The 57,671-nt window shown below is 56.1% G+C and carries 48 protein-coding genes (2 of these 48 cut by a window edge); 22 read left to right on the forward strand and 26 right to left on the reverse strand.

Features of this window, described 5'->3' with window-relative positions:
• Positions 1 to 560: the 3' portion of a DUF1559 domain-containing protein gene (locus Pla52o_RS03600; RefSeq protein WP_146593178.1), read on the forward strand. Its footprint begins 457 nt before the window's first position; the window shows 560 of its 1,017 coding nt (coding positions 458-1,017); the start codon falls outside the window, past its left edge; its stop codon occupies positions 558 to 560.
• Positions 561 to 789: 229 nt separating this feature from the next.
• Here Pla52o_RS03600 and Pla52o_RS03605 read toward each other — a convergent pair whose 3' ends face one another.
• A complete protein-coding gene (locus Pla52o_RS03605; RefSeq protein ID WP_146593179.1) occupies positions 790 to 2,130 on the reverse strand; it encodes an outer membrane protein assembly factor BamB family protein in 1,341 nt (446 codons plus the stop codon).
• Positions 2,131 to 2,617: 487 nt separating this feature from the next.
• Here Pla52o_RS03605 and Pla52o_RS03610 point away from each other — a divergent pair, with 487 nt between their 5' ends.
• From Pla52o_RS03610 to Pla52o_RS03620, 3 genes are read left to right on the forward strand one after another with little or no spacing between them, the layout of a single operon-like run.
• Positions 2,618 to 5,398: a hypothetical protein gene (locus tag Pla52o_RS03610; RefSeq protein ID WP_146593180.1), complete on the forward strand. Its 2,781-nt coding sequence runs from the start codon at positions 2,618 to 2,620 to the stop codon at positions 5,396 to 5,398.
• The gene (locus Pla52o_RS03615; RefSeq protein WP_146593181.1) at positions 5,399 to 7,459 is read left to right on the forward strand and encodes a PAS domain-containing sensor histidine kinase; all 2,061 of its coding nucleotides are present in this window, start codon (positions 5,399 to 5,401) and stop codon (positions 7,457 to 7,459) included.
• Between the two features lie 26 nt (positions 7,460 to 7,485).
• Positions 7,486 to 7,923 (forward strand): response regulator, encoded by a 438-nt coding sequence (locus Pla52o_RS03620; protein WP_231612061.1) that lies wholly within the window; start codon positions 7,486 to 7,488, stop codon positions 7,921 to 7,923.
• Positions 7,924 to 8,091: 168 nt separating this feature from the next.
• Here Pla52o_RS03620 and acnA read toward each other — a convergent pair whose 3' ends face one another.
• On the reverse strand, positions 8,092 to 10,797 hold the full coding sequence (gene acnA / locus Pla52o_RS03625; protein ID WP_146593183.1) for an aconitate hydratase AcnA: 2,706 nt from the start codon (positions 10,795 to 10,797) through the stop codon (positions 8,092 to 8,094).
• A gap of 226 nt (positions 10,798 to 11,023) precedes the next feature.
• Here acnA and Pla52o_RS03630 point away from each other — a divergent pair, with 226 nt between their 5' ends.
• A complete protein-coding gene (locus tag Pla52o_RS03630) occupies positions 11,024 to 11,896 on the forward strand; it encodes a hypothetical protein (RefSeq protein ID WP_146593184.1) in 873 nt (290 codons plus the stop codon).
• Between the two features lie 120 nt (positions 11,897 to 12,016).
• On the opposite strand, the gene Pla52o_RS03635 is transcribed toward Pla52o_RS03630, so the two are convergent.
• Both Pla52o_RS03635 and Pla52o_RS03640 read right to left on the reverse strand, forming a co-directional pair.
• Positions 12,017 to 13,129: a glycosyltransferase gene (locus tag Pla52o_RS03635; protein WP_146593185.1), complete on the reverse strand. Its 1,113-nt coding sequence runs from the start codon at positions 13,127 to 13,129 to the stop codon at positions 12,017 to 12,019.
• A 22-nt stretch (positions 13,130 to 13,151) separates the two neighbouring features.
• Positions 13,152 to 13,874, reverse strand: a complete 723-nt coding sequence (locus Pla52o_RS03640; RefSeq protein ID WP_146593186.1) for an RsmE family RNA methyltransferase — start codon at positions 13,872 to 13,874, stop codon at positions 13,152 to 13,154.
• Positions 13,875 to 14,085: 211 nt separating this feature from the next.
• On the opposite strand from Pla52o_RS03640, the gene Pla52o_RS03645 reads away from it, so the two are divergent.
• Positions 14,086 to 14,886 (forward strand): hypothetical protein, encoded by an 801-nt coding sequence (locus Pla52o_RS03645; RefSeq protein WP_146593187.1) that lies wholly within the window; start codon positions 14,086 to 14,088, stop codon positions 14,884 to 14,886.
• A 93-nt stretch (positions 14,887 to 14,979) separates the two neighbouring features.
• Here Pla52o_RS03645 and Pla52o_RS03650 read toward each other — a convergent pair whose 3' ends face one another.
• The gene (locus Pla52o_RS03650; RefSeq protein WP_146593188.1) at positions 14,980 to 16,332 is read right to left on the reverse strand and encodes a hypothetical protein; all 1,353 of its coding nucleotides are present in this window, start codon (positions 16,330 to 16,332) and stop codon (positions 14,980 to 14,982) included.
• 143 nt (positions 16,333 to 16,475) lie between these two features.
• Between Pla52o_RS03650 and xylB the strand changes: the two genes are divergently transcribed.
• The gene (xylB, locus tag Pla52o_RS03655) at positions 16,476 to 18,002 is read left to right on the forward strand and encodes a xylulokinase (protein ID WP_146593189.1); all 1,527 of its coding nucleotides are present in this window, start codon (positions 16,476 to 16,478) and stop codon (positions 18,000 to 18,002) included.
• Positions 18,003 to 18,132: 130 nt separating this feature from the next.
• Here the strand turns inward: xylB and Pla52o_RS03660 are convergent, their stop codons facing one another.
• On the reverse strand, positions 18,133 to 19,071 hold the full coding sequence (locus tag Pla52o_RS03660; RefSeq protein WP_197168974.1) for a sugar phosphate isomerase/epimerase family protein: 939 nt from the start codon (positions 19,069 to 19,071) through the stop codon (positions 18,133 to 18,135).
• A gap of 310 nt (positions 19,072 to 19,381) precedes the next feature.
• Here Pla52o_RS03660 and Pla52o_RS03665 point away from each other — a divergent pair, with 310 nt between their 5' ends.
• Positions 19,382 to 20,107: a 3-keto-disaccharide hydrolase gene (locus tag Pla52o_RS03665; protein ID WP_146593190.1), complete on the forward strand. Its 726-nt coding sequence runs from the start codon at positions 19,382 to 19,384 to the stop codon at positions 20,105 to 20,107.
• Positions 20,108 to 20,135: 28 nt separating this feature from the next.
• Here Pla52o_RS03665 and Pla52o_RS03670 read toward each other — a convergent pair whose 3' ends face one another.
• A complete protein-coding gene (locus Pla52o_RS03670) occupies positions 20,136 to 20,840 on the reverse strand; it encodes a class I SAM-dependent methyltransferase (protein WP_197168975.1) in 705 nt (234 codons plus the stop codon).
• On the reverse strand, positions 20,837 to 21,784 hold the full coding sequence (locus Pla52o_RS03675; RefSeq protein WP_146593192.1) for a hypothetical protein: 948 nt from the start codon (positions 21,782 to 21,784) through the stop codon (positions 20,837 to 20,839). The genes Pla52o_RS03670 and Pla52o_RS03675 overlap by 4 nt, the downstream gene beginning before the upstream one ends.
• A 200-nt stretch (positions 21,785 to 21,984) precedes the next feature.
• On the opposite strand from Pla52o_RS03675, the gene Pla52o_RS03680 reads away from it, so the two are divergent.
• Together Pla52o_RS03680 and Pla52o_RS03685 are read left to right on the forward strand one after the other, a co-directional pair.
• Positions 21,985 to 22,233, forward strand: coding sequence for a hypothetical protein (locus tag Pla52o_RS03680; RefSeq protein WP_146593193.1), 249 nt, complete (start codon positions 21,985 to 21,987; stop codon positions 22,231 to 22,233).
• Between the two features lie 57 nt (positions 22,234 to 22,290).
• On the forward strand, positions 22,291 to 22,470 hold the full coding sequence (locus Pla52o_RS03685) for a hypothetical protein (protein ID WP_146593194.1): 180 nt from the start codon (positions 22,291 to 22,293) through the stop codon (positions 22,468 to 22,470).
• A gap of 92 nt (positions 22,471 to 22,562) precedes the next feature.
• Here Pla52o_RS03685 and Pla52o_RS03690 read toward each other — a convergent pair whose 3' ends face one another.
• The 4 genes from Pla52o_RS03690 to ftsY all read right to left on the reverse strand — a co-directional run bounded on the left by Pla52o_RS03690 (position 22,563) and on the right by ftsY (position 26,269).
• Positions 22,563 to 23,057, reverse strand: a complete 495-nt coding sequence (locus Pla52o_RS03690) for a hypothetical protein (RefSeq protein ID WP_146593195.1) — start codon at positions 23,055 to 23,057, stop codon at positions 22,563 to 22,565.
• 79 nt (positions 23,058 to 23,136) lie between these two features.
• Positions 23,137 to 24,252, reverse strand: coding sequence for a hypothetical protein (locus Pla52o_RS03695; protein ID WP_146593196.1), 1,116 nt, complete (start codon positions 24,250 to 24,252; stop codon positions 23,137 to 23,139).
• 441 nt (positions 24,253 to 24,693) lie between these two features.
• A complete protein-coding gene (gene miaE / locus Pla52o_RS03700; RefSeq protein WP_146593197.1) occupies positions 24,694 to 25,275 on the reverse strand; it encodes a tRNA-(ms[2]io[6]A)-hydroxylase in 582 nt (193 codons plus the stop codon).
• A gap of 4 nt (positions 25,276 to 25,279) precedes the next feature.
• The gene (gene ftsY / locus Pla52o_RS03705; RefSeq protein ID WP_146593544.1) at positions 25,280 to 26,269 is read right to left on the reverse strand and encodes a signal recognition particle-docking protein FtsY; all 990 of its coding nucleotides are present in this window, start codon (positions 26,267 to 26,269) and stop codon (positions 25,280 to 25,282) included.
• 633 nt (positions 26,270 to 26,902) lie between these two features.
• Between ftsY and Pla52o_RS03710 the strand changes: the two genes are divergently transcribed.
• Positions 26,903 to 28,192, forward strand: a complete 1,290-nt coding sequence (locus Pla52o_RS03710; RefSeq protein WP_146593198.1) for a porin — start codon at positions 26,903 to 26,905, stop codon at positions 28,190 to 28,192.
• A gap of 102 nt (positions 28,193 to 28,294) precedes the next feature.
• On the opposite strand, the gene Pla52o_RS03715 is transcribed toward Pla52o_RS03710, so the two are convergent.
• Both Pla52o_RS03715 and Pla52o_RS03720 read right to left on the reverse strand, forming a co-directional pair.
• Positions 28,295 to 28,546 (reverse strand): (2Fe-2S)-binding protein, encoded by a 252-nt coding sequence (locus tag Pla52o_RS03715; RefSeq protein WP_146593199.1) that lies wholly within the window; start codon positions 28,544 to 28,546, stop codon positions 28,295 to 28,297.
• On the reverse strand, positions 28,536 to 29,714 hold the full coding sequence (locus tag Pla52o_RS03720) for a M20/M25/M40 family metallo-hydrolase (RefSeq protein ID WP_146593200.1): 1,179 nt from the start codon (positions 29,712 to 29,714) through the stop codon (positions 28,536 to 28,538). The genes Pla52o_RS03715 and Pla52o_RS03720 overlap by 11 nt, the downstream gene beginning before the upstream one ends.
• 207 nt (positions 29,715 to 29,921) lie before the next feature.
• Between Pla52o_RS03720 and rlmN the strand changes: the two genes are divergently transcribed.
• The 3 genes from rlmN to Pla52o_RS03735 all read left to right on the forward strand — a co-directional run bounded on the left by rlmN (position 29,922) and on the right by Pla52o_RS03735 (position 32,371).
• Positions 29,922 to 31,028, forward strand: a complete 1,107-nt coding sequence (gene rlmN, locus Pla52o_RS03725; protein WP_146593545.1) for a 23S rRNA (adenine(2503)-C(2))-methyltransferase RlmN — start codon at positions 29,922 to 29,924, stop codon at positions 31,026 to 31,028.
• A 319-nt stretch (positions 31,029 to 31,347) separates the two neighbouring features.
• A complete protein-coding gene (locus Pla52o_RS03730) occupies positions 31,348 to 31,635 on the forward strand; it encodes a hypothetical protein (RefSeq protein ID WP_146593201.1) in 288 nt (95 codons plus the stop codon).
• A gap of 46 nt (positions 31,636 to 31,681) precedes the next feature.
• The gene (locus Pla52o_RS03735; RefSeq protein WP_146593202.1) at positions 31,682 to 32,371 is read left to right on the forward strand and encodes a glycine zipper domain-containing protein; all 690 of its coding nucleotides are present in this window, start codon (positions 31,682 to 31,684) and stop codon (positions 32,369 to 32,371) included.
• Positions 32,372 to 32,422: 51 nt separating this feature from the next.
• Here Pla52o_RS03735 and Pla52o_RS03740 read toward each other — a convergent pair whose 3' ends face one another.
• The 3 genes from Pla52o_RS03740 to Pla52o_RS03750 all read right to left on the reverse strand — a co-directional run bounded on the left by Pla52o_RS03740 (position 32,423) and on the right by Pla52o_RS03750 (position 34,275).
• A complete protein-coding gene (locus Pla52o_RS03740) occupies positions 32,423 to 33,103 on the reverse strand; it encodes a histidine phosphatase family protein (RefSeq protein ID WP_146593203.1) in 681 nt (226 codons plus the stop codon).
• 418 nt (positions 33,104 to 33,521) lie between these two features.
• A complete protein-coding gene (locus Pla52o_RS03745) occupies positions 33,522 to 33,911 on the reverse strand; it encodes a hypothetical protein (RefSeq protein WP_146593204.1) in 390 nt (129 codons plus the stop codon).
• A complete protein-coding gene (locus Pla52o_RS03750; protein ID WP_146593205.1) occupies positions 33,892 to 34,275 on the reverse strand; it encodes a hypothetical protein in 384 nt (127 codons plus the stop codon). The genes Pla52o_RS03745 and Pla52o_RS03750 overlap by 20 nt, the downstream gene beginning before the upstream one ends.
• A 434-nt stretch (positions 34,276 to 34,709) precedes the next feature.
• On the opposite strand from Pla52o_RS03750, the gene Pla52o_RS03755 reads away from it, so the two are divergent.
• A complete protein-coding gene (locus tag Pla52o_RS03755; RefSeq protein WP_146593206.1) occupies positions 34,710 to 37,220 on the forward strand; it encodes a DUF4838 domain-containing protein in 2,511 nt (836 codons plus the stop codon).
• 156 nt (positions 37,221 to 37,376) lie between these two features.
• Here the strand turns inward: Pla52o_RS03755 and rpoN are convergent, their stop codons facing one another.
• From rpoN to Pla52o_RS03775, 4 genes are all read right to left on the reverse strand, one after another.
• On the reverse strand, positions 37,377 to 38,867 hold the full coding sequence (rpoN, locus tag Pla52o_RS03760; protein ID WP_449289953.1) for an RNA polymerase factor sigma-54: 1,491 nt from the start codon (positions 38,865 to 38,867) through the stop codon (positions 37,377 to 37,379).
• Positions 38,868 to 39,033: 166 nt separating this feature from the next.
• Positions 39,034 to 39,633, reverse strand: coding sequence for a recombination mediator RecR (recR, locus tag Pla52o_RS03765; RefSeq protein ID WP_146593207.1), 600 nt, complete (start codon positions 39,631 to 39,633; stop codon positions 39,034 to 39,036).
• A 7-nt stretch (positions 39,634 to 39,640) separates the two neighbouring features.
• Positions 39,641 to 39,997 (reverse strand): YbaB/EbfC family nucleoid-associated protein, encoded by a 357-nt coding sequence (locus Pla52o_RS03770; RefSeq protein ID WP_146593208.1) that lies wholly within the window; start codon positions 39,995 to 39,997, stop codon positions 39,641 to 39,643.
• 540 nt (positions 39,998 to 40,537) lie between these two features.
• Positions 40,538 to 41,425 carry a DUF1571 domain-containing protein gene (locus Pla52o_RS03775; RefSeq protein ID WP_146593209.1) on the reverse strand — a complete coding sequence of 296 codons (888 nt, stop codon included), beginning with the start codon at positions 41,423 to 41,425 and terminating at the stop codon, positions 40,538 to 40,540.
• Positions 41,426 to 41,821: 396 nt separating this feature from the next.
• Between Pla52o_RS03775 and Pla52o_RS03780 the strand changes: the two genes are divergently transcribed.
• The gene (locus tag Pla52o_RS03780; RefSeq protein WP_146593210.1) at positions 41,822 to 42,553 is read left to right on the forward strand and encodes a hypothetical protein; all 732 of its coding nucleotides are present in this window, start codon (positions 41,822 to 41,824) and stop codon (positions 42,551 to 42,553) included.
• 363 nt (positions 42,554 to 42,916) lie between these two features.
• Positions 42,917 to 43,723, forward strand: a complete 807-nt coding sequence (gene hemQ, locus Pla52o_RS03785) for a hydrogen peroxide-dependent heme synthase (RefSeq protein WP_146593547.1) — start codon at positions 42,917 to 42,919, stop codon at positions 43,721 to 43,723.
• Between the two features lie 250 nt (positions 43,724 to 43,973).
• On the opposite strand, the gene Pla52o_RS03790 is transcribed toward hemQ, so the two are convergent.
• Positions 43,974 to 44,897, reverse strand: coding sequence for a phosphoribosylaminoimidazolesuccinocarboxamide synthase (locus tag Pla52o_RS03790; RefSeq protein WP_146593211.1), 924 nt, complete (start codon positions 44,895 to 44,897; stop codon positions 43,974 to 43,976).
• A gap of 194 nt (positions 44,898 to 45,091) precedes the next feature.
• Here Pla52o_RS03790 and Pla52o_RS03795 point away from each other — a divergent pair, with 194 nt between their 5' ends.
• On the forward strand, positions 45,092 to 46,588 hold the full coding sequence (locus Pla52o_RS03795) for a glycoside hydrolase family 10 (protein WP_146593212.1): 1,497 nt from the start codon (positions 45,092 to 45,094) through the stop codon (positions 46,586 to 46,588).
• Positions 46,589 to 46,700: 112 nt separating this feature from the next.
• On the forward strand, positions 46,701 to 47,669 hold the full coding sequence (locus Pla52o_RS03800) for an SMP-30/gluconolactonase/LRE family protein (protein ID WP_146593213.1): 969 nt from the start codon (positions 46,701 to 46,703) through the stop codon (positions 47,667 to 47,669).
• Positions 47,670 to 47,807: 138 nt separating this feature from the next.
• Here the strand turns inward: Pla52o_RS03800 and Pla52o_RS03805 are convergent, their stop codons facing one another.
• The 3 genes from Pla52o_RS03805 to Pla52o_RS03815 form a co-directional block, all read right to left on the reverse strand.
• A complete protein-coding gene (locus tag Pla52o_RS03805; protein WP_146593214.1) occupies positions 47,808 to 48,617 on the reverse strand; it encodes an SDR family NAD(P)-dependent oxidoreductase in 810 nt (269 codons plus the stop codon).
• A gap of 452 nt (positions 48,618 to 49,069) precedes the next feature.
• Entirely contained in the window at positions 49,070 to 50,557 is a 1,488-nt protein-coding gene (locus tag Pla52o_RS03810) for a Gfo/Idh/MocA family protein (RefSeq protein ID WP_146593215.1), read from the reverse strand.
• 91 nt (positions 50,558 to 50,648) lie between these two features.
• Positions 50,649 to 52,715 (reverse strand): sulfatase-like hydrolase/transferase, encoded by a 2,067-nt coding sequence (locus tag Pla52o_RS03815; protein ID WP_146593216.1) that lies wholly within the window; start codon positions 52,713 to 52,715, stop codon positions 50,649 to 50,651.
• Positions 52,716 to 52,912: 197 nt separating this feature from the next.
• Here Pla52o_RS03815 and Pla52o_RS03820 point away from each other — a divergent pair, with 197 nt between their 5' ends.
• The 3 genes from Pla52o_RS03820 to Pla52o_RS03830 all read left to right on the forward strand — a co-directional run bounded on the left by Pla52o_RS03820 (position 52,913) and on the right by Pla52o_RS03830 (position 55,727).
• On the forward strand, positions 52,913 to 53,398 hold the full coding sequence (locus tag Pla52o_RS03820) for a hypothetical protein (protein ID WP_146593217.1): 486 nt from the start codon (positions 52,913 to 52,915) through the stop codon (positions 53,396 to 53,398).
• Positions 53,399 to 53,854: 456 nt separating this feature from the next.
• The gene (locus Pla52o_RS03825) at positions 53,855 to 54,361 is read left to right on the forward strand and encodes a hypothetical protein (RefSeq protein WP_146593218.1); all 507 of its coding nucleotides are present in this window, start codon (positions 53,855 to 53,857) and stop codon (positions 54,359 to 54,361) included.
• A gap of 163 nt (positions 54,362 to 54,524) precedes the next feature.
• Positions 54,525 to 55,727 (forward strand): DUF1559 domain-containing protein, encoded by a 1,203-nt coding sequence (locus tag Pla52o_RS03830; protein WP_146593219.1) that lies wholly within the window; start codon positions 54,525 to 54,527, stop codon positions 55,725 to 55,727.
• Positions 55,728 to 55,799: 72 nt separating this feature from the next.
• On the opposite strand, the gene Pla52o_RS03835 is transcribed toward Pla52o_RS03830, so the two are convergent.
• Positions 55,800 to 57,671, reverse strand: the 3' portion of a protein-coding gene (locus Pla52o_RS03835; protein WP_146593220.1) for a GMC family oxidoreductase N-terminal domain-containing protein. 459 nt of this gene lie beyond the right edge of the window; 1,872 of the gene's 2,331 nt are visible here — the last part of the coding sequence; its start codon lies off the right edge, out of view; the stop codon is at positions 55,800 to 55,802.

The following is a 57,671-nucleotide window of genomic DNA, read 5'->3' on the forward strand; positions in this document are numbered from 1 at the left end:
GCTATAACGGCGGCGTTTGGTTCACCTACGATGCCAATAGCGGTACGGTTGGCGACGGGACCTTTGCTGCAGGCCGGTATTTGAAGTTCCGCGATTGTTTGGATGGACTCAGTAACACGTTGGCGTTTTCAGAGGTCAAAGCGTGGACCCCTTACTATCGTGACGCGGGACAAGCCGGCAATTTGACCCTTCCAAATCTGCCTGCGGAAGTTTGTGCACTGGGCGGATCGTTCAAGGCCGATACCGGACACACCGAATGGGTCGACGGACGCGTTCATCAAAGCGGTTTCACCACGACGTTCACGCCGAACAAGAAAGTGCTTTGCATCGAGAGCGGCGTTGAGTACGACGCTGACTTTACCAATTTCCGCGAAGGGAAAACCGGGGCCGCTCCGCTCCCCAAGACGTACGCCGCGGTGACTTCGCGGAGTTATCATCCTGGCGGCGTGAACACCAGTTTGATGGATGGTTCCATCCGCTTTGTGAGCGATTCGATCGATCTGGAATTATGGCGAGGTTTGTCGACACGCGGCGGTCGCGAAGTGGTTTCGCTTCCTTAGCTCGGTTGGGCTCCGGCGTGGGCTCCGGCGTGGGCTACGACGCTTGTTGAATTCAATAAAAAAACGCCCCGTGGAATTGTTTCCACGGGGCGTTTTTCGTTTGCGAGGTTCGTCGTCGCGTGAGTGAGGCAGCGCCATTGCGATGCCTTCCACGTTGGAGTTCGCGTTACTCGTTACTCGTTACTCGTTACTCGTTACTCGTTACTCGTTACTCGTTACTCGTTACTCGTTACTTGGCTTTCGCAGCGGAGACGCGATACAGGTGTTCGCGAGTGCGGATCAAGAGTGAATCGCCTACGGGAACGGGGCTGGCGACGGTGAAGGGAGTGTTGTCATCGAGTTCGTTGGTGGCGACGAGCGAGGGTTCCTCCGCATCCAAGGGGCCGATCACAAATGTCACTGCGTCCTCTTGAGTAACGTACAAATGGTTACCCGCGACGAGGGGCGAGCTGGTAAAGCCATGACGCGACTTGGGAAGCTGGACTTGCCATTTGGTTTTGCCTGTTTGGATATCGAGGCAACTGATTTGGCCGCGATCGGATTTCCCATCCCCCACGACATAGACGTTGTTGCCGAGGGCGGCCGGCGTGGGGACGTCGCTGCCGATATCGTCGCGGAACCAAACGGTCGCCTCCTTGCCTTCGGCAAGCAATCGCATATTCACACCGGTCAATGTGGCTCCGCGTGCGTAGGGACAAACGATGATTTCGCCAGCAGCCACAGGCGAGGAGATTGAGCGAAAGTATTTTTCGGCGTCAGGATTAAATCCTCCAAGCACGCCGACTTGTTTACCGTTGTCGCGTGTGTGGAGCGTCAAGTGATCGGCGCCCATGACGGCGATCATCGGCTTGCCGTCGACGGTGACATTTAGCGGCGTGGTGTAACTCTGGGCCGATTCTTCGGGGGCATCGAGCGCGCGATCGGATTGCCAAAGCTTGTCACCGGATGTTTTGTCAAAGGCGACCAGGTAGCTTGGCCCGCTTTGCATGACGGCAACAACCACCGCTTGCTCGGTCAGCAGCGGGGATGTTCCCAGGTCCCACCACAATGTGTCTTCGCCAAATTTATCTTGCAGGTTGAGTTGCCACTTTACGTTGCCTTGCAGATCAACACAGGCCAAGTCGCCACTGCGGTAATAGGCGTAGACATGTTTGCCATCGGTGACGGGCGATGGATTGCTGCCGCTACCCTTTCGATGTTTGCCGCCGCGATCGGCTCCCAAAGCGACGCTCCATCGGGTTTCGCCTGTGTTCAGATCGAGGGCGGCAAGATGATTGTGTTCTGCGGATCCGTAAGTCAAAAAGGCGCTGGACCCGACGATGACTGGAGTGCTGCCACCCAAACCAGGCAGTTTGACTTTCCAATCCACGCCGGACGTTTCGCTCCACTGGGTGGGGAAGTGCTCGCCGGCGGCGACGCCATTTTGGGAACCTCCTCGCCATTGTGGCCACAGTTCTTCGGCCATGCAGGTGGTTTCCATGGCAAGGTTCATCAATCCGATGCCGGCGAGCCCCAGTGAAAACAGGGACGCGGCCACCCAATGATGACAGAACAGAGAAAGCTTTCGCATTGTAAGATTCACTTTAAAATGAGGGAGGTGGGCAAGGCGAGAGACGGGAGCGGGATGCGAAGCCATGCGTCACTCGAGAGCTCCGTGGCGTTGCGGTGACATTGCTGTGGTGTTGGCATTGCGTTGGGTGAATTCGCTCCCCACAACAGGATACGAAAACAGCGGCGCGCCAACAGGGTGACGAAAACCTTTGATTCAGGCAAAAACACGTAAAATACAGATCGAGGGCATGTTCGCTCTGTTAAAATTCTAGCGTGAACGGTTCATTCGGTGTCGCGACTTGGACTCCTTCTTTCCTTTGAAATTGATCTCAATCTTCATGGCTGGCAAAAACGGCTGTCAATCGTTGATGTACCGAACTAGGACTTGCTCGCTCCACGATGCGGATGGAGCTGAGCTGAGTCGATTCGAGTGGGAGTTTGGGGACCGGCGTCGACGGTGGTCCGCGGGATGCATTTATCTGCTAAGCCTAGCGCTGGTTGGTTGCTTGTTTCCTAGTGCATTGCAGGCGGGGCCCCGTGATGGTGGCATCTCGACCGCTGCGGAAACCCCTTCTCCAGCCGCGGCGAGTTCTGCGGAGCAATTGTCTGCGGACGATTACTCGCGTCGGCAACAGGCCACGATGCAAATGTGGCGGTTACGCGAAACGTCACGCCAAGCGGTTCAGGATGCCGCGCGTCATCCGGACCCCGAAGTGGCCGAGCGTGCGAGTTGGATTTTGCGTCAATGGCGACGCGGTTCTTTGCCGGAGACGCCTCCTGAATTGGCACGATTGCTACAGCAAAATGACGACCCTTCGGTGCTGGAAGAACTGCTTGAAATGGGCCAGTTTTCAGCGGTGGTTGTCGCGGTCGAGGAATCGGCCGGGACCGCTCAACGGACGTTGTTGCATCAGCGATTGGCGGCGGCATTGACGCGGCGTTTTCCAGTCTACGTGCGGCGTGCGGATCAAGAGGGCGGGTTGATCGATCTGTTGCGTTTGGTCGATTTGGTCGCGGACTCGAAAGAAATGGCAGTTTGTCGGATCCAATTGATGCAAGAGCTGGGGGTCGAGTTTGACGATGATTCGTTGCTGCCTCGAGCGGCGGAAGATTGGACGGAGTTGCTGCGCCAGGAAACGGAGGTCGTCGTGCTTGGGGTGCTGGGCCGATTGCCCGAAGCGAGCGAGCGGGCGCGTGCCTATGGCAATCATGCACTGCTCCGCGTTTGCCAGATGCTTCAGGGCGATTGGCAATCGATCGCCCGCGAAACGTCCGTTGCCGCAGGGCTTGCTGCTCCCGATTCTGCGGAGCGCAGTCGATTGTGGTGCCAAGCTTTGGTGGCGGCCGATCGCGCGGGGGATGATGCCATTGAAAAGATGGCCGTCGATGATTTGGTCTCGATGCCGGTCACGGCCGGTGACGTCTCGGTGGACATGCGTTGGAAGTGCTTGGCCAGTCATGGATTTGTGGACGAAGCGCTCGCGATCTTGAAGCAAATGGAAGATGCCTACGATGACGTAAAACGCTCGCGTTCGGATTCCGCGTCGATCGTCGCGATCGCAGCCTCTCGAACCGACCTTGCGTTTGAGATGTTGGGATACCCTTACGAGGATGTGGATTCCGAACTGATGACCTGGATCGCTGAGGCGATCGAAGAGCAGAAGCAGGATACGTTGGAGGCGAAAACGGTGGGCACGATTCCTCGGGTCGCTCCGAAATTGAATCGTTTATTGTCGCTGATGCGTTGTTTGTTGTCGGTCGGCCGGGAACAGCCCGCATGGACGATCGCCCGCGAGCTTTCCGATTCCGATGTGGTGGTGGGCAGCCAACGGGCGCGCGACAGCGTGCTGATCACATTGTTGACGACGAATCGTCAGGAGTGGCTGGCTCGCTTGGCGGTGCGTCCCGGTGAAAGCTCACTCCCCACCGAGACTGAGAGGCTGCTGATTGTGTCGCTCTCGGAAATGGATGCGAAGACCTGGGAAATGATGCTCGAATCGCTCTCGGAACTGATGCCAACGGTGGCAATGGATCGACGTGTTTCGATTCTGTTTGATTTATGCCGAGGCGAAATTCCTGTGGAATTTGAAGAGGCAAGCCGGTTTCGAACCTTCTATGAATCGCTTGCTTCCCCGCCGCCCTCGGGCCGGCGTGCGTTGGTGCGTCGCACGGTGCCACGACGCTTGAATCTCCAAGTCGCATCGTTCTTTTCGCGGTTGGGGCAAGTGGAGATTGCATCGGAAGTGTTGGCGACGCTGGCCGCCCAGGGGGACATCGGAGCGACATTTTCCATGGCCGAGCGTGAGCTTGATTTTGGCCGCGGCGAGAGTGCCGCCTCAGGATTTGAACGCATTTGGAACATGGTTTCCGCGACTTCGAGTTCGACTCATTCGTCGACCGCCATTCGCTATCTTCGACAAAATCCGGTTCAACTTAACTACGCCGTCAAAGCCACGGTGGGGCAATGGAATTTGGCTCGTCGTCAAGGGGATTCGCAGCTCGCTGAGCAGTTGGAGCGTCAAATACGCTTGCTCTTATGTTCACCGTCCACGGAATTGCGCAGCGTGTTGCTCGAGTATCTGGGCGAACGGGGCGAGAGATCGATTGCGTTGGAGGGTTATCGAACGCTGTTGCCGATGACCGCGTTTGGATCGGCCGGGACAACCGAGTTGTACGATGTCGCGCGTCATTACGCCGCCATCGTTCGTGAATCGGATCCGATCGAGGCGGCCCGTTGGTTTGATTTAGCGGTGGGAGGCACATTGGAAACGACCTATTTTCGTGCGGTGGCCTACATTTCGTTGCCGGTCTATGTGCGTCGTTGGTTGCTCGAAGGGGCGATCGAAAACGGCGATGCCGAACAAGTGCAACGGCATCTCGATCGGATCGAACGTTTGGATCCGTTGGACATTGACGTGGCTGAGCGGTTGATCCCCAAGATGCGAGAAAAGGGAATGGATGCGATCGCCGATGCGGCCTTTAATCGCGTGTGGGCATCCGGTCGTGCCTACGTCGCCGATTATCCCTTTGATGCAACCAAGACCAACAACCTCGCTTGGGTCGCGGCGATGAACAAACGCGAGCTCGAGGGAGCTGCAGCCTTGGCGGAACAAGCGGTCTATTTTGAACCCGACAGTGCCATTTATCGAGATACGTTGGCGGAAATTTTGTTCCTCTCCGACCGGGTGCCCGAAGCGTTACAGATCGAGACCGGGTGTTTGCTGGATGATCCTGGGCAATGGCATCTGCACGAACAGATCGAAAAGTATTCCGAGGCGATGCGTTAAATGAGTGAACTGCTGTCGGAGTCGTTGCTGCGTAAGATCTTGTTTGAACGGTCTTGGGATGCAGTCATCCTGTTTAACTCACAAGGGATCTTGGAGAGCAACGAGGCTGCAGCGGCAATGCTGCGAATGCCCGACACGGAATCGCTGGTCGGTCGCCAACCCGACGAGTTTTTATGCGACTATCAAACCGAAGGATCGTCGTTACGAGAAAAGCGTTTGCGGATCGAAGCGTTGCTTCGACAAAAGGAAAACCATCGCTTTGATTGGCTTTGTCGCCGCGCCGATGGCGACGAATTCGCCTGCGAGATTTCGTTGACCTCGGTTAAGTTGAGTAGCGGCGAAGGGTTCGTGGGCGTGTTCCGTGAACTGACCGAACGAACCATCGAGCGAGCCAAGTTACACCGCGTTCAGTCGCGTTTGAATCACGCCCTCAACGGTGGCAACGTGGGGCTTTGGGATTGGGATCTTGGTACCGACGAAGTCTTTTATTCGGACCAATGGCATCGGCAACTTGGCGAAGTTCCTGGCACGTTGTCGCAATACGTTGATTGGGAATCACGAGTCCATCTCGACGATTTGCCGGGAGCGATCCAGCGGGTCCAAGATCTGTTCGCCAGTCCACGCATTGAATACGAGTCTTCCTTTCGCATGAGGCATGCGTCCGGCGAGTTTCGCTGGATCTTGGCTCGCGGGAAAGTGTACCGCGATACTGCGGGGCAACCGACTCGGTTGCTCGGAGTTCATCTCGATGTAACGGACCAGAAGCAGCACGAGCAACGACTCAGCAAGGAATTGCATCTTAGCGAAGTGATGCTGCAAACGCTCGAGTCCACGCTGAAGATCACATCGTTGGAAGAACTCTGTACGACGGTTTGCAAGCAGGCTCGGCGTTTGTTGGGAGCTGAGATTGCGGGCATCGATTTGTGCCATTCGCTCAACCAAAAACTCGAAGTGCATGGACGCTCGTATTCGTCGAAGTATCAAGACGCCATGCCCTCGGAAGCCGTGCCGTCCACGGCGCCAGAGCAATGGAAACGACCGCAGGCTGCAAGCCCGGTTCCCGACGACATCGCTTCGTGTGAACTTTTTCGCAACCTGGATCACGAGGGGGTGCTGTTGACCCCGCAGCAACTGCAAACGCATCCGCTGGGGGCGGCATTGGTACAGCGGACGCCGCATCGTCCTGGGCTGCGTGGTTTGTTGGCGTGCGCGCTTTATGATGGTGACGAACGGACGCTCGGCGCGATTTGGCTTTCCGACAAAGAGGAGGCAGACTTTGATCCGGGTGATCAAGCGGTGTTTCGTCAATTAGCCTATGTCGTCTCGATTTTGATCGTGCGTTTGCATGCCGAACAGGAATTGCGGGATCAAAAGGAGTTGCTCGATGAGAGTAACGAAGAATTGGAGCAGTTTGCCTATGTGGCCTCCCATGATCTTCAGCAACCGTTGCGTGCGATTTCCAACTATGCCGAGTTCATCGAGGAAGACTTTGGCGAAGTCTTAGGGGACGAAGGCAGACGGTTCCTGCGACTGCAAGTCGCGGCAGCGAAACGGATGAAGAAGTTGATCGATGATTTGCTTCAGTATTCGCGCGTCAGTCGTGATGAGGCGTTTTTCAGCGAGGTTGATTTTCAGGAGGTCGTGGAGGAAGCCATTCGTCGTTTGGAAGTGGCGATTGCTGAAACCGGAGCGGTCATTCGTTGTGAAGCCTTGCCGGTCGTTCGTGGGATCGAATCGCGTTTATGTCAATTGATGCAAAATTTGATCGGGAACGCGATCAAGTACAAAGCGGCCGACCGCAATCCGGTGATTACGATCTCCGCAACGGAGCAATCCGAACATTGGTTGTTTACGGTCGAAGACAATGGCGTCGGGATCGATGCCAAATTTTATACCGAAGTCTTTCAAGTTTTTCGTCGTCTTCACGATGGCGGGAACATCGAAGGCACCGGCATCGGTTTGGCACTTTGCAAACGAATCGTCCAACGGCATGGTGGCGGCATTTGGGTGCAAGCGGCTGCTCAGGAAGGGAGCCAGTTTTGTTTTCAAATTTTAAAGTAACGGCGCGTATTTGAAACGAACCAATGATGGATGAGACGAAGAGTCTACGGATTTTGTTGATTGAAGACGCCGAGTTTGAAGCGGAAGTTTTTCAACGTGCATTGCGTTCGTGTGACTTCGCGCATTCGATGGTGCGCGTCGCCAATGGAGAAGATGCACTGAGTTTGCTGCGCCGCGAACGCGGGTACGAGGATGCGGAGATGCCGCATGTCGTCTTGTTGGATCTGCATTTGCCGAAGATGAGCGGACGCGATGTGTTGCAAGCGATCCGTAGCGATGCTTCGTTGGCCCATTTATTCGTAATCGTGTGCTCTGCTTCGGAGGAGCCCAACGACGTGAAGCAGTGTTATCAAGCGTCGGCAAACGCTTACATCACCAAGCCCTTAGGGATCGTGGCGTTGCGTGAGATGATGAACAAGCTGGGGGATTTTTTATTAACCGTCGCGACCCTTCCCCCACGCTAGGTTCACCGCGTCATCGAGTGGGATAGGATCCAACGTCCTCCGCCGCCAACATGCTGAGCGGGGAATCCCTCGAAGCATCGGCTTCGAAATGAAAACCGCTCGGTGGGAGACCACCGAGCGGTTTGGGCTTAGACGCTTGAAACGGAGGCCGCCGTGACGGCCTTCCCTTTACTTGGAAAGGTTGCGAAGCACGGTCGGCAGGATTCCCGAATTGCGGTAATACTGAAGCTCTACCGGGGTGTCGATTCGCACAACACAAGGGAACGTCTTGGTGTTGTTGTTGACGTCGGTGGCGTGCACGGTGATCGTCGAGCGTGGTTCGACGCTGTCGGATAGATCGGGGATGGCAAAGGTTTCTTCGCCGGTCAACCCCAAGGATTGCCATGTCGCACCGTCGGCGAATTCGAGCGGTAAAACGCCCATTCCGACGAGGTTGCTGCGATGGATCCGCTCGTAGCTGGCCGCGATCACCGCTTTAACGCCAAGCAGCATGGTTCCCTTGGCTGCCCAGTCGCGGCTGCTTCCGGTACCGTACTCGGCACCCGCCAAGACAACCAACGGGACGCCGGCGGCTTGGTACTTCATCGAAGCGTCGTAGATGCTCATCACATCGCCATCGGGCAAGTAGCGAGTGACGCCGCCTTCGGTTCCCGGTGCCATTTGGTTGCGAATGCGAATGTTAGCAAACGTGCCACGAACCATCACGCGATCGTTTCCACGGCGTGAACCGAAGCTGTTGAAGTCGCGGACATCGACGCCCGATTCCTTCAAGTACTTTCCGGCGGGGCCATCCGAGGCGATTGCACCGGCGGGAGAAATGTGGTCGGTCGTGACCGAATCACCCAGCAATGCTAAAACGCGAGCTCCCTTGATCGGAGCGATCTCAGGAACCGCTTCGCCGGTCACCGAATCGAGGAACGGAGGATGATGAATGTAGGTGCTCATTTCGTTCCAGGGGTACAACGCACCTCCGGAGACTTCAATTGCGTTCCATAGATCGTTGCCGCTCACCGACGATTCGTATTGTTCGGTAAACATCGTTGGATCGATCGAGGTGGCGATCGTCTCGCGAATCTCTTCGCTGCTAGGCCAAATGTCTTTCAAGAACACATCGTTACCGTCGTTGTCCTTGCCAATCGGCTCGGTGACGAGATCGATATCGGTCGTTCCGGCGAGGGCGTAGGCAACGACCAACGGAGGGCTGGCCAAGTAGTTGGCCTTGGTCAACGGGTTGACGCGACCTTCGAAGTTGCGGTTGCCGCTCAAGACGGCCGAGGCGATCAGGTCGCCGGATTTGATCGCATTGGCGACTGGTTCTGGGAGCGGACCGCTGTTGCCGATACAGGTCGTGCAGCCGTAGCCCACGGTGTGGAACCCGAGTGTTTTCAGGCTCTCGGTCAGATTCGCTTTGTTCAAGTATTCCGTCACCACGCGTGATCCCGGTGCCAGGCTCGTCTTCACGTGGGCGGGGACTTTCAAACCACGCTCGGCCGCTTTCTTGGCCAACAATCCAGCCCCGATCATCACCGAGGGGTTGCTGGTGTTGGTGCACGAGGTGATCGCTGCGATCACGACCGCACCGTGGCCGATCTCCGTGGAGGCGCCATTGTTTTGCACGGTTCCGGTTCGATCGAGTGCATCCGAGTTCAAGCCAAATCCGGTCTTGCCAACCGGGGCCGTCAACGATTGATTGAAGGCCTTTTTCATGTCCTTCAGCGTGATGCGATCTTGCGGTCGTTTCGGACCTGCCAAACTCGGCTCAACGGTGCCGAGATCAAGCGACAATTTTTTAGTGTAGGTAAGCTCGGGGCCGTCATCGGTACGGAACAAACCCTGTTCTTTGCAGTAGCTTTCGACCAAGTCGATTTGTTGCTCGGTGCGACCGGTTTGACGCATGTAATCGAGCGTCACTTGGTCGACGGGGAAGAAGCCCATCGTCGCGCCATATTCCGGAGCCATGTTCGCGATCGTCGCGCGGTCCGCAACGCTCATCTTGTTCATCCCGGTTCCAAAGAACTCGACGAATTTTCCGACGACCCCTTCTTCTCGCAAAATTTCGACGACGCGCAGAACCATGTCGGTCGCGGTCGCGCCTTGCGGTAGGGCTCCGGTGAGCTCGAATCCGATCACTTCGGGCATCAACATGTAGAGGGGTTGGCCGAGCATGTTGGCTTCCGCTTCGATGCCGCCGACGCCCCAACCCAACACGCCGAGACCATTGATCATCGTGGTGTGGCTATCGGTGCCGACGAGCGTGTCGGGCATCGCGACGGGCCCCGCCTCGGTTTCTTTAATCGCGACCACGCTGGCCAAGTATTCGAGGTTGACTTGGTGGACGATCCCCACGTTGGGAGGGACGACGCGGAAATTATCAAATGCTTTTTGACCCCAACGTAAAAATTCGTAGCGTTCAAGGTTCCGCTCGAACTCACGCTCCACGTTCTGGGCAAGGGCCCCGTCGGTTCCGAAAAAGTCGACTTGCACCGAGTGGTCAATCACGAGATCGACGGGGATCAACGGGTTGATCTTGTTGGGATCCCCCCCGATTCGCTCCATCGCCGAACGCATCGCGGCTAGGTCGACGATCGCGGGAACTCCCGTAAAGTCTTGCAGGACAACGCGATACGGCTTGAAGGGCACTTCTTGTTTGGCTGGCGCCGAAGCCTTCCAAGCGGCCAAGTTCTTGACGTCCTGTTGTGTGACCAAAAAGTCGTCGCAGTTTCGTAAAACGGCCTCGAGCAAGACTCGGATTGAAAAGGGCAAGCGGCTGATTTCGCCTAACCCAGCTTCTTCGAGCTTGCTGAGGCGGTAAATCGTCGCTGTTCCGTGGCCGGTGTCAAATTGATCGCGAGCGCCGAATGGATCGAAATTCACAGCAGGATTCTCTAGCAATGTGGACTTAAAAAGATGCAAAACTAACGGTCCACACAGTTTAGCGATCGAACGCTTGGTTGTCTGCAAGGAGTTGAGAGAGGAGTCTTCCGCTGACAGGGGACGGTAAACTGGGGTGAGTTTACCGCTAGTTCGGATTCTGTTGGTCATTCCGGTTCTGTGGAGACGATATCTGATGGCAACACGATCCCATGGATAGAGGCTCCCAATGAAATCCCATAAAAATGTCGTTTCGTCACGTCGATCCCGCACGTTGAAGTCGACGGCTCGATTCGTCTTCGCCGGAGCACTGGCCGCAACCCTCGCGACACCCTCCACGGCGGTTCAAGCCGCCGATTGCGGTTGCAAATCCGCGATTCACAAGGATGGCGGAATCGCCCTCCCGCTGCTGAACGTCGGGCGAGCTGCCCACGGTTGTCCGCCTAAACATGGGCCGATCTATCGCTCCTTGGATGCCTTTGCTGGCGGAATCGAAAAAATGCTCGGCTTGGACAAATGCCGAACCGCAGGTGGCTGTGACGATCTCGGTTGCGATGGTGGCTGCGACGCGGCACCCAGCGATACGTTCCTCTACGGCGAACATCCTATCGACGCGCCGTATCCCAGCGACGAGCATGAGTCTTACGGGGCTCCCTTGCCGATGTCGGCTGCGGAGATAGGTGAACCACGGATGCCCCCACAACGCATGAGCGAGCCGCGGATAATCACGCCACACTCGCCGATGCAGATGAGTGAACCGATGATTCGTTCCACCCCTCCGGAAAGTCGACCGAGAACGGGACGCGCAGGTTCGTTGCCTGTCTCTCCCGCGCCGCGGCAAGTGGAATCGATTGGACCGGGCGTATCGCCCGAGCAACGTGGAATTCCGGTACCACCGGCGGACGCCCCTCGCAGCGCTCCGCAAGAAACTCGCCCTGCTCCGGCCCAGCCGAAAACAGACGGGGGCTCGTTGTTCGACAGCTTGTCGGATCCCTTTAGCGAAGATGAAGTGCGAGTTCGCCCGTTCCCCAAGGTTCGGCAAACTCAGTACGAGGTGCCGAAGGTCAATCGTACGAAGTTGCCACATCCCCAATCGCTCTAACGCAATGCGAACCGAAGGCGACGTTGCGTTGACCGGGCTGTTGCGTTGACCGGGCCGGTGCGTTGGAGCCGCCTTGCTCAGGCGGGATGTCGCAATCGAGTCGGAGTTAGCGAATCGGAGTTAGTTGGGCCGCGAAATCAAATCGCGATAGAGCGTGCGGTAGCGATCAACCATCGTGGGAATCGAGAAATCGGTTCTCGCTCGCGACTGGTTCCGCTGGCCTCGGTCACGGCTCAACGCCGCGTCGTCCAAAAATCGCTTGACTTGCCTCGCCATCGCGTCGGAATCGCCCGATTCGAACAATTGGTCATCGGGGCAATGGGCTAACAATTCGCTTGATCCTTCGACGTTGCTACACACGACGGGCAACCCCGCCGCCATGGCTTCGAGTACGACATTCGGCATGCCCTCGTAATGACTGGGCAGCACGAGCACACGCGACGCCCTCATCCAAGCCCCGATGTTGGCTCGCCAAGGTAAGCGTTTCACGCGGTCCAGCCCCACTTGTCGAGTCCAATGGTCGATCTTGCTCTCCAAGGGGCCCTCGCCAATCAACAACACGCGGCGATTGGATCCCGGCGGTGCGAGGAGGTCAATTTGTTCTTGGATTAACTCTAGTCCTTTCTGGGGGTGCATGCGGCCAACGAACAGCGTCACCATGCTTTCGTCGTCCCAATCGAGTGTGTGCCACGCGATCGGAAGGGCGCTCGAGAATTGCGGCACATCGACGCCATTGGGAATCACGCAGGTTTGCGGAGCCTCGGTGCCAAGACAGCGGTGTGAAAAGGCCTGCACTTGCTCGCTGACACAAACGACACGCTGCATCTTTTTTACCACACGTCGTTCGACTTGGTTGCGGATGCGATGGGTCTGGGCCACTCGGATTCCACCCACGCAAATGTCGACTCCGGCGTCTTTCGCAGCCAGCGTTCCGATCACGTTTGCGTGAAACAAGAATGTTTGCACCAGCGCGGGTTGGAACGCCCTGAGCAACTTTCGTAATTCGCGGCGGGCCTGCAAAAAATGCCAGGCGGAATCGAGGTTCAGAAACGTGACCGAGATTCCATGCGAGGAAAGCCGGTCCACGAACATTGCTTTGTGCGGAATCGGGGGCGAGCCCAAACTATACACCCGCACCTCGTTGGTGTTGTCGGCCATGCCAATCGCGATCTCGGTCAAACACCGTTCGGCGCCGCCGGGATTCAGTTCGGTAATGACAAACGCAATTCGCATCGGACCCCTCGATCCCCCTCGGTTATAACAGGCGGGCGGCGATCACGACCGCAGCGGTTTCGATTCGATAAATTCGATTTCCCAGCGGCAGACATTGAAAGCCGTGCTGTGACGCCAACGCCACCTCGTCGTCGGTCCATCCGCCTTCGGGACCCACCGCAACGAGGTACGATTTGGTCTCCTCGTCTGGGCGGGACGCAGGCGGAGACCGCAGCACGTCCTCGCACTCGTCGTTGGGGTGGGCGATCCAGCGAGTTTCCGAGGGCACCGCTGGTTCGGCAACAAAGGTAGCGGTGGTGACCGGGGCTTGGATCGTCATTAAGCGGTTGCGTCCGGATTGTTTGCACGCTTCGATGACCGTCCGTCTCAGTTTTTCTAGCAACGCCGCGGAGGGTTCCCGCTGCGTTCGCGCGGCGACAACCGGAGTGACGGTTCGGACTCCAATTTCCGTCAATCGTTCGATGAGTTCGCGACAGCGATCAGGTTTGGGAAGGGCAATGCCGAGGTGAAGCGACGTCGTCGATTCACGGTTGGGACGCGTGCTGGGATTGGCGCTGCAAAAACACTCACGCCGTGTGACCGCGTCGATGGTCGCATCGGCTTCGTTGCCTTGACCATCAAAGAGGGTGATACCATCGCCCGCGTTGGCTCGCATCACGCGGATCGCATGCTGGGCCTCGGTATCGAGGAGTGCAACTTTGCCGCCTTTGAGGGGCAGGTTAGGACAGTAATAACGACGAGTCATTGTGTGCGTGGGGGACCGGCGGAATACGCGGGACAGCATCCCAGGGATGCTGCAGGATCGATGAATGCAGTGCCGATGATACACCCAAAGGCAATCGACGTCTTCGGTGGTGTCGTTTTCGTGAGGTTCATGCAGGTTCGTGAAGTGCCTGCAGCGAGCTTTTTCGTCTCTCTCCCAACGAGCGTCCGCCAATCGAAAAGGATCTTGCGCCATGACCGACGTTCGCGAATATTGGCGTCTCTCGGACTTGCCATTTTCAGGCGACCCGGACCCTTGGTTTTTCGCCGGGACGCCACAGAAATCCTGTCTGGCCAAACTCACCGAGTGCCTCGCGACGCGAACGCGAGGCGTCCTTATCCCAAGCGAGCCGCAATGTGGCACGACCACATTGTTGAGCCACCTCGCCACCAATGCCGGTGTGGGGGATCTTGCGACTCAATTTGTGATGACCCACGGGACGCGTGAGGCGACGGTTGCATCGATCGTTTCCCAGCTCGCACGCGGTTTGGGAATCGATCACGAATCGGTAACCGGCAGACGCAAAATCGATTGTGGTGAGATCGAGCGGGCAATGGAATTCGATGCACGACAACAAATCCATACCGTTTGGTTGGCCGACGGGCTGAGCGAGGCGGTGTGGAAGGTCTTGAAATCGTTGTCGCATTGCAATTGCTTTTCGATCGTGGTCGCCGCCCATGACGTCCGAGTGACTCGTTTGTCCATGCAGGTGCGGCAGCCGTGTCGCACGGTAGCGTTGGACCGTTTCACGCTCGACGATACCCGGGATTTCATTGCACAATCGATCATGCGAGTTGGAGGACGCGACGCGTTATTCCATCCACGCGCGGTGGAGCAGCTGCATGCAAACAGTGCCGGGAAGGTCGGAGTTCTGACGCAATTCGCTGCATCATCGCTTGCCATTGCAGCTCGCGAGGGTCTCGAGCAAGTCACCCCGCATGCGGTCCAACTGACTGAGTTTGCGGCGCGGCGTGCGACGCGGGCAGCGGCTTAGCCTACGTGGTAGGCCGATCGCATTGTCGATTCGTCGGAGCTCAATCCCCACGGCGATCTCTCTCCCCCGCGAGATTAGGTCTCCCCCGCGAGATTAAGCGCGCAGACCTTGCGCTCGTCCCCATGCGGATAATTGTTTTTGACGGCCAATCCGCGTGGTAATCACTTCCCATTGTTGGGCAACTTGGTCAAGTGCCGCTTGGGCATCGAGTTTTCCATCGATTGTCTTGCCAATCGCAGTGTCCAAGGCTGCATAATAAGCGTCCGCGTCGAAGAGTTGCAGCGATGGCAAGGTGACGGGGGTTTGTAGCCGCTCGGTCAACCACGCTGCATAGCCACTTTGGCGAACCGGTTCGGACGACAACTCGGATTGATGGGGAGTTCGGATGGAGGTTGCCCCGGACACCTGGCGTCGAATCGCGTCGCTTCCTTCGCCCCCTGCGATCCAGTCCATCCATCGTTTGGACACCGCACTTTGGCGACACGTTGCGGAGAGTGAAACCAGTGTCGAATAGGGATCCAAGAAGATGCGTTTGTTGTCATCCGCTCCGGGCAAGTTACTAACGTTCACCTCCACGTCACTGGCGTTGTTCGTTGCGGCGAAACCAATCCCGCCCCTTTGCTGTCCATTTTGGATCGAGGTCCAGATCTGAGTGGGGGTTTGTCGTTTTGGTGAATAGCGTGCTGCGGTTTTTGCCATCTGTTGCAGCACATCGACGTACGGTTCGGTGTTCAGCGTCGGTTGGAAATCATCGCGAGTGAACAGCCAGCCTTGGGAAAGCGTTGACGCGGCTCGCCACAGGAACATCGTCGCTGCCCAACCCGCCGCGAGCGGCTCGTTGGCGTTCCCTTTGAGGTCGTCGGCAACCCAGCGGTCGTAATCCTCCCACGATTCCATGACGGGAACCTCATCGGTGCTCAACAGGGCGGGTTGGTTCGCTCCCAATGGCATCGCGAAAAATTCACCGGCGTAACGGGCCGCCCCGTTGCGCACCGCTGAATAAAGGTCACCCGTTTGGGTTTCCATTTCTTTGAATTGTTCATCGCTGATGGGGATGATGGCTTCCGCAGCGACCAATTCGGGGACCGCCCACAGCGGATAGATAACCAAGTCACTTTGGTGAGTCTGCTCGATCAAGCGGTCGATCAAGCGATCCGCTTGGCCTTGCGCGACGTTTGTCCCAGGATCGCCGCCTGCCCGGTTGGCTTGAATCGTCGTGATCGTCAACGGTTGTTCGTGGATCGAGGACCACGACCGCGAGATCACCTCCGCCTCTTCGTCGCTTCCCACCATGGTGATGCGGAGGGGGATGTCGGTGCGGGACTTCGTGGTCAGCGGCTTCTCGGCGGACGGTCGTGAGCATCCCGCTAGCGTCAGTGTCGCCCCGGTTGCGGTCGCCAGTAGTTGGCGTCGATTGAGTCGGAGCGTGTGTCGAGATTCAGCCACGGCGTTAAACTTTGAGTAATGGTCCGAAGGATTTGCCATCCGTTGTAGCCGACGGGGCTGTCGTTTGGCTATCGCCGTATACGTACTATAGTATCAGGCTGTTCGTGACCGTTTTTGATTCTTTTTTCGTTGTTGGAACCCGCATGAGCTACTATCTCGGAATTGACATTGGAACGAGCGGCACGAAGACGCTGTTGATTCAATCCGATGGGACGATTGTTGCCGAAGCCAATGCGGAATATCCGCTGAACCAGCCTCGGGCAGGGTGGACTGAACAAGATCCCGAAAATTGGTGGCAAGCAACGATTCAAACCGTTCGTGCGGTGATGGCGTCGAGCAAGCGAAAGCCAAGCGAGGTCAAGGCAATTGGTTTGAGCGGCCAAATGCACGGCTCGGTCTTTCTAGACAAGCACCACAACGTGATCCGTCCCGCGTTATTGTGGAACGACCAACGCACCGCTGCGGAGTGCGACGAAATCACTGCGGCGGCGGGCGGTCGCAAGGCATTGATCAAAATGGTCGCCAATCCCGCATTGACGGGGTTCCAGGCGCCGAAGATTCTCTGGCTTCGTAACCACGAAAAGAGAAACTTTGACAAGCTTGCCAAAGTGCTGCTTCCCAAGGATGAGATTCGCCGGCGATTGACGGGCGAGCTTGTGACCGAGGTGAGTGACGCGAGCGGCACGTTGTTGTTGGATGTGGTGCGTCGCGGTTGGTCCAAAAAACTATTGGGCAAACTGGACCTCGATGCTGACCTGCTTCCCCGCGTGGTGGAGAGTGACGAAGTCACCGGGACGCTCACAACCGAGGTGGCGGCCCAACTGGGATTGACGACCGCTTGTAAGGTCGTCGGCGGCGCAGGCGACTGTGCCGCAGGCGCGGTCGGCAATGGCGTCGTCAAGCAAGGCGTGCTCAGCACATCGATTGGGACCAGTGGGGTGATGTTCGTGCACAGCGACCAACCCCAATATGATGTCGCCGGTCGGTTGCATACGTTTTGTCATGCGGTCCGCGGAAAATGGCACATGATGGGGGTGAATCTTACTAGCGGTGGGGCGCTGCAGTGGTGGGTTGACTCGGTGCTGCAAGGCTTGGCGGGAATCGACAACGCTCAGCGTTTCCAGGCGGCTACGGCGGAAGCTCAAGCGATTGCGGCCGGAAGTGACGGCATGCTCTTTTTGCCTTACCTCAATGGCGAGCGAACACCGCACGCGGATCCCCATGCACGGGGAAGTTTTGTTGGTATGAATTTGACCCACACACGCGGCCACATGACACGCAGTGTGATGGAAGGGATTACATTCGCGCTGCGCGATAGTCTTCAAATCATCGAGTCGCTCGATGTACCAGTGCGACAAATTCGAGCCTCCGGAGGCGGCAGCAAGAGTCCGTTTTGGCGTCAAATGCAAGCCGATGTCTTTGGCAAAAAGATCACGCGTTTGGAAGTCGAGCAGGGGCCCGCGTTCGGAGTCGCGTTGTTGGCGGCCGTGGGCGATGGCGCCTATCGGTCGATCGAGTCGGCGTGTCGTGCCACAATTAAGGTCGCCGAAGAAACGAAACCGGATCGCAAGGCGGTTGCGAATTACAATAAATTGTTCTCGATCTATTGCGATTTGTATGGCCAACTGAAGGATTCGATGTCAGCGCTTAGCGATTACCAAAACGCGTAAGCCTTCACGTGGCCCACAAAAAAACTCGTTCCCAGGAGGGTTTCCCAGGAGCGAGTTATGGTGCATGTCGCGCGGCAAACTCCGCCACGCTTGGTCAGGGGGCTCTCGACGCCTTGCCGCCGCTGCGGCTCTAGCCGATCTTCTTGGCAACCTTCTCAAGCAACGCTTTGCTCTTGCGGATGCCGACGTACTCGTCGCCGGAGCCTTCGAATTCGATTCCCACGTAGCCGTGGTAGCCGTGCGCGACGACGATCTTCATCATCCGTTCGTAGTCGGTCGCGGTTTCGTTGCCTTGATCATCAAATTCATGCGTCTTTGCACTGACCGCTTTGGCGTACGGCATCAACGCTTGAACGCCGTGGTAACGGTTGAATACATCGGGGTTTTCGCCGCGAGTGATGTAGAAGTTTCCAAAATCGGGCAGCGTTCCACAATTGTCCATGCCGACTCGTTCAATCACGACGGCCAACCAAGCGGCGTTGCTGCTCAAACCACCGTGGTTTTCCACGATCACGTTGATGTCGTGCGGTGCGGCAAACTCGCTGAGTTGGCGAAGTCCATCGGCGGCACGATCAAGTTGTTCCGTGTACGATCCACCGCTGGCGGCGTTGACGCGGATCGAGTGGCATCCCAAGAACTTAGCCGCTTCGACCCATTGGTAATGGTTCTCGACCGCCTGTTTGCGTTTGTCTTCGTTGGGGTCGCCCAAGTGTCCTTCGCCATCGACCATGATCAACAGACTCTTCACGCCGACATCGTTACAGCGACCTTTGAGTTCACCGAGATACTTGCTGTCCTTGGCTTTGTCCTTGAAGAATTGGTTGACGTACTCCACGCCATCAATCCCAAACTCTTCTTTCGTAATTCGCGGGAAGTCGAGATTGGTGATTCCCTTGGATGCATCGCGCAAGGTGCGATGCAGCGACCATTCGGCAAGTGAAATTTTGAAGGGTGCCTCCGCAGCGTCGGCAGCAAACAAGCGGTCATTGACCAAGGTGGTGGCCGCGACCGCAGCCATCGATGCTTGCATGAATTGACGACGGCTTGGTGCAATGGAGCGGTTTGACATGATGTCTTCTAGCCTTGGGCGGGAAGGTGAGGGATGGGATGGTTGTGGTGGATTGGTGACAAAATTGTAATTCGCCGCTGCGAGCTTCGCTTGGAGGAACCGGATGAAACACGCTAAAAAATAGCGATGCAATGGCCTTGGTAGCCAATTTGACGCAGTCGGGGGCAGCGATGAGGGGACTCAGCTCGTTTGTTGGGGGGCATGACGCTGCGACGCAAACGCTCCGCTTGGACTACAATCACACTCGATTTCGGCTTTGTCCATCTTCCCCCCCCCCTTCCCTCCCTCTCTGGTACACAAACAAAAACCTATGAGAAATGTATTTTCGTTGATGACCACCCTGCTGATGCTGGCGGCATTTTTTAGTACCCCGGTCCATTCGCAAGAGCCCCAATTCCGCGACCTCTTTAACGGCAAAGATTTGTCAGGCTGGATCGATGTCAACACATCGCCGGAGACGTGGAGTGTGAAGGACGGATTGCTTGTTTGTACGGGCTTGCCGATCGGCGTCATGCGTTCGGACCGTCAATATGAAAACTTCATTCTCGAAGTCGAGTGGCGCCACATGGAAGCAGGCGGAAACTCGGGAGTGTTCCTGTGGTCCGACGCGACGCCCAATCCCAAGAATCGATTGCCGCTCGGCATGGAAGTCCAGATGCTTGAACTTGATTGGGTGAACCAGAACAAACGCGCTGATGGAACGCTGCCGCCGATCGCCTACGTGCACGGAGAATTATTCGGTGCCGGCGGGATGACCGCGGTTCCCGATAATCCACGCGGCAGTCGTAGCAAGTCGCTCGAAAATCGTTGTAAAGGGGTTGGCCAATGGAATCACTATCTCGTCGTCGCCGTCGATGGGACGGTGAAGCTTTCGGTGAATGGCAAGTTCGTCAACGGAATCCGAAACGCATCGTTAAAAAAGGGCTACCTCTGTTTGGAGTCCGAAGGTCGCGAAATTCACTTTCGGAAAATTCGCATCATGGAATTGCCAGGCGGAATGGCGGATGAAACCACCACCGCAGCGCTGCTAAAGTAGCCTTGCATCGAGCGCACCGTGGAATGCGTTACGGATTTGGGCTCTCCGTTTGACGCTGATACACCGTGGCTCGAATCATTTCAAAGTGGAACCGTTTTTCTAGCTGAGGTTCAAATCCGAGAGAGTGAAGTGGAGGGCTGGGATCGACAATGCGACGTGGTCCCAGTCCGGTTTGCCAACGAAAAAACGCGTGCATGATGGCGAGCCAAAACTTCGCCCACCATCGCCGGAGTCCTCGTTTGGGCTCACAAAAATCGACCACGTACCAACGAGCTTGCCTGTTCAATGCATTCGCGATTCGCGGCAACAGTTCATTGAGTTGACGTTCATCAAAACAATCCAGAAAGAAGGCGGTGATCACGGTATCAAACGTCGACGTCGGCAACGGAAACGACTCGATCGGCGACGTGATCCACGTCACTGCATGTTCGCTGTGCTTGCTCGCTAATCCGCTCCGAGACAACGCGGCAAAGCGTTTGCGTTGCTGCTCGATCATCACGGGGCTGATGTCGACGCTCGTGATTTGTGCGGTGGGACAGTGTTTTATAAATGCTTCAAGCAATCGACCATCGCCATCACCGAGCACCAGAACGTGCGGGGCTGAGTGTGCGTTGGCAAGCTCGGGGATGCACGAAACACGGGCATGCTGCAGAGTGTTGCCGAAGCGCAGTTTCTCTAACCACTCGTAATGCTTGGCGAGTCTGTTGTAGCCGGCCCGGCATCGGTCGTTCATGTTGCGATTGCCATGGCCAAGAATGGCGATAGCAGTGCATAGTCGGCAAGTTGCCCCCACTGTGATGCAGTCATTCCGCCGGTTTCGTGATCCATCGACCATGCAATTGGAATCAACATCATGCTGCTAAGCGAGGTGGTGGTGGCAATCGAGACGGGGATCCATCCGCCAGCACCCAGACCCGCCGAGGCTGCCGCTAACATACTGGCAAACCAAGGCAAACGTGTCGCCAAACCGGGGTACATCAAGATTGCCGATCCGATTCCTTGTTGGCGATCACTTGCACGTTGAGCTTTGGCGACGCACAAACAGTTCAATACAAATAGGGCCGCTAATACGCCGATCGCGATGACAAGCGAAAGCGTTAGATGCGAGGTCAGCACAGGAAGACTAACGCCGATTGCGAACAACGAGCCGACGATAAATTCTTTGGGCAGAGCGTTTCGTAAGGACTGGCAAAAATGGACTGCCCCGCTGTAGGCCAATACAAACACAAGCAAGATCGCGCCCGCCGCTAGCAGTTCACGATGCACGTACAGGATCGCAACGAGGCCGCCGGTGATCAGCATCGCACCCCAAAGAGGCCACAAAAGTTTGGACCAGCGTTTAGCAAACCGATGACGCAGCGGTGCTTTTTGGCTGAAGTCCATACGCCGACAATCCATCAACCGGTCGGCCATATAAATCAACCAAACGGTAATGAACAACACGACGGCCGGTGCGTGCGGAAACGAGCCGCTGGGGATGGACGCGGGCATCACCGAAGCATGGTTCGCTGGGACGTCGGCGGTGGCGGAGGCGGGATTGGGAAAGGCAACGACTATCAGCCACTGCCAACCGATTGCAACCAGCGGAGCGTCCAGTGATAAAATATTTGGGATCGAGATGAGTCCGAGCAACGAACGTGTCGTGCTTCGTGATGCATCCGAAAGAGGGGACGCCATGTTTGTTTCCTCGATAGCGTTCCTTGGCTGAAACGCATTGGAAATCGTTCAAGTGCGGTACCGAAATAACGTTTCGGTTTTCTGCTTCACTGTTCGGTTGACGCCGTGGCTACCCCATTTTTGTTTCCGGTCGATCCACTGCTTCACTGTGATACCATAATACAAGGATCCCACAATTTTGAGGGGCTTTGCAAAGCGAGATGATGTGGATCTTAGCATCGGTGTTTATCGTGGGGCTCGCTGTCTGTTTTTGTGGGGGCTCCCGCGGTGATCGCGAAGACTTGGATTGCTCCTACCGCGTGGCGCAACCATGGCCGATCGACCAGCTGTTTTTTGGCGACTTGGTCCAATTTGAATCCGTTCCCCTTGAGCTTCATGATACCGCATCGGTTGCCGGTATCCGCTTTTCAAAACAACCGGCGCGCTGCGACAAAATCCTTGCGGGATGAAAGCGTTACCTTCAACCTAGTGGGCGATGTTGGTTTGCTTGTCACAACAAGTTGGCGGTGGAGCGGCGTCTCGAAGCGGCTCAAAGTCATCACGACGCAACCAAGGTGCTCGAGTCTCGCGACGCAGAATCGCCCGAAAGTGAGCTGTCGTCAACTTGGAGCATGGAAGTTCGGGTTCCCGCTAAAGTGGTAGAGGTACCCGAAGGTGAGTTTATCTCGCCTGCATTGACGCAGTAGAATAAGGCGAATTGGAGCGGAACTCCGACGGTGTCACGGTTTTGATGGTGGCGATCATTCCGTTAACTCGATCGGACGGTGTTTGTCAAGCTTCAAGAGTTTGTTAAGAAAAGTCGAGGCAATTTGCCTTGCGATCGTGTTGCTTCCGTCACTAGTATTAAAGATAGCTCGTCACGTTTCTTGTGATGAAAAATACGACTTGGGTTCTGTTTTCCCAAGACGTTGACGAGATCTACCCACGGCCGGATAACTGATTGATGATCCATTACACCTGTGATCGCTGTAAGCGGGAAATCGATACGACTTGCGAAATGCGATACACCGTTGAGCTTGAGGTACAAGCCGTTCCCGATCCGCAGTTCGCTGATTTCGACGAAGACATCGATCATCTCACGGAGCTGCATCAGATCCTTGAAGGGATTGCGGATGAGGATGATCTCGATTTCCCCATTCAAGAAACAAGCTTGCAAGGTCGCTACGATCTGTGCCCTGAATGCCATCGTCAATTTCTCAAGAACCCGCTCGGGCGTGACGCCTTCCACGCGATTGGTTTCAGCAACAACTAGATCGCAGGTGAGCGTCCGCATGGCGGCGTTTTGAGTTCAGGCCTGCGTCAAGTCGGCGCGGGCTGACTTGACCCTCCCCTTGCCGATCACGACGTCCCACTCAATCCATCGCCGGCTTGGCGGCGGAAAAGCGATTTGTGGTCTCGCTCGATGTTGCGATGTCTGACGCCATCGCCTCAGCAACATCCGCGTTCAGCTGCGAAACGCGTGAGGGGTGATCGAGGCTGCTGAATTTCTCTCGCGCTTCGCAGTAGTCGATCGCGACGACCCGGGTTTGAACGGGAAGTTTTTGGATCTCTTTGTCCGAGTAGGGGTTGGTTGTGTCGAGTAGCAGTCGCTCGACCCAACGATCCGATGGCGTGCGTCCCTTGGCGTCGAACAAATACGTAACGCTGCGAACCAATGACGGAAGCGAGTTGTTTTGGTTCTGCATATGGGCGAGGGCCGCACGCCGTAACGCTTCCTCGGCGCTAGACAAATTTTTGGCTGCTTGGTAGGCGGCTTGATCCCCATCGCGATAGGCTGCGACCACGAAATGGGCGTTTCCAAGCGTGACGACTTCCTTGTCCCAACCGCCGAATGATTTCTTTTCGCTTTGTGCGATGACCGACACGTCGATCAAACCGCTGCGCCATCCTGCGGGAACGCCGAAGGTCAGGCGAAATGTTTTCTCACCCTCGAGCACTTGTTGCTCGGTCCATTTTAATTTGAAGTAAACACCGCGACCCCGATTGATTGTGCCCGATGCCGTTACCGCTTGGACCGGTGCGACACGCTCATATTGAAGCGATTCGGTCGTCTTGTTGGTGTGATCGGCGCCCACATGCCCGCTCGCCAAGTGGGTCAAGGTTCCATCGAGTGAGATGCCGGCCGATTTGGCTTGTTCGTCGGAAGTCTTGATTTGGATCGAACCTTTAATCTGGCTAGCCACTTCGGTCCGCGGCGCATAGTCGGCAATTTGCATCGCTCGGTCACGCGGTTGGCAGCGCACGATCCATTGATCGATTCGTTTCGCTTCGGGAGCGATGATCATTGACGAGAGTTTCAGTTCCACATCCATCAGCTGCCGACCGCGGGGGTCGCACGATTCGGGAAAGGCGGCGACGACCAGTGGCAAGTCGAAGGTGATCTCGGGATGGGCTGCTCGCGAGACGCTGCAGAAGCCAGCGGAAGTGAACAGGACGAGCGTCGACAAAAACATCAGTTGGCGTTGCATTGCATTTTTCCTTTTTTAATCTCGCCAAACCTATCGAGCGACTCGGTGCAGTACGCTTGGTTTGGCAAACAAGACTTTCCTTGGTTGTCTTGCCGGATCCTCCGGGGCTTCGAATCAGGCGGTTGCATCGCAACGCGGTTGATTCGAATTCCAGTTTCCGTCTTGGAAAAGGACGCGAGTGAAGGAGCGTCAGCCGCAGCCCTCACCTGTCACGCACAGAAACTCTATCGCTCGGGTTTTCGGAATCAAATCCCGTTCGGAGATGGTGAGCCACAAGGTGGGCTTCCGCACGGTCCCAAAACGGGCGTGAAACTCGGGGTGTCTCAGTCGGCACAGGCGGTAGGACGCCAATCGCCGCGACGATTTGTTGCCCAAACGTCACTGAAACAAAATGCACGACGAGGCATGAAGGTTACGCTCGTGCGCGCATGAAACCCAGGGTTAACTGTGCATGCGGGGGAGCGTTGAACCGGTTGCAATGATCGTCGCTTCCGAAGCAGACAGTTGGTTCAGTCGTTCGCGGACCACGTCACGCGGAGCAAAGTATTCGGCCAGACGTACATAGGTCGTATGATGTCGAGCCTCGCTTTCGAAAAGCCCCGCGTAGAATTCCGCTAGCTCGGGTTCACGCTCGCGAACGTGTTCGCTGAGTAGACTAAAACGCTCGCAGCTACGAGCTTCGATCAACGATGCCACCAACAATCGATCGACGGCGCGATCGGGTTCTTGAGAGCGAACGAGCTCGTTCAAGTCTCGTCCATACGGTCCCGGGGTTAAGCGGCGAAACGCAACGCCTCGCTGTTCGAGAATATCCAGCACCATTTCAAAGTGTTCGAGTTCCTCTTCGACAATTCGCTTCATCTCGCGGCAAAGATCGCGATTTTCGGCATAGGCATTGATAAAGTTCATGGCCATGGATGCCGCTTTGCGTTCGCAATGCGCATGGTCGATAAGGATTTCGTCGAGAGCTTGATCGACTTGGTCAAGCCAACGAGCTGCGGATTCCGATTTCAAATGCAACATGGACTTACTCCGAGAACAGTGCGTTGGCGAACGAGGCGGGGTCGAAGGGGGCGATGTCCTCAACGCCTTCGCCGAGTCCGACAAATTTCACCGGCAATTGAAACTGTTCGCGAATGGGCAGCACGACGCCCCCTTTGGCTGAACCATCGAGTTTCGCCAAGACGATGCCTGTGCATCCCGCCGCTTCACTAAATCCGCGTGCCTGGCTGATTGCGTTTTGCCCTGCGGTGGCATCCAGAACAAGTAGCACTTCGTGGGGGGCCCCCTCGATTTTCTTTTCCACCACGCGGCGAATCTTCTCGAGCTGCTGCATCAAATTGGTTTGCGTTTGCAGGCGTCCGGCTGTGTCGATGATCGCGATATCGGCACCCGTGGCGATCGCCTGCTCGACGCATTGGAACGCCACGCTGGCGGGATCCGCTTCGGGTTTGCCGGTGACGATGTCGCATCCAATGCGGCCCGCCCAAACGGTCAATTGTTCAACGGCGGCGGCGCGGAAAGTATCGCCCGCACCGAGCACGACTTTGTGTCCCGCTTGGTGCAGGTGATTGGCTAGTTTTCCGATCGAGGTGGTCTTGCCGCTGCCGTTGACGCCCACCACCAGGATGACAGTCGGGCCCGTATCGGCCAGGCGAAGTTCCGTCGATTCCTGCTGCAGCATCGTGCGGGTTTGTTCCGTGATCGTTTGCACGACCTCCTCAAAGTGGACGACACGGCCTCGCAAGCGAGTCGCCACATCGTCACGAATCGTTTCCGCAGGACCGATTCCCATGTCGGTTCGAATCAGCTTGGCAAACAATTCATTCAGCAAAGTGTCGTCGACGAGCCGTCCTTCACTTTTGAACAAGTCGCGAATATCGGTGTTCAGCGTGCGACGAGTTTTCTGCAGCCCGGCACGCATCTTCGAGAACAAACCGCCACCTGATTTCGGGGCAGCTTCCGTCGAGGAAACGCTATCGTCGGGGGGGGCCTTCTTAGTTCGCCAAAACGCCATCAGAAGCATCACTTGAATTCGGGGGGGGATGAAATCACATGGGGGCAACCCATGGGGAGCACCGATTTTGCCCGAAAATCAACGCTTCGTATAGATCCAACTCAATGGACGCCTCACTCACCTGTTCGCGAAGCTTGTCTGAGGATATGCAAAATTACAGGCGAAAACGTCTGTTTGTCCATCGCGGCGAGCGAAGATGGGTGGGGGCTTCTTACTTCCATCGGACTGCAAAAAACGTCGCAGACCTACTAATCAATTTGATCTATACGTCTTTGCTAGGAGGAATACGGGGCCCAAGATGCAAGGTTCCCGCAACATGCATGATGAGTGGGGGGGCGGGGATCGACGAATGGAATTGATGAGATTCGTCTGTTTTGACCTACTCGATACGTTCGATATCTCCCTGTGAAGACGTAGCGTGGGCGTAGGAAAGTGGATCGCAATTGGAAGGCTGCTTTATGGCTTTCTTCTTGGCGGAAAATCGAACTCCTTCTAAATGACTTAGAAGAAGCGACTAGCGTGGCAACTTACCTGCACACTCCCTGGCGATTTGTGATCGTCAGGAAAATACACGTGGTGTCATTTGTAATGATACAGCCACCCTTTATGGATGTTGGGGAGTAGAAAGCGATTATGAAGATTAGCAAACTCGCTATGTTGGCCATGATGGTCTGCGGCGTTAATGCCGGAATTAGCTCAAACGTACGTGCAAACGAAATCGATTTGGTTTCGTATTGTGCGGATAAAAACTGTGACTGTGGTGAACCCGTTTGTGGTTGCGAGCCGATCGCGCCCAGTTGCGATACAGGAAGCTGTGACAGCGGATGCGATTCGCTGGGTTGCGGCGTCGGATCGGAAGTCCGAAGCATTCTGGCCGGTGGCGATTGCTGCTTGGGCGACCCGTGGACGCTGTTCGGCGAAAGCAACGGTTGGTCCGCTGGCGGTTGGTTGCAATTGGGTTACCACAGCGACGCGCTGCCATTGTTCAATAGCCGCCCTGATGAACTACAACTGCATCAAGCGTGGTTGTATGCTGAAAAGGCAATCGATACCTCCGGCGGTTTTGATATCGGGGGTCGCATTGACTATCTCTACGGTACCGACTCGCAAGACACGCAAGCGTTCGGTATCAACAATGATCATTGGGACAACGGTTGGGACCGCGGATCGGATTACGGTCACGCGATGCCTCAGTTGTACATGGAAGCCGGTTACGGCGATCTGTCGGTCAAGGTCGGTCACTTCTACACCATCATCGGTCACGAAGTGGTTCAAGCGACTGGCAACTTCTTCTACAGCCACTCGTACACGATGTACCACAGCGAGCCATTCACGCACACCGGTGCTTTGGCAACCTACAACGTGAACGACAACGTTACCGCCTACGGTGGATACGTGATGGGGTGGAATAGCGGTTTCGAAGACAACGGCGACGCATTCCTCGGTGGATTGTCGGTTGATTTGACCGAAGATTTGACCGTGACTTATGCGACCACCGGAGGCGTTTTCGCCAACAACCTAGCCGCATACGAGCGGGGCTACATGCACTCGATCGTTGCCGACTTGGCTCTGTCGGATAAGCTTCAGTACATCTTCCAAAGCGACGTGCTTGATACCGAAGATCGCGCCGGAGCTACCGCTCGTGAAAGCTTCGACATCAACCAATACTTGATCTACAAGGTCAATGATTGCTGGTCCTACGGTACTCGTTTCGAGTGGTACGATGCGAAGTCGGGACTCCTGGCTGGCAACAAGGCCGACGTTTACGCCTTAACCGCAGGGGTGAACTACAAGCCACACTCCAACGTCACGATTCGTCCGGAACTTCGTTACGATTGGGTTGAAGGAAATCCAGCGGGGATCCTCGAGAACAACGACGACGATCAATGGACCTTCGGAATTGACTCGGTCTTCACATTCTAAGCTTCGTGTCAACGAGCAACGAATCGTGTAAACGAATCGCAGATTGAAAATAACCCGGTCACCTTGAAAGAGGTGGCCGGGTTTTATTTTTAGCCGCGCGTGTCAGCTCGACTTGTTTTTGCGGTACTCGGAACGCTGCTGCGAGTATTTCGCGGGGTCGGGCAGGTCTACGGTTTCCGGATTGGCTTCGTCCATCAGCTTTCGCAAAAATGGGCGACACCAACCGCATCCTGTACCAGCGCCAAAACATTCCGACAACTGGCTCGCTCGCTTTGGTTTCTGAACACGAATGAATTGCACGACCTTGCGGCGTGTGACGTGAAAGCACAAGCAGAGCTCGTCATCATCCTGCACGTCCGGCTCCTTCGGTGATCAGCCATGTTGCCATCCGGCAGGCGTCGAGGTATTCGGCGATCTCTAAACGTTCGTTGATCGTATGGATCTTTTGCTGGCCACACCCCAGCGTGACCGCTTGGATTCCGTGCAGGAACAACCAATTTGCATCGAGCCCGCCGTTGGCGACTTCGCAATACGGCGTGCGTCCGACCTTTTCAATCGCGTCCTTGGCGGCTTGGATCGAAGGATGATCTTCGCCCAACCGGAATGCCTCGTAATCGACCTGCGTTTCAAATTCGATTTGTCCGCAGACGCCCGAATCGGTGCAGACGCTTTCAGCAGCCGCAAGGAACGCTTGGCGAATCTCGGTGACAATTCGCGTACGCATCTCGGCGTCATGACTTCGCGCTTCGGCACGCAGCGTCACCCGCGGCGTGATCACATTGGTCGCATCGCCGCCCTGGATGATACCGACATTGGCGGTCCCCCTCTGGCCATCCTTTTCGATCTTGCCGAGCCAACCTCGTTGATCTAAGTCGGCGATGGCTTTGGATGCCATCACGATTGCGCTGGCACCCTGCTCGGGCGCCACCCCCGCGTGGGCTGGCGTCCCCAGGATTTGAATCGTCATCCGCTCGCCACCCACCGCACCGATCGTCACCTTTTCCGGAGCGCCTCCATCAAAGTTGAAGGCTCGTTGAACGTTGCCAACGAACGAGACATCGAGATTTCGAGCACCGTGCAAGCCGATCTCTTCTTGAACAAAGAAACCGATCACTGCAGGCGGGAAGTGCTCGTCGCCGAGCTTCAATCGCTCCAGAGCGGCCGTTAAGATTGCCGCACATCCCGCTCGATCATCCGCTCCGAGTCCGGTCGCAGCGGCGCTATGTACGTGTTCGCCTTCGACCACCGGTTGGCTGCCGACGCAAATCGGTACCGTATCCATGTGGGCGGACAACAACGTGGTCGGCCCCGAGCCGTTCCCGGGCAATGTCACGATCAAATTGCCACAATTTCCTTTGAGCTGGGTTCGCGTTTCGGCACCATCGAACTGAATCTGGGCCTCGGGGACTCCGGCCGCTTTGAAGATTGCGACGAGATGCTCGGCAACGCCCCGCTCGTCACCACTTCGCCCAGGAATTGCGGCGAGTTCGAGGAATCGTTGGAGTGTCGTGTCGGCGTCCATGTGGGGGTTCCGTGTGGGGTGTTCAAAATGACATGCGAACCAGCGATTGATTTCTGGTTGGTTCAATTTAGCAATAAAGGGGGGCTAATGGCAGAAGAGACCTTTTTCGTTTGCCCTCTTCAGCGAGAATCCTTGCGTTAGAATAAGATTTGACGCAGGCTACGCTTGTCCGTTCCTGTAACCTCCTTTTACTGCTGGTGTCGACCTTTGGATCTTCCCGTCATCCCGTCCGCTTCGGTTCCTGATTCCGCCGCCTCCCACTCGGCTGGCGAAGCGGATGCACGCATCCACCTGCTTGATTGGGATGTTGAGCAATTGCGGACGTGGCTCGTCGAGCAAGGGCATCAAGGGTTCCGTGCAAAACAAATCTGGAATTGGATTTACCAGCGTCGGGCGTCCACGTTCGCCGAAATGACCGATCTATCAAAAAAGCTCCGCGAGCAGCTTGAGCAAACCTATGTGATCTTTCGTGCTCGCGAAGTCGAAGCGGTTTGTTCGTCCGATGGGACCGACAAACTGCTCGTGCACTTGAGCGGTGGCGGAGAAGTTGAATGCGTTCTGTTGCGAGATGGCAGCCGGCGGAGCATTTGTGTGAGCAGCCAAGTGGGGTGTGCGATGGGATGCGTCTTTTGTGCCAGCGGACTTGACGGGGTCGATCGTAATCTGACAAGCGGCGAAATCCTCGAACAGATGCTGCGGCTACAATCACGACTTCATCCCGACGAGCGACTCAGTCACATCGTCATGATGGGAATGGGCGAGCCGTTGGCAAATCTTGGCCAAGTTTTGCCCGCGCTCGAGCGAGCGCGAAGTCCTGAAGGGCTGGGGATCAGCCCGCGACGAATCACGATCAGCACCGTGGGACTTCCTCCGGCGATCGATCGCCTCTCCAAACACGGAGTCCCCTACAACCTAGCGGTCAGTCTGCATGCTCCCAACAACGAACTGAGAACTCAGCTCGTGCCTGTCAATGAGAAAATCGGGATCAAAGCGGTACTCGACGCGGCGGATCGATACTACGAAGCCAATGGACGCCGATTGACCTTCGAGTATGTCTTGCTCGGTGGCTTGAATGACTCTGACGAATGCGCCCGACAACTGCTGGGAATTCTTCGCCGACGTAACGTGATGTTGAACGTGATTCCCTACAACCCGGTTGCCGGATTGCCGTACGTGACTCCGAGTGCCAAGGCGATTGCCGATTTCAAAGGCATTTTGATCTCTGGAGGTGTGAACGTCATGTTTCGACAACGCAAAGGTAGCGAGATTGATGCCGCCTGTGGCCAATTGCGTCGCAACCGCCAATCGGTCTGATCTGAATCGCAACCCCTTGCACTACCCTCCCGACGAAGTCGGGCGGGGCGAAAACCGAGCCTTCAGCGAGATTTTCGGAGAGCGCCGGTCATGCCATTGCGTTGGCAACGAGCCCCGTTGGCGTGCATAACCGTCCTATCCGGTACGTGTTGCCGAGATGCATCCCCGCACGCGGACTAGTCGACATTATTTTATCGGCATTTCTTTCATCGTATGCAAAACTTTGATAACAAAGCTTTGCATGGGATCGTCAGCGCGGGGGCGGTGGTGATTGGTAAACGCAAAGCTATCCAATATCCCACCTAACGAGCCGTCTGCTATGAAACGTATTGCCGCTTTCTTGTTTGTCGTTGTCGCTGCGAACACACCTGTTTCCGCACGCAACCCATTCCAGTTGTTCCGATCGTCGACTCCTTCGCGACCTGCTCAACCCGCCCACTCACAACGTTCGGTAACCGAAAATCCGCTCAGCATGAGTGACGAACAGTTAGAGAAAACCTACGGGCCAAGCATTCTGGTGCGTGAGCTTCAAGTCGCTGAGGAAGCAAGCACGGCCAAAGCAAACACGGCGAATCGATTTGTAACTCAACCCGCAGGCGATCAATAGTGGACCGTTGAGTCGGTAGCTCCCTCTAGAAGCAAGGCGACCTGAGATGAACAAGAAGCACTTGATCGCGATCGTACTGGTTTGTTCGTCGCTGAATGTTGTCAACGCACAAGACCATACGCATCGGCGTCGAGGTGCGATCCTCGGCGGACTTGCCGGGGCCGCGATCGGCGCTGCGATTGGCGATAAGGGAAACAATGAAACTACCGGTGCGTTGATCGGGGGCGCCGTCGGCGCGATTGCCGGTGGCACGATCGGTAACGCTAAGGATGCACGGATCGAGCACAACCGAATCGATCACTCTGCTCCGCCCCAACACGTTCATTCATACCCTCGGTACACGCCGTCGGTCGATCCACATTCGGGCTATCCGCAGTACCGGTCAACGTCGCCGCATCACGTGCACCGCAGTGCGATGCCAGCACCGCCGCCAACGATCTATCAAAGTCGCCCCAATTGGCAAGCGGAATCACAGTACGTTGGCCCGCTGTCGCCATTGGACGTCGTCTCGATGAAACGCCGCGGAGTCTCGGACGTCGCGGTAGTCAAGCATCTGCAAACGTATGGCATTGTGATGCCGTTGAGCGTGCGGGACATCATTGGGATGCACGACCAAGGGGTTTCTGAATTTGTCATCGATGCCATGCAAGTTGCACCGGTGATGCAGCCCACACCGAGCTCGCCCATATTGAGCTCTCCCACGCTGAGCTCGCCCACACTTCACGGCCCTTCGTAACCGACGGGGGACACTCTCGCCCTTTGCGCGAGAAGTAGGGTGGCGTCAGATTCACGTCTCGTTGCCCGTCACCAACCGTGACGGCAAATGGCTCGCCGAATTCAGCCAATGCAGTTTCCACCCGTGGCCGTCGTAGTCCACCTTGGTGATGCCGGTATTGATGAGCGAGCCAATTTTTTCAACGTTGGTCACATTGGCAAGCATCTTCGTTAACAGACATCGTTTGAAGTCGGCGTGAATGACCGCGACGATTGTCTTGCCGCTTGATCCGAATGACTCAATCAGTCGCTCGGTGACGACGCCCGCTCGTGCGTTCGCTTGGTCATCGGTTTCTCGTGTGTTCCCCGCCCACCAGCCTGCGTCGGTGATCGATTCGTCAATGATGCAGTCGTGGGGAAGAGCGGAGAATTCCTTTTCAATACGGTCGCGTCCCATTCCGGGACCGCCTTCGGTAGCAGCGGGGCCGTGGCCACGGAAACAGCCTCCGCGTTCAAAGACATTGTGCCACACGTGAACGCGTTGCGGCGATTGGTCAACAATGAAGCGAGTGGTTTGGATCGATCGGCGAAACGGGCTGGTGATCAACGTGTCGATCCTGAGCGTGCTCGTCCACTTGGCTAGGTATTCCGATTGCAAGCGGCCACGCGCGGTGATCGCAGGATCCTCGATCCGTTGATAAGGCGGCATGGCATTGTTTTCACTTTCCGCGTGTCGAATCAGGTAAAGTTGCATCGTCGATCTAAATATCCGTTCGTACAGCCGAGTTTCCCCGGCGGCCCAGCCGCGGAATCACAGGCGTTTCGAATAAATGAAGAGGTGAACAACCGCAGCCATTCATGCCAATAAACCCAATCTTAGGGATCGCAAGCAATTTTGCGAGACGCCGCAGACCGCTTCCGCTGGCGTGACCCACGCTACGGCCGACGTGGGGCGTCGCCTTCGTTGCCACAATGTCCGCCCCTCGATCCCCTTTTTCGCTCCTGGGCACGCCGTCCTCACTGGTCATGCCGGTTTGCTTAGGCAAAGTGCTCGGTCTTGCGTTCTTGGCCCAGCAACATCGCTACGGCGACGATACGGGCCAACGAACGAAACCAGCTTCCGGCGGCGCGGTGACCTCTTTCGCTCCGTTTGTGCTCGAAGCACTATCGGGTCAGTGTCGCGACCGTGGTTGGCTAGCAACGCGGAGGCTTTCATAGCGGGCTAGCTTGAATTGTGCCAACGACCACGTCTTGGTGTCCTCACGGAGCGTGTGCCAAATCTCTGGAAAGCGGGCCGCATCGCTGGGGTCGGCACTCAACAACAACGAAACTTGGTGGCTCTGTTCTAGACGCCCAGGATGCATCCACGCGGCAAGCGTGGGCATCTGAGGGAGGCTTTCGATGAGACGAAATTGGTAGAGATTCAGAAGGGAAAGATGCTTGGAAGGGATCGTCAGGTCTTCGATAATCCACTTCGTTTGTCCCTGGATGTTCTCAGGTTTGATCGATACCGTGATGGGCTCATCATCAGGTCGATCCGATTCAATGACACGAACTTCCAAGCCGCCCGTTTTCGATCGTGAGCCGCCCACAAACGTCAGCGTCTGCGTCGACCTGCCGCTGGGCTTGTTCCGTGATATCCACAAAGCCATGCCCCTTCACCCAAACCGACCGTTTTTGGACTTTTGGAGGCCCCATCAGCGACGGTAAACCGATCGCGTTGAGCCCCCGGTTGATGGTCGCGTTTCTCTTAACGTCCGAATCCATCACCGACGTGTCGACTTGAATTGATTTGCCATTGTCGCGACGGTTGATTTCGTCACTGCTGTGATTTTGGCTAAAGAACAGTTCCATAAACGAGCCACCCGCAAAAGCAGAACTGGTTGCGATGGCGAAAATACAGACAGACAAGAGGATACGAAACACGGTTGGCTCCAACGATGAACAACATGAAGATGCAACGATCACTGACATCCGAGGATGTCAGTGATCGTTGCATCCAGGCGGTAAGTTCACGCCGTCAAAAAACGCCTATTTGCCCAGTGTTTCTAAAACTAAGATGGAGGTTTTCGGAAATTGCCGTGGAGTCGGAAAGCGAAATCACACCCTTTCCAAGGGCGGGTGTGGCACGCTGTCTCTCGCTGCCGATGAGAAAAGTCCTCGACAACGGGCAGCTCAATTGAAATCCGCTCCGGTGCCTTCGATTCCCACTCATTGGACTCGGTGTACCCATTGCCATAGGTCCGTGCGGGCGCAGTCGATCCTTCGATTTCCAAGGCCATTTTTGCGGCGGAGGGATTTGTCTTGTATAAAAAGCATCTTCGTCCATTGGGGTTCCCCTTCGAAAGATTGATTCCGCTATGTGTCGCATTGCACTTGTTGCCGTTTGTGGATTGTCGTTTTGGTTGTTTTGGGGAAATGCTTTGGCAGGGGCGGAACCCCCGACCGTCGAAATCTCGCGGCAATCCACTGCCGCGCTCGCGATCACGATCGGCGAGCAAGCGTCGCCGGACGTCAAAAAGTCCGCCGAGCAATTGGCGACGTATCTACAGAAGTTGAGCGGTGCCAAGTTTGCAGTACAAATCGGTGACGGGAGTAGCGGGATCATCGTCGGCCAACCCACTGACTTTACCCACTTGCCGTTTTCGTTGAGCTTTCAAACAGGCCCCTTTCACCGCGAGGACTACCTGCTGCGTTCGCACTCACAAGGCTTGTACTTGCTAGCCGCTTCGGATCTAGGCGTGTCGCACGCGGTTTGGGATCTGTTGTATCGACTTGGTTATCGCCAGTTTTTTCCGGGGCCGACGTGGGAGGTGATTCCTGAGACGCGCGATCTCAGTTTGGCGGTTGAGGCACGGCAGAGTCCCGACTTTTACTCACGCCGTATTTGGTACAACTGGGGGCTGTGGGGCTACAACAACGAGCCGTATCAACAATGGTGCATTCGCAACCGCGCGACCCAAGGGTTTCAGCTCCGTAGCGGTCACGCTTACGGTGGTATTCTCGCGGCCAATCGGGCTGCCTTTACAGCTCATCCTGAATACTTTGCCGAGATCGACGGAGAGCGACGGACCGAGGGAGGCGATCTCAAATTCTGTATCTCCAACCCCGGCCTTCGCAAGTTGGTCGTGGATCATGCCGTGCGGCGGGTCCAGGCCGCGCCCGATCAGGACAGTATCTCGATGGACCCCAGCGATGGCGGCAATTGGTGCACTTGCGAGGCTTGCCGACAAATGGGCAGCCCCAGCGATCGCGCCCTGACACTGGCCAACGAAGTCGCTCGAGCGATCAATGCGCTTGGATTAGGGGACAAGTATGTCGGCATGTATGCTTACAATGAGCACTCGCCGCCGCCTAAGATCGAGGCCGATCCGCATGTGATCATCAGCGTCACGACGGCCTTCCTGCGCGGTGGATTCACGTTCGATCAAATCATTGAAGGTTGGCAAGCTCGAGGCGCCACGACCGGGGTGTATGATTATTTAAGTGTGGTCGCTTGGGATTGGAACTTGCCTCGCGGGGGTAAAGCCGCACGAATCGCCCAGGTTCAATCTTCGTTGCCACGGTTTTACCAACAGGGCGCCCGCTTCTACGATGCAGAATCCGGCGACTGCTGGGGACCCTGTGGGCTCGGCTACTTTTTGGCCAGCCGGCTGATGTGGGACGTCGACGAAGCCGACCAAACCGACGCCATCATCGAAGACTTTCTCGACCGCGCGTTCGGGTCAGCGAAAGAACCGATGCGTGAGTTCTATCGATTGATCAATCAAGACGACAGCCGCCGCCCGCCGTCCGATTTGGTGGGACGGATGTATCTCACGCTGGAAAGAGCAAAAGCAGCGACCCAGGATCACCGCATTCATGCCCGCTTGGATGACTTGATTCTGTACACCCGCTATGCCGAACTGTACTACGGGTTCGCCGCCGGCCAAACGTCGCTGGAAAAGGTGGCGAGCCATGCCTATCGAATTCGTAAAACGATGATGGTTCACAGCTATGGGCTGTGGGCAAGGTTGGTCAGCCAACAGGCGGCATTGACCGAGGGACATCCCTGGAAACGCGAAGAGCCGTTCACGTCGGCGGAGATCACGCAAATTCTGAAACAGGGGATTGCCCAGAACCAACCGGTCGATCCCGGCTTTGAAAGTGTCACGTTCAGTAAAAATTTGGTGCCGGCGACCGGCTTGAAATTACCCGAGGTCGAGCCCGGCCATTGGCCCAACCGTCCCCAAGATCGACAGCACTATTACATTTGGCTTGGCGAAGAGGACAAGCCGCTGAACTTGAACGTGCGCGTCGAAAAAGTTTGGGCCAACCGGCCGCCGAAATTGAGTCTGTATTCGCCGCAAGAAGTCAAAATCGAGCCCGTCGCGATCGACGACAGTTACTTGCCCGATGGTGTCGAACGGACGCTAACGCTGGAGACCCCCTACCAGGGTTTACATCGCGTCGAGACCATCGACGGTGGTGACTACACGTCCATTCGCTGGCCACCGAAGTTGCCGGTCACGGTGGAGTCGGGAATTGACACTCCCAATGTGACAACTCATTTTCGCGGCCAATGGTCGCTGTATTTTTATGTCCCCAAAGGGACCGCGATCGTTGGTGGTTGGGCGTCACGGATCGCTAATTGGGCGCCGCGCATCTCGGGCAAACTGCTCGATGGTTCGGGCCGTGAGCGGCTGGATTTTGGTACCGCCCAAGAGGGCTGGTTCAATGTCTCGGTGCCGGAAGGCGAAGACGGAAAACTGTGGAAATTTGAACACAGCCAGGGGCAGCGTCTGTTGATGACCGTTCCGCCCTATCTGGCTCGCAGCCCCGAAGCGTTGCTGTTGCCCGCCGAAGTCGTACAGCAGGATTCGCAGCCATGAGCTACGCGTCTGATCCTACGCGCGTCTGATCCTACGCGAGTCATGGCTCCAAGCGTCTTGTTCCTCGCTGGCCACTTCGAGCAGGGAGGCCACTTCGAGCGGGGACGCGAACTCTCAATCTCGTCCGCCGTGCTTTTGCTCTGCGGACACGCGCGGCTATTTTTTAACGAGCGACCAATCGCGGCGTTGCCGACTGCTGGGAATGCCCATGCGTTTTCGGTATTTGGTGACCGTGCGGCGGGCGACCGTCATGCTGGCCTTCTTGAGTTCGTCGACCAGTTGTTCGTCGCTGTAAGGGTTGCTCTTGTCTTCCTTGTCGATTAGCTCTTGCAACCGCAACCGAATCGTGTCCCAGGCGACATCGTCCCCATCCTCGGTCTGGGTTCCGCCGACGAAGAATCGTTTCAGCGGCAAGATGCCACGTGGCGTTTGGATCCATTTGTCATCAACCGCTCGGCTGACCGTGGTGACATGCACTCCGACCTTGTCAGCGATTTGTTGCATCTTCAACGGTTCGATGGCCTCGGGACCTTCGTCGAGAAACCTTTTTTGATGCACGACAATGGCTTCGGCCACCTTCGTCAACGTACTGCGCCGCTGTTCGATCGAGTCGATCAACCATTGCGCACTACTGATTTTCTGTTTGATAAACTCGCGTTCTTCCGCAGTACTGGTGGGGTCTTGCAACCGACTGCGGTAATACTCGCTGATGAACAATTGCGGGACACGGTCATCATCGAGCCGAACTTTGTATTCCCCATCATCGTCTTGTTCTAAGATGATGTCGGGCGTGACATTGGGAACGTAGGTTTCCATGAACGCTGCACCCGGTTTCGGATTGAGCGTGTGCAGTTCTTCGCGAATCGCCTGGATCTGTTCGATCGAGAAGTTCGTTTTCTTGGCGATTTGCGGCAATCGGTTCTCTGCCAAATCGATCAAGTGCGAGCGGATGAGCGTCTTCATCTCTTCGTAATGAGGATGCGTGGGCAGCAACTGATTCATCAGACACTCGCTCAGATCCCTTGCCGCGATGCCGGCCGGTTCCAATGATTGAACGATTCCCAACGCTTTCTCGGCGAGATGCAGGTCTTCGTCGCTGTGGCCGGCCGATAGCAAGTCGATCAACGGCGTGCGCAGGTATCCACCATCGCGTGCATCAAGCGTGCTAATGATCCGTTCGGCGAGCTTTTCGACGCGATCATCAATGTCCATCTCGGCCAGTTGATGAAGCAGGAAGTCATTCAACGACTCCGGTCGCGATTGAGCGTTAGCCATCAAATCGTGTCGGCGATCGGCGTCGTCCTGCATCCGGTTGGATGAGCGGCGGAACGAATCGTCAAAGGTGCTCGGCAACTCATTGACCATCTTTTCCAAACGCTCGAAATCGTCTTGGTTGTCGTGGTCGTTGTCGACCACCAACTCCTTCTCGTTTTCGCTCCGCGTATCGGGCGACGGCCCTTCGTCATCAAGACTATCCGGTTCGGAGGGATCGACGTCTTGTTGTTCTAACAGCGGATTTTCATTCATCTCCTGCTCGATGCGTTCCTGCAGCGCCAATGTGGGCAATTGCAGAATCTCCATCGATTGGATCATCCGCGGGGCCAACTTTTGAACCTGCATTTGCCGGGCCTGAAGACCCATCGACATCCGCATTGTTGCATTCTCTGAATTAGGAGGAGTGGGATTCCTGACGCCGCCAGCCCCGAGTGAGACGATGCGATGCAGGTGTATCGCAATTCTACCAGCACGAACCGTGCCATTGGAGGCAAAATGTGGCTTGGATTAAGAAAAATCTTTTATCTGCAAGCGAACCTTAGAGTTTTTGCCGGCCCGTCAAGGCATCGGCAATCATTTCACGGTTGGCATATTCGAGCACACTGCCCGCCGTGATGCCCCGGGCCAAGCGGGTAATCTCGACCGGATACTCGCTCAGCAGATTGGAGATGTACAAGGAGGTTCCGTCTCCCTCGACCGTGGGGTTTGTCGCCATGATCACTTCGACGAATTTTCCCTTCCGCACCCGTTCGACCAAGGGGTCGATGGTCAATTGGTCGGGGCCGATTCCGTCAAGGGGAGCGATCCGCCCTAACAGTACGTGGTAGACCCCTCGAAAGACGCTCGATTGTTCAAGACTCATCAGATCGCGAGGTTGCTCGACGATACACAGCCGGGTCCGATCTCGGCTGGGGTCGGCACAAATCGTACAGAGTTCGGATTCGGAGAGGTTGAAACAGGCGGAGCAATAGCGGACATCTTTACGGACCCGGCGAATGGCATCGGCCAATCCGAGCGCCTCGTGCTCGCTGACGCGCAACAGGTGGAACGCCAATCGCTCAGCGCTTTTGCGTCCGATTCCAGGCAATCGTCCCAGTTGTTCAACCAATTCAGAAACAGCGCCGGCGTGATTGCTCATCGTTGAATTAAACGCCTCCGGTTAAGTTTGCCAAAATTCCATCCAATCCCGGAACGTTCATATCCAAGTCGGAAACCATCTGACTGATGCCGTCGGCATACAATTGCTTCGCGGCCGCTCCGGCCACGTTGGTGGCTTCGAGAACCAATGGCTCAAGCGCTTCGCTGGAATGCTCGCCACGGATCTGTACCGATTGTACCTGACCCAATCCATTCATCAAAACCGTGACTTCGGAATCGGCGGAGCTGCCGGTCACGGTTTCGTCCTTCATCTGCTCGTGGAGTTGCTTCAATTTGTCGGGCAGTTTTTGAAAAGATCCCACCATCGATGCGATATTGCCGAGATTGCCAAGTCCTTTGAACATAAAAACGCCTAATGGAATAAAAGGTGGAAGGAGAGGACGGGGGAATTGGAAAATCGTCGGCGGATTGTAACCCTTGGGCAAATGATCCCCAACCGGGATCACCACGCTGCATTCTAAGCTGCCCGTTTCTAGCTGCCCGTTTCTAGCTGCCCGAATTCTAAGCGGCCCAAAGAGAAACGCGAGGGCCGTGCGGCGGTTCGCTGGGTCCCGTTGCCGACGTGTCGCTGAGCATAAAAACTTCGCCGCAGTTTCCCTTGGACAGTTCCCGCCTTGGGCAACACGCGAGGCATGTTGGCGCAAAGTCGCTTAGCGCGAAGCTTGTTTGCCTGAGCCCGTGCGGTGCGGTTCCCTAACCACCCCGAAGGGACGCTTCGAAACCGATCAGGACCGATTTGACAAGTGCCGATCTGACAAGGATCAAACTAACAAGGACCATGGCGATCGGCTGACGGACCAATGGGGCTGACGCGAAGGAGCCCTTAGCTGCGAAGTGGACCCTTCGCTGCCAAGCGGTTCGTTGGAAACGGAAGTTAGGCCGCTCTACTTGGAGTGGAAATTGTAGACGGAGTTGTATTGATCAAAGTCCGAATCGCTCAGTCCGACGTTCACCTTCAAGTCGAGATAGGTGTACTCTTCGATGACTTCCAATGGGGCTCCGGCACGCTTCGGCCAATCGTACGCGACATAGCGAATCGGTAGATTTAGTTCGTCGTCAATGAAAATCTGAGCCTGGTGGAATTCAGCGCCGGGGGTAGGCGTGGGCTGTGTCACATGCAATACGGTACAAACCCGGCCTTTCACGTGCGCGTTTTTGCGGAACTCACACGTGACTCCCGGGTTCTGTTTGGCTTGCTGGCCACGTTCGATCAACTTGACGATCAGGTTTTCGAGCCCAATCTCGGTCATCGGATAACGCTGGCCACGCATGGCCAGCATCCCGTCTGGAGGAATCGTCACCGTAGGCAGGAACTTGCCTTTGAATCCTCCTTCGTGAGCGACGATGTTGCCATCGTTTTGGTTCTCCACAAACAAAACTTCGCGTCCTTTGACGCTGGTAGGCTTGAGGAAACCAAGGTAGACACTCAACGGTTGAGTGATTTGTCCACCGTCCATCTTGCGATTACGAACTTTCGCATACATGTACTCGTAATCGCCAAGGGTGTCGCCCACACGCTCTCGCTTCACCAGGATGGCGGTGTAGTCGTTGATATTCGCGCGGCAATGCGTCAAGGCATTCGTCGCGATGTCCAGGGCGCGGTCCAACGGATGTTGGGTCAGGTGTTTTGGGGTCAGGCTTGCGGCATTCGCGACGCGATGGATGGGTTCGACGAGTTGAGGTTCTTCGCCGCGCGCTGTGGCTGTACCAAGCGCAGCGGTGACCGAAAAGGAACCCATAAGAGCGACAAAGCGGCGGCGTTGCATATTCATTAGTTCTTCCTTGAGTAATGTTGCGGCCTCCGTTGCCGCCTCTTCCTGTTCTATCGCCGAATCCGAGATCGAACTATCGCCGAATTGGAACGCGATTCGTCAAAAGTGGGGGGCGCGGCGGTCACCAATCGCGTAACCGGCGCATTCCGAACCCGGAGTACGATGACCCGCGTTTCAGCCAATAGCAAACTTCGTATCTTGAATACTTTGCTTAGCTTCACCATACGTTTCCCGACAATGGCGTTTCCAGGGCAATCCTTACAAAGAACTTGAAAAATCCTGACTCTCGCTAACTTGGGGCCATCTTGGATTTTTCTCCTGAAGAGGACGGTGTAAACCAACCGATGAGTAAAAAGGTGGTCTTCGTTAAAAAGCCACCAGTTTACCCAGGTTACCATGAGCCGAGTTCTTGAAATGATGGCAATTCGTATCGAATCAAGTTGGCAGCGTTGCGTGTTTTCGTTGCTCGCTCTGGCAGTCGCCTGTGAGGTGTCGCCCGCTCGGGCGGACGATAGGTCGCCCGCGGAATTACGGGCGCGTCGAGCCTGGACGCCCGTGCCCGCTTCAAACCAGCCTCCGCAACCGCTGCGCGATCCAGCCGATTGGCCGCAACCGGTGCGGCACGCCCCCGTTGCGTCGTCGCGGTCCCCCGTTCAAGTTGGCAATGCAGCGACTCGTTCTCAACAAATCCGTTTGGCTTCCGGCACGTCCGCTGCCACCCAATCCGAGAGTGGATCGCCATTTCGATCCGATCGCCCTCTGCATCAAAGGCCGACAAACGTGTCGGAGCATCCCGGCGATCCCGCGAGCCAGAACGTCGGTTTGCTTTCGGATCTATTCGGCGGGACGCTTGGGCCGGAGGACCCAACGCCGACGCACCGTGTGATTCGGTCGCCTGAATTGAGTCTGCCTAAAAACAAGCTGAGTGCCCGTTACGCTGAAACGCATCCTCCGCATGCGTCGCACCAGCAACGCAACATCGGTACGCCGGCGCTGATTCCCAATGCCAAGGAAAGCTCGAGCTGGAAGACGCCCTACTCATATGGCTATTTTGGCGCTAGCGGCAAGCGGAGCTGGTCCAAGCACACCGGCTATCGCGATCGTTATACCCAATGGACTTTGGAGTAGGCGGACCTTGGAGTAGGCGGTTTGAGGATAGATGCCCCGCCGGTGGACACGTCACCGTGGCTTAGGTTGATGGTGCGTGTCCAGTCCCACGGTGGGTTTCCTGCCCCAGGTTGGATCGTGCCCATCGCATTGTTCGAATGAGACTCGGTCGATTCGCCCTTCTGGCAAAGAGCACCGCGGTCGGGGTACCATGTTTACTCCTGATTTCTGTTGCTTGTATCTGTTGCCACCCCCCTTCCTTGATAGCGATTTAAGATGACCACTCCCGATCCATCCGCTGGGCGTCCTGTCCCCTCTACTGCTGCGTCGCCTGCGGGGCGTCCAACTTCGGGACGTCCGTCGCCAGGGCATCGTGGGGCGCCGTTGCCCGAGCCATCGACCGTTCCTGAAACCGGCTGGCATTGCGGCCATTATTTTTATCGCTTCCGTCGCGAATCGCTCTCGGGGCGTTTGAGTCAGGAGTGCCAAACTCAATTCAAGGCAGCGTTGCAGCCAGCCGCGGAGCTTGCGCCCGAGCGATTGGGGACGTATTGGACCAGCGGCCATCGAGCCGATTTTGCGGTGATGATCATGGATCCCGATCCCGCCAAGGTCGATGCCGTTCACCAGCGGCTGATCGCGCCGCCGTTGGGGCAATTCATCGAAGCCACATGGTCCTTTGTTTCGCTGAGCGAAGTCAGTGAGTACGTTCCTACGATCGAAGAGTATGAGCGACGTTTGATCGCCGGTGGCGAAGTGGCCGGTTCAGCCGAAGTCGCGGCCAAAGTTGGTGCCTATGAGCGACGTTTGCCCATGATGAACGAACAGCGGTTGCGTCCCGATTTTCCCGATTGGCCATCGGCATGTTTTTACCCGATGAGCAAAAGCCGCGTGGTCGGCGCCAACTGGTTCACCGAGCCGTTCAGCGCGAGGAATGCGATGATGGCCGAGCACGCGCAAAGCGGGATGGCGTTTGCCGGAAAGGTCAGCCAATTGATTACCGTCGGCGTCGGAATCGACGATTGGGAGTGGATGGTCACCCTATGGGGGCGAAATCCCGAGTACCTCAAAGAGATCGTCTACAAGATGCGGTTCGACGAGGCGAGCGCGAAGTATGGCGAATTCGGGCCGTTTTACGTGGGCTATCGAGCTGGTGCTGAGGAAATCCTCGAGCATTGTCAACTGAAGTAGGCCCCCATCGAAACCGCACTCTTGGGTGACACAGCGCACTCTTGGGTGACACAGCGAAGCGGAGGTTTTGCGGCGAAGTCTTGCGGCAAGCGGAAGTCATGCGGCGAAGCGGAGCACGCTCGCCGCGAGCCTCCTCCGCTGGCAAACCTCCTCAGCTGGCAAACCTCGTCTGACGGCAAACCTCGTCTGACGGCAAACCTCGTCTGACGGCAAACCTCGTCTGAGGCGAGGCCGATTCCTTTGTCACCGATCACGCCAAGGTCTCGCCCGTGATCCGCTGGAACGCTTCGTTGTACTTTGCCGCGGTCCGCTCGATCACTTCCGCGGGCAGCGCAGGTGGATCGGATTGTTTGTCCCAACCACAGTTGGACAAATACTCGCGAACGAATTGCTTGTCAAAGGAGGGCTGAGCCGCTCCCGGCGAATAGGTCGCTGCGTCCCAGAACCGCGAGCTGTCGGGGGTCAAGACTTCGTCGACTAACACGATCTCACCCGCGACGATTCCGAATTCGAATTTTGTGTCGGCGATGATCAATCCCTTGGAAGCAGCATGCTCAGAGGCTTCGCGGTAGATCCTCAAGCTTTCCTCGCGAAGTTTTTCGGCGAGCGGTTGGCCGATGTCGTTAGCCATCCGAGCGAAGGTCACGTTTTCGTCGTGTCCCTGCTCCGCCTTTGTGGCGGGAGTAAAAATCGGCTGTGGCAACGCGTCACACTGTCTCAGCCCCTCCGGCAGAGGGTTTCCACACACTTCACCGGTCGCTTGGTATTCCTGCAATCCGCTTCCTTCGAGATAGCCACGCACGACGCATTCAAACGGCACCACGTCGGCCTTTTCGACAATCATCGTCCTGCCTTCGAGCGGCGAGGTGTCGAATTTTTGCGACAATTCCAGCGGGATCTCGGTCGACTTCAAATGATGGCGGCCTTTGAGGATCGAGAACCAAAAGCGGCTCATTTGCGTCAATAAACGCCCTTTATTGGGAATCCCGCTGGGCAAAATGTAGTCAAAGGCGCTAATCCGATCGCTGCTGACGATCATCAAACGGTCGCCGAGATCGTAGACATCTCGCACCTTGCCGCTGCGGCGGTCCATCGGCAAATGGGTCGCTAGCAGCGCGCCGGAGGGATCGAACTCGTACAGGCCTTGGTCGGTGGATTCGTTGAGGTTGCTCATTCGTTTACTTTGCCAAAACGTGGGGCACTCGGCAACGGGCCTCGGCTCGCGATTCTGTTGTTTAGAAAGTACAATGTCGCTTGCTGAAACGCGGATGACGACGCGCCGGGAATAATACGTTATCTTCTTCCCGTTCATTTTCAGTTGCGGACGCGCATGGATCACCTACTTCGGAATTAGCCTGGCAAGACACTATGGGACAGTTTTTCTTTGATGTCCCTGAGACGGCACAAGATTTTATCAGCCGTTCGCTTTGGAAAGATGCCTATATCAGCGGTATCGAAGGGGTGCCTTGGCAATCGCGAAATGAATTTGATGGCTCACGACTAACGATCACACGCGGCATCGAATCCTCTGGCAAGTTGTATTTAGCGTGTCCCATTGAGGGGGTCGGCTATTGCACGCTGAACACGTGTAGTTTGCGCCCGCTGCAGGAAACCCATTTGCTCCCTTTGGAACTGGCCCGCGGCAGTTGCTATCGAGCCCGGATTCAATCCGATGCTTGGGAACGCGCCGGGTTGACGCTCAGCAGTCGGTTCCTTGACCTGTTGAGCGAGGGAACCGAGCGTTTTCTCGAGGCGGCTCAGCGGCGGGGGGATCCCGCGGTGGCATCGGAGTTTGCGATCGAAGCGATCTCGATTCTCGAGCAAGCCAATGCCGAGCTCGGTGATAGTTATGCGGTCCAGTCGATTGCGTTTCGAAAACAACGTGAGACGCAAATCGGCACGTTGTTAGGCGCCGCGGTGATTCCGCCCAGCCCCACGGATTCGGAACATGAACCCACGTATTGTTCGGCATTCAATTCCGCTGCGGTGCGTTTGAGCTGGGCCGATATTGAAACCGATTCTGGACGATTTGATTGGGATGCCGCCGAAGCTTCGATCCGTTGGTGCGCCTCCAAAGGCTTGCGCGTGATCGGGGGACCGTTGCTGGACTTTCGCGAGCGGTTGATGCCGCATTGGTTGTACTTGCTCGAAGATGATTTTGAGTCGTTGTTGCAATCGGTGTGTCATTTCGCCGAGCGGACGGTGATGAAATTGCGAGGTTCGGTTCAGCTTTGGAATTGTGCGTCGGGACTCAATACGCCTGGCCCACTAAAACTCGACGATGAACAAGTGATGCGATTGGCGGTGGGGATTTTACAGACGGTTCGTCGCAATGATCCCAACACGCCTGCGATCATGATGTTCGATCAGCCGTTTGGCGAGTATTTGGCAAAGGATCGCGACGGTATCTCACCGCTTCACTTTGCCGATGCGATCGCTCGCAGCGGGCTGGGAATGGCCGGTTTGGGGTTGGAGATTCGAATCAATTACGCCAGCGGTGCTACGCTGCCACGATCGGCCATTGATTTTGGTCAGATGATCGATCGCTGGGGAACGCTGGGGATGCCACTGCTTGTCCAATTGGCGATCCCCGGTGACCGTGGACCCGACGAGAAAGCGGTCTATCCGCTTGAGACGCTTCCGGCGACCGCCTCGGAGCTCGATTTGAGCTCCGAGCAATTGCGAATCGCGAGTCCCTTGATCCGCACCCTGCTTGCCAAACATATCGTGCACGGCATTGTTTGGGACGGTTGGTCCGATGCGTTACCGCACGTGCTGAGCCACTCCGGTCTAATCGATGCGGATAATAAGCCTCGTCCGTTGTTGGACTATCTGACGCGTGTGCGACGTGACTTCTTAGCTTAGAATTGCTTCTCTGTAATCGCTCTCCCCCTGGTACGCGTTGGCCATCGTTGGCCCGAGCGTCGGACCCGGGGCGTCGACTTTGTCCCACCACTCGTGAGTGAAGGTTTTTAGAATGAAGCGAACTGTCTTGCTGCGCCTCGTGGTGCGAACCGCTGCGGTGACTGTCTTGGTTGCGTTGCTCGCCGGCGGTCATGGCTTCGCCAAAGAAACAACGTCATCGAATCAAACGTCGGCGTCGGCGGATGCGATTTTCCCGGTCGGTGATGTCGAATTGGTCAAAGATGGCTTCCAATTCACCGAAGGACCCGCCTGGGATGAGTCCGGCATTCTTTACTTTTCCGATATCCCCAACACGGCGATTCACCGAGTGCATGCCGATGGAACGGTGGACGTCTTTACCCTTGAATCCAAACACACCAACGGGATCGTGGTCGCCGCGGATGGCCGGATTTTGGCTTGCCAAATGGATGGACAGGTTGTCGTCTATGACAAAAACGACGCCTCCGCGACGGTGCTTGCCAATGCGTACGAAGGCAAACGCTTTAATGCTCCCAACGATTTGGTGATCGACAAACAAGGTGGGATTTATTTTACCGACCCACTGTACCGTGCACCCACGCCGCTGCCCCAAGGGATTCAAGCGGTTTATTACATTGCCAACAACGGGGACGTCACCCGAGTGACCGCAGGCATCGATGCGCCCAATGGCATCGGTTTGTCGCCGGACGGAAAGAAGCTCTACGTTTGTCCGAGCAAGCAAGCCGAGATGCTTGTCTACGATGTCTTGTCCGACGGCAAGCTCAGTGATGGCAAAATGTTTTGTCGGCTGACGCAGCCCCAGGGCAAACGCGACACCGGAGCCGATGGGATCACGTTGGATGTCCAAGGCAACGTGTACATCACCACCCATCTCGGCGTCGAGATTTTTTCGCCGGCGGGAAAATCGGTCGGCTTGGTGCGATTTCCGCATCAGCCAGCGAACGTCACCTTTGGCGGCGCCGATCGCAAGACGATGTACGTGACCGCGCGCGGCGCGGTCTATCGTGTCAAAATGCCGATTGCTGGATTGGCATCGAATTAGCGCATTTTGAAAAAGCACCTAGGCTCAGAAAAAGTAGCTACGTTAAAAGTAGCTACGTTCGCCAGAACGGGGTCCAGCGACTGGCGACGATAGCTACATCCGTGATGAAAATCCGCTAGCCGGCAACCAATTTTTGGGCTACCAATTTTTGGGCACGTCGGGTTGTTGCCAGACGCTCATCCCGCCATCGACCAACAACGTTTGTCCTTGGACATGCTCGGCGGCGTCGGAGAGTAAAAAGACGGCTGCGCCCCCGCAAGCCTCTGCTTCGGGGACTTGTCCATTGGGGGTGTGCAATCGCATCCAACTTTCCAGCCGATTATCTTGGTTGACGATGTCCGTTAGCGGGGTGCGCACCAGACCGGGGGCGACGGAGTTGACTCGGATGCGATGCGGTGCCAAGGCAACGCACAGCGAGCGGACCATCGCCGCGACGGCTCCTTTGCTGGTGTCATAAGCGCTGTGATCGGGTTCGGCCAACATTCCGTTGATCGAGCCGGTGAACAATACGCGTCCGGCAACATTCGCTTCGATCCAACGCCGGGCAAAGGCTTGAGTCAGAAAATAGCCAGCCGTCACATTCAGATCGATCGTCGTGCGGTATCGCTCGTACGTCATCTCCAGGAACGAGGTGTCGATAAACGTGCCCGCATTGTTCACCAACAAGTCGATTCCGGGCATCGTGCGGTCAATCTCGCTCATCAAATCGGCGAGATATTCGTGCGGCGCGAGGGAGAGATCGGCGGTCAACAATTCCGCCTGGACCCCCAGTTCACGCAGTTCATTGAGCGTTTGCTTGGCGGGCGCATCTTCGTCTCGCCCGAGGATCAAGACGTCACCGCCGGCCGCTGCGATCGCCTTCGCCATCGCAGCCCCTACGCCTTGGGTGCCACCGGTCACCAGGGCGCGGCGTCCGGTCAGACGAAAAGGAGATTCAATTGATTTCATAGAATTTTAAGATTCGTGGGTCTACAGGTAAAAAGCGTGTGAATGTCTTACTGGGAATCGATTCATAGCAAAAGAGGATTCAAAAAAAAGCCTCAATGATCCAACTTCTTCTCATCGACTCGGTAAACTTTTGCCGACCTACCTTGATGACTACCTTAGCGAGTCTAAGATACAGGTTGTGGGACTGAATAAGACCCGCAACCGCTTCGGTCGTCTAATTTCGGCAGAGGGATCATTTTCCGGGTTCGCCAAAGTCATTCAAAGGCTTGTACAGTAGTACGCTGAGACTTTCGCGTTTCTCCCAGCGGCTCCATTTTGCCGCCGACCGATCGAAGCATTTTGAATAGCCGTCCAATGATGTGAAAACGTCATTGGACGGTTTTTTTTTGTCCTGAGCGAAAATTCAGGAACCCAAGGCGGGCCACGAAACGCGGCAACCGCGGTTCAGCGAATTACGACTTCGCGGGATCCTTGCCGTCGATCCATGGACCGGCGAGATTCATGTATTCGGGCTCGACCAATTTGCTACCAAAATCACCCGCGGTCCATCCGGGAATATGCTTGGGATCCGCACCGGCTTCGGAAAGTTTTTCCCATTTCTTAGCCCAGCCCGGGTCGGTGGTGCTGATTTCGCGAGTTTCCGGATCGATAAAGAAGACTTTGCCTTGACGATAGCTTTCCGCTCCGAGGTTCACCACGGCGATCGCGGCGGCACCCAAGTCGGGTGGGTTGTTGCACATCATGGGCTTGCCCGCTTCACATGCATCAAGCCAGTTCACAAAGTGAGCGTACGTCGTATTGCCAACTTTTTCCGTGGCGATGCGTTCGTCTTTGTAATCGCGTTGGTGAGTGACCTGAGGACGCTCGGCAACAAAATCGAAGCCATCAAATTCTTCGCCGTTTCCAAAACGGAAGGTGCCAAAGTGGCCGCGAATCAATTGATCAATCCGTGATTCTTGGTTGCACATCGTGGCGGTCACAAGGCCTTGAACGCCTTCGTTGAAATCGGCGACCACGGTAGCCACATCGGGAACATCGCGGCCGTCGTATTCCATGAAGAGGCCACCGCCACCGACGACACGTCCAGGAATTCGTAGTCCGGTGGCTTTCAACATCGAAGTGGTGCGGTGCACAAACAAATCGGTGAACATGCCGCTGCCAAACGGCCAAAAACGGCGCCATTGCTTGTACTTTTCACGGTCAAACGGCATCTCCGGTGCAAGGCCTTCGCTTGCGCCGAGCCAACGGTCCCAATCGATGGTTTTGGGCGTCATGTCGGCTTCGAGTTTGTAGTATCGCCATTGCCCCATGTCGCTATTGCGAAAGTATTCGGTTTGGAATCCAAGCACCTTGCCAAGCTTGCCGCCCTTGAGCAATTCATTGACTTCGTTCCACACGGGCAAGCTGGTCGATTGCACGCCGACCTGCATCACTTTGCCACTTTCACGCCAAGCCTTTTCGACTGAAAACGCTTCTTCGACCGTTTTGGTCATCGGTTTTTCGCAATAGACATTCAGTCCCGCCGCGATCGAATCAACCGTTTGCTTATGGTGCCAATGATCGGGCGTTCCGATACATACGGCGTCGAGGTTTTCTTTTTCGATCATGTCGCGGTAATCGACATAGCGACCGGGATCCGTTCCGGTCGCTTTCTTGATGTGGTCGGCGACCTTGTCTCGTTGTGTCTGATAGACTTCGGCGACAGCAACGAGATCGATGTTCCTGCCTTCTTCGTGCAGTTTGCACAGCGTCTTGACATGAGCGCCAAAGCCGCGGCCCCCAGGGCCAATGAATCCGATTCGCATCCGTTCGTTGGAACCTGATGCTGCAGCGGCACGCGTGGCGGACAAGCCCACCGATGTCGCCGCGGCGACTCCGGCTGATTGCGTGATAAAGCTGCGACGGTTGGATTGATTGTCGGTTTGCTTTTCAGGGGTCATCGTAAAAAATCCTAAAGAGGAACGCTCCCCGCCGGGGAGCTTTCGGGTCAACGGAGGTGGATAAATCGAGCCTAAGGTAGATGGAGGTGAACTACTTGCGGAACAACGCCTTGTCCTCGACGGAAGTGAGCTCGCTTGCCGATCGCCCCCATTTCCAATCGAGGGTTGGCGGCGTTTGGCCATCGGATAGACAGGTCAATTCGATCGGGTGATGCCCCTTGGCCAACTTGATCGAAACGGTACGTGATTGTCCCGCTTGGTACCCAAAGTCGGCATCGAGTACGGACGCTTGGTGAATTCTTAGAAACGCTTTGCTGGCGGTCGACAGCGACATTTCGTACGTTCCCGTTTCTGGAACCTCAAGCCAACCGGTCCACTGGATCGCACCTTTGCCGCCAGGGTTTGCTACATGGATGTTCGCCGAAATACCCTTGTTTTGCGGTGTCATGCCATGGGTTTTCGGAACGTAAGGGAAATGGCCTTCGTAAAACGACCAGTTCAAACCGGGGGTGATTTCCGTCTGGGGGACCGCCGGTATGGCGACATTGTCATACGGCCGCGGGGCACTCGCGTTGGGCATCCGTGATTGCAAGACGTGGTCGCGCATTCGCTTTTCAAGTTTTTTGAATCGCGGATTCGTGTCTACGAGGTTGTGCTGTTCTTTCGGATCTTTCTTCAAATCAAAAATTTGAAACGGATCGTTGTGCGACTGAATGTTCACTCGCACGCCTTTGAATCCGTCCAAATGGACGACTTGCATTTGGCCTCGTTTTTTACCGCGATGCGAAGGCGAAAAATCTTCGTACTTTGGCGTCAACCCGCTCTGAGCGTACTCGACATAAATCTGGCTCGCGGCGCCTTTGCCTGTTCCCATCAACCGTGGTCGCAATGAAACTCCGTCGGTGCGGGCCGGAGCGGCAATTCCGCCGAGATCAGCAAAGGTGGGCATCCAATCATGAAACTGACTTGGTTCCGTGTTGATCTTGCCTGCGGGAATGTGCCCGGGCCACCATGCCAACGTAGCGACGCGAATGCCGCCTTCCCAAACATCGCGTTTGATACCGTCGAGTGGTCCGTACGACTGGAACGACGTCGGATGATAGTCGGCGCCAGCAAGGTAACTTTCTCGATGAGGCCCATTGTCACTCGAAATGACGACCATCGTGTTCTTGTCGATTTTTAAATCACGCAGCGTTTGCAGCAAATCGCCAACGCAATGGTCAATCCGTCGCACCATCGTGGCGAATCGTTCTTCTGTATCGCTCCATCCTTTGCCGACGTAATCGGGATGGCGGTACGAATCGATCTCGCCTTGGGCGGTGTTGATCATCTGCCCCGCCTTGCCGGTCCATTGAATGCCCCCATCAATGCCGCTGCCTTTGGGGTAGGCCATTGTCGGCGTCTGCAGGGCGGCGTGCGGGGTGTCGTAAGCGAGGTATAAAAAGAACGGCTCTTGCGGATTCGATTTGGTGTGCTGGGCGATCCAATGTTTGCTGCGCGCGGTAAACAAATCGGTGGTGTAGCACTTCGAAAGTCCCGCGGAAACTTCGCGGTCGTTGTGCCACACCTGTTTGGGTAGGCGATGGTGTTCGCTATTGCCTAGTGGCCACGCGTCGGTCGGGTAATGCAGATGCCCATCGCCGTGACGAACGTATCCAAAAAATTCATCGAAACCTCGTTGAGTCGGATAGGCCGGCCACGTTTCCGCCGAATCGCCCTCACCCTGCAATCCATACTTTCCAATCAACGCCGTTCGATATCCGGCGTTTTTCATCACCGTGGCGAGCGTGTGATTATTGGCCAAGCGTTTGTCGAATTGGTTGTCACGCACCTCGGCGTGACCTTGATGCACGCCGCTCAGCAGTGACGAGCGGCTCGGGGCACACACCGGAGCGGGACAATAATGTTGGCGAAGCTGGATGCCTTCGGCCGCCATTTGGTCGATCATCGGCGTATGCAGCCGCTTGTCGTGTTGAGAATCGTTCTGGTACAGAACGCCAAGGTCACCCCAGCCTAAGTCATCGCACAAAATGAAAATGAGATTCGGTTGCGAGGGGGGCGCGTCAGCGGACGCCGCCGCACCGGTCCCTATCGCCGACCGGTCCCATGAACTCGTCAACACAAAGAGGAATGCAAAGAGGAGATTAGGCCGAATCATTCCAGCATTACTTTCAAATAGGAGAGCAAATCGGGTGAAGTGCTGCTCTGGGCAGAGAAGAGGAAATCGGGGGCGTTGGAATCACGATTGCATTGTAGTTCATTCTCTCCTTGTCCGTTGGAACGCACTCCCTACACTGACGTGTGCTCCGATGGGGCTTCCCCCCCTATTTGCTCCGCTTTCTTCGACTGCTGGTTATGTCTGAACCCACCGCCGATCTTGCTGATCAACCGCCGCGAAAAATTGCACCCAACCCCAGATTGTCGGGATGGGGGCTGACCTTCGGCCTGTTGGCGGCTTGCCTTATCCCGCTGGCGGGACTGAGCCTGTACGCCACCTTTTACGGTCGCGCCGCCTCGCGGTCGTTGCCAGTCGAAGTGACGCTTGACCGCCAAACGGTGGTCGCCCCCAATGGCCAAGGCGGCATGCTGGTCGACGTCGTGGTGGTCCGCAATTTGGCCGATCATGAGATCCCCAATTTGACCGTTAATCTGAATGGTCAGTATTTTTTATATCGCGATTCTCCCCTTCAAAAAGGAGAGACGTTGGTGCTGCCCCAAGCCATTTTTATGACCAAGGCGAATCAACGTTTCACGCCAGGACGCTATCCCATATTGGAAGTCACCGTGACCGGGCGATTGCCGAGCAACGCGCGGGGCGTCAAAGAGACCCATTTCGAATAACGATGCTTGGGAAGTGCCCTTCCCTCGTAGAGAGCTCGAAAAGGCGGATGCATCCGAGTTTTTGCAAACCAGTTGGCAATTCTCAGGGCGGTTTGTCGCCTAAGCCTACGCGGTGTGTCGCCTACGCACACGATGAAAAACGGGCGTCGATGGCATCGTGATTCATCCTGCCCCCTTTGGATGTGAAGCGTCGCCAGGCCGAGTTCTTTGTTCAAAAATGGTGCAAGAGCGAGCCTCGATTTTAGTCTCGCGTCTCGGTTTTCGGCGTGGAATCTCCCCAGGGCGGGAGCGTCTTTGGATAGAGAAGGCAGCGAGAAGTTCGTAGAATTTCATGAATCTACGTCAAATCATCCCTTTTCCGTTCAATCCAACTTGCTTAGCCTAGAACTGCTTACGTAAAACGCACGTATAACCCATGAATCATTCCCGCCCCCACCGATCGTCTGAATCGTTTTGATGAATCTCGTTTCCCGAATCGCGCTGATTGCCTATGTGGTGGGTGGGTGGCTTCTGCCCGCGATGCACCATCATCACGGGCATTCGCACCATTCAGGGGCGTCGCAGGCGGGCTGTTGTGCGGAACTCGAATGTGAGCGGCCCGCTGCGGTTTCCGTTGCGGACAGCCGCGATGGCGAATCGAAGGGCTGTGATCATCATCACGATGGTTCAAGCCATGCGGATGACCACGCACGGTCCTGCAGCGGTGGCACTTCGTCCAACGGTTCATTCGCAGACGACACCAATGCGATTCTGTTCGCAGTAAATTCGAGTCATTCGCATGCGTGTCTCGGACTTTGTGCACTTTGTTCGGCACAGAGTTTGAAGGGCGAAGCGGTTGCGGTGGTGGCTTGCTCGGTTGATCAAGGCCCCGTTTGTGGGCGTGTCGTTTCGACTGGAATTCATTGGCCGCTAAGCGTCCAACCCGGCGGCATCTCTTCTCGCGGTCCTCCAGCGATTCTTTAAAGACGTTGATGACCTTGTTGTCATCGACCCTCGATTTTGACTCGGTATTGATTTCTTAATGCCGGTTCCTGCTTGGACATTTCTCACGCTGCATGGCGTTTGACGGAATGTCGTTACGTCTTTTTGAATCACTTATTTTAATTTTGGATTGTAGAGTATCACGATGAACATTCATTTGAACTTGCGCGCTGATTCTCAGCCGCGATTGCGTTCCGGTTTTACATTGGTCGAGTTATTGGTCGTGATCGCGATCATCGGCGTCTTGGTGGGGCTGTTGTTACCCGCGGTGCAAGCGGCTCGCGAAGCAGCCCGCCGCATGAGTTGCGGCAACAATACAAAGCAACTCGGTTTGGCCATTCACAACTATCATTCCACCTTCAACCAATTGCCGATGCACGGCGGTGGAACTTGGGTCAACGGAGCTGCAATCGGCAGCAATCGATCCAATCGGATGGACCTTTCCATCTGGGTTGGCCTGACTCCCTTTTTTGAACAGCAAGCACTTTGGGAACAGATTCGTAGCCCGCTTGGAGCGTATCCAGCAATGGGCCCCGAAACGAGCGATGGCAATTACCAGCCGTGGATCACCGAGCTTGCCTCGCTGCGTTGCCCAAGCGACCCCGGCCAGGGGCAGCCCAGTTTTGGACGCACGAATTACGCGGCTTGTTTAGGAGATTCGGTGCACTACATGGATCAAGGCCCGCTCGGGATCGTTAGCGATACGACGACCACCTTGAGTAATTTGGGCTCCCACGCCTCCGAAGCAAATGCGGCGTGTCGCGGAGCATTCGTGTCGCATCGATCGACGCGTTTTCGCGATGTGACCGATGGTTTGGCGAACACCATTTTCGTGGGAGAGATAACAACCGATTTAGGCGATAACGACATTCGTACGATCGCTGCGGTGGGCAATGATTCAGGGTCGGAATCGGTTCGTGAAGAACCTGATCATTGCGTTCACGATGGTTTGGCCGATCCGGCACGCCCTCGTTTTTGGCTCGCTGGCGCCGCGACACTGGCCCCAGCGGAGCATGGACGCGGCTTTCGTTGGGCCTCCAGCGGGGCGGCGTTTAGTGGCTTCAACACAATTCTTTCTCCCAATCGTGAACTCTGTTTCGGGGGCGCAAACGCGAGTTCGCATGGGGTGGCTCCGGCTAGCAGCCGGCATCCCGGAGGCGCTCACGTGTTGATGGGCGACGGTTCAATCAAGTTCATTACCGATACGATCATCGGTGGCGATGTCCATCACGAAAATGTGTGGAGCGGCGGGACCGGGGAAAGTGCTCCCGGATCGCAAAGCCCCTATGGTTTGTGGGGCGCGCTGGGAACGCGGGCCTCTGGTGAAGTCGTTAGCGGTGACTTCTGAATCGCTGCATCTGCAGTCTCGCCATCCTGGTGCATGCCATCGTCCGCACGATCGCCCACGCGGTGTATTCCGTTACGACTGTGCCAAAGCTGGAGTCGGCTGCGGCAACGTGGCCGACGAGCGTTGAATGATTTGCTGTGCAGCCAACGTCGCGAGTGCCTTCAGCGTCAGTTGCGGATTGATATCGCAACCGGCGGGGAAGATCGAGGTGTCGGCGACCGTCAAGTTCTCAATCGCTTCGCCACAGTCGGTCATCATTTGGAAGGTCGTGGGATTGACCACGTCGCCCAACGACGCACCGCCTTGTGGATGCGTGGTTAACAGATTGACGAACGCAGGACCACGACGGCGAATTTCGCTCAGCCCCCACTCAAAGTCATCCATGTTTCGGATTCGTAGCGGACGACCGCAACGCATCAGGATCGATTTGGTAGGCAGATGCAGCGAGACGCCGTCATCGGGTTTGGCCGCCGCGAAATAGATCCGTGCGACACGCCGTAAACCACGCAGCAGCATTTCAAATTCGTCACAGTCGAATTCGAGATGGAAATCGCCACATGAGTCCACGTAGTTGCTGCAGCGGACTTTGGTGGGAACGACAATGCCCGACATCGACAGGTGGTTGAACTTGCGCATCACGCAGGCGAACTCTTTGAACCATCCCGTTAACGCCAACGCGACTGTGCCGGGGAAGTGGAACCAGTTTTCTAACGCAGGTTCCTCGACCATCTTGCCGTTTTCCATGATGTTGCGGCGATCGACCAAGAAACACTGAGTCACGCCCGGTTCAGGGCGAGTGCTATCGGATGGCCAAATCGGCTTGTCAAACATTGCGTACAGTGCCGTTCCGATGTTCGCCGTCAATCGTTTACCGAGATGTTGGTTTCTCAGTCCCGCACACGACAAGCTGTGGCTCAGCAATTTGTTCGTTTCACCAATCCCTGCAGCGACGACAAATTCGTTGGCCGAAATCGTGGTGTGAGTATGGCATCCCGATTCACTGCGGTGGCATACGTCGATGCCGTCGACTCGCAGTGCTCCCGCTTCATCGCGACGAATTCTCAGACGCTTGCCTTCGGTTCGGTAAGACACTTCGGCGGGAACCGGATTGTTCATCGACTGAGTCAGGAAGCTATTGGGTTCGCCTGCCTTGTAAGGATGAATGCCGCCGATGTGATCCCCGAAACTGTCGACGGAATTGTCGCTGCCGCAGCCCAAGCACTCACGCCGCATCGCCACGGGCAACGGTTGGACATCTTCGCCGAGCGCGATGCATCCTTCGGCAAACCGCATACTGCGATCGCTGATCTGAGACTTGGTGACCTCGGTGTTGACGCCAAGCTCGTCACAGACCGACGTCATCAATTCAGAGAACTGAGCGTAGTCGACACCCGTGGGGCGACGATCGCCCCACGATTCATAGACCGATTCGATGATCGGCAAGTGAATCGCATTGTTGACGTAGGGGCCGCCACCAAACACGCGTGCTTGGCAGACGTTGACGGTTTGCTTAGGCGGAATCTTCTTTCGCATCGACGGGATGGCGAGCTGCAATTTCGAATGAACATTCCCTAACCCACCGGCGATTTGACCGGCGCCGTCTTTGTAAAGTCGATAGAGAACTTGGTCGCTGCGTGGCGGCGACAGTTTGATGCTGCCATCGTCTTGAGGGATCTTTTGGATCAATGCATCGGGGCTGACAAAGTCACCGACGTCAAGAATCAGCACTCGCAGCCCCGCAGCGGTCAATCGGCTGGCGGTGGTTGCTCCGCCCGCCCCGCTGCCGATGATACAGACGTCGTAGTGGTTGTTCAGATCCGCCAATGGTGGCGCGTCCATCGTCACTAAAAACTCAGGCTTCTCGCACTGAGGTGACCATCCGCCGCCGATCAATTGACGTGCCGGTTGACGCGAATGGATCACCAATCGTCCCAGCATCGTGAC

It is taken from the genome of Novipirellula galeiformis (assembly GCF_007860095.1).
Classification (GTDB): domain Bacteria; phylum Planctomycetota; class Planctomycetia; order Pirellulales; family Pirellulaceae; genus Novipirellula; species Novipirellula galeiformis.

What these genes read in the sequence shown, in the direction of transcription:
- Pla52o_RS03640 (WP_146593186.1), bottom strand. Translation starts at nt 13,874, where the DNA reads ATGACTCGTCGTTATTACTGTCCTAACCTGCCCCTCAAAGGCGGCAAA.
- Pla52o_RS03830 (WP_146593219.1), top strand. Translation starts at nt 54,525, where the DNA reads ATGAACATTCATTTGAACTTGCGCGCTGATTCTCAGCCGCGATTGCGT.
- Pla52o_RS03810 (WP_146593215.1), bottom strand. Translation starts at nt 50,557, where the DNA reads ATGACCCCTGAAAAGCAAACCGACAATCAATCCAACCGTCGCAGCTTT.
- Pla52o_RS03740 (WP_146593203.1), bottom strand. Translation starts at nt 33,103, where the DNA reads ATGCAACTTTACCTGATTCGACACGCGGAAAGTGAAAACAATGCCATG.
- Pla52o_RS03680 (WP_146593193.1), top strand. Translation starts at nt 21,985, where the DNA reads ATGATGTGGATCTTAGCATCGGTGTTTATCGTGGGGCTCGCTGTCTGT.
- Pla52o_RS03775 (WP_146593209.1), bottom strand. Translation starts at nt 41,425, where the DNA reads ATGAATATGCAACGCCGCCGCTTTGTCGCTCTTATGGGTTCCTTTTCG.
- Pla52o_RS03770 (WP_146593208.1), bottom strand. Translation starts at nt 39,997, where the DNA reads ATGTTCAAAGGACTTGGCAATCTCGGCAATATCGCATCGATGGTGGGA.
- Pla52o_RS03660 (WP_197168974.1), bottom strand. Translation starts at nt 19,071, where the DNA reads ATGTCAAACCGCTCCATTGCACCAAGCCGTCGTCAATTCATGCAAGCA.
- Pla52o_RS03690 (WP_146593195.1), bottom strand. Translation starts at nt 23,057, where the DNA reads ATGCGGACGCTCACCTGCGATCTAGTTGTTGCTGAAACCAATCGCGTG.
- rpoN (WP_449289953.1), bottom strand. Translation starts at nt 38,867, where the DNA reads ATGTCGATGGGTCTTCAGGCCCGGCAAATGCAGGTTCAAAAGTTGGCC.
- Pla52o_RS03675 (WP_146593192.1), bottom strand. Translation starts at nt 21,784, where the DNA reads ATGGCGTCCCCTCTTTCGGATGCATCACGAAGCACGACACGTTCGTTG.
- miaE (WP_146593197.1), bottom strand. Translation starts at nt 25,275, where the DNA reads ATGTTGCATTTGAAATCGGAATCCGCAGCTCGTTGGCTTGACCAAGTC.
- ftsY (WP_146593544.1), bottom strand. Translation starts at nt 26,269, where the DNA reads ATGGCGTTTTGGCGAACTAAGAAGGCCCCCCCCGACGATAGCGTTTCC.
- Pla52o_RS03615 (WP_146593181.1), top strand. Translation starts at nt 5,399, where the DNA reads ATGAGTGAACTGCTGTCGGAGTCGTTGCTGCGTAAGATCTTGTTTGAA.
- Pla52o_RS03795 (WP_146593212.1), top strand. Translation starts at nt 45,092, where the DNA reads ATGGGACAGTTTTTCTTTGATGTCCCTGAGACGGCACAAGATTTTATC.
- Pla52o_RS03805 (WP_146593214.1), bottom strand. Translation starts at nt 48,617, where the DNA reads ATGAAATCAATTGAATCTCCTTTTCGTCTGACCGGACGCCGCGCCCTG.
- Pla52o_RS03630 (WP_146593184.1), top strand. Translation starts at nt 11,024, where the DNA reads ATGAAATCCCATAAAAATGTCGTTTCGTCACGTCGATCCCGCACGTTG.
- Pla52o_RS03665 (WP_146593190.1), top strand. Translation starts at nt 19,382, where the DNA reads ATGAGAAATGTATTTTCGTTGATGACCACCCTGCTGATGCTGGCGGCA.
- Pla52o_RS03635 (WP_146593185.1), bottom strand. Translation starts at nt 13,129, where the DNA reads ATGCGAATTGCGTTTGTCATTACCGAACTGAATCCCGGCGGCGCCGAA.
- Pla52o_RS03820 (WP_146593217.1), top strand. Translation starts at nt 52,913, where the DNA reads ATGTCTGAACCCACCGCCGATCTTGCTGATCAACCGCCGCGAAAAATT.
- xylB (WP_146593189.1), top strand. Translation starts at nt 16,476, where the DNA reads ATGAGCTACTATCTCGGAATTGACATTGGAACGAGCGGCACGAAGACG.
- Pla52o_RS03735 (WP_146593202.1), top strand. Translation starts at nt 31,682, where the DNA reads ATGAACAAGAAGCACTTGATCGCGATCGTACTGGTTTGTTCGTCGCTG.
- Pla52o_RS03790 (WP_146593211.1), bottom strand. Translation starts at nt 44,897, where the DNA reads ATGAGCAACCTCAACGAATCCACCGACCAAGGCCTGTACGAGTTCGAT.
- Pla52o_RS03800 (WP_146593213.1), top strand. Translation starts at nt 46,701, where the DNA reads ATGAAGCGAACTGTCTTGCTGCGCCTCGTGGTGCGAACCGCTGCGGTG.
- Pla52o_RS03720 (WP_146593200.1), bottom strand. Translation starts at nt 29,714, where the DNA reads ATGGACGCCGACACGACACTCCAACGATTCCTCGAACTCGCCGCAATT.
- Pla52o_RS03730 (WP_146593201.1), top strand. Translation starts at nt 31,348, where the DNA reads ATGAAACGTATTGCCGCTTTCTTGTTTGTCGTTGTCGCTGCGAACACA.
- Pla52o_RS03670 (WP_197168975.1), bottom strand. Translation starts at nt 20,840, where the DNA reads ATGAACGACCGATGCCGGGCCGGCTACAACAGACTCGCCAAGCATTAC.
- Pla52o_RS03815 (WP_146593216.1), bottom strand. Translation starts at nt 52,715, where the DNA reads ATGATTCGGCCTAATCTCCTCTTTGCATTCCTCTTTGTGTTGACGAGT.
- Pla52o_RS03780 (WP_146593210.1), top strand. Translation starts at nt 41,822, where the DNA reads ATGAGCCGAGTTCTTGAAATGATGGCAATTCGTATCGAATCAAGTTGG.
- Pla52o_RS03695 (WP_146593196.1), bottom strand. Translation starts at nt 24,252, where the DNA reads ATGCAACGCCAACTGATGTTTTTGTCGACGCTCGTCCTGTTCACTTCC.
- recR (WP_146593207.1), bottom strand. Translation starts at nt 39,633, where the DNA reads ATGAGCAATCACGCCGGCGCTGTTTCTGAATTGGTTGAACAACTGGGA.
- Pla52o_RS03605 (WP_146593179.1), bottom strand. Translation starts at nt 2,130, where the DNA reads ATGCGAAAGCTTTCTCTGTTCTGTCATCATTGGGTGGCCGCGTCCCTG.
- Pla52o_RS03620 (WP_231612061.1), top strand. Translation starts at nt 7,486, where the DNA reads ATGGATGAGACGAAGAGTCTACGGATTTTGTTGATTGAAGACGCCGAG.
- Pla52o_RS03755 (WP_146593206.1), top strand. Translation starts at nt 34,710, where the DNA reads ATGTGTCGCATTGCACTTGTTGCCGTTTGTGGATTGTCGTTTTGGTTG.
- Pla52o_RS03825 (WP_146593218.1), top strand. Translation starts at nt 53,855, where the DNA reads ATGAATCTCGTTTCCCGAATCGCGCTGATTGCCTATGTGGTGGGTGGG.
- Pla52o_RS03645 (WP_146593187.1), top strand. Translation starts at nt 14,086, where the DNA reads ATGACCGACGTTCGCGAATATTGGCGTCTCTCGGACTTGCCATTTTCA.
- Pla52o_RS03710 (WP_146593198.1), top strand. Translation starts at nt 26,903, where the DNA reads ATGAAGATTAGCAAACTCGCTATGTTGGCCATGATGGTCTGCGGCGTT.